Consider the following 57,671-nt stretch of genomic DNA (forward strand, 5'->3'; position numbering starts at 1 on the left):
GCTTCCTTCAGATTCCACCTCACGATGGACACCCTTGCCTTCGGCTAATGGTTGGCACTACAAACCCCCATTCAGGACTTTCACCCTATAGCTATTTACCATGCACGGCACACCAAAAAAAAGGCAGCTTCTACAAGCTGCCTCAAAGCCATGAAAACAATTAAACAATGTTCAGAAAACAGAAAACTAGAAACAATTAAATAGTCATTATATCTTCTTCCTTGGCTTGTACCAAGGCGTCGATCTTCTTACCAAATTCATCAGTCATTTTTTGCACTTCCGCTTCCGCGTCTTTCTCGATATCCTCCGACAATCCGTCTTTTTGAAGTTTCTTAAGGCTATCATTCGAATCTTTTCGTGCACCGCGAACGCTAACTTTTGCGTTTTCGCCTTCCTGATGGGCCTGTTTTACCAAACCTCTTCGTCTTTCTTCAGTCAGTACCGGAATATTAATTCTGATAATCTCGCCGTTGTTATCCGGATTTAATCCCAGATTTGCATTTTGAATTGCCTTTTCAATTTGTGGGATCAAATTCTTTTCCCAGGGCTGAACAGCAATTGTTCGCGCATCAGGTGTACTTACGTTAGCAACCTGATTTAGTGGCGTTTGACTACCATAATACTCAACATGAACTCCATCCAACATGGCTGGATTTGCTTTACCTGCACGGATGTGTACTAATTCCTTCTCAAGGTGTTCAACGGCGGCTGCCATTTTCTCTTTACAATGATCTAAAATAAACTCTACTTCTTCTTGCATTGGTAATAACACTGTCTATCCAACTGTGGACTGTCAGCAAATATAGAAAAAATATAAATTCCCAAAAATTTTTTATCCAATTTATTCCTGTTTCAAATAAACCGGGCTTAGCTATGCACCAAAGTCCCAAGATCCTCGCCACTCATAACTCGCTGTAAACTACCCTTTTTGTCCATATTAAAAACATAAATAGGCAAATTGTTCTCTTTACACAAAGTTGTAGCGGTAAGATCCATTATTCGGAGCTTACGATTATATATTTCGTCGAAGCTGATTTTATCGAATTTGGTGGCTGTTTTGTCCTTTTCCGGATCAGCAGTGTAAATACCGTCAACGCGGGTTCCCTTTAGCATAACGTTGGCTTCAATTTCGATTCCACGCAGGGCACTTGCAGTGTCGGTCGTAAAATACGGATTGCCGGTTCCTCCGGAGATAATTACGACTTCGCCGTTTTCCAAGGCCTCAACCGCTTTGTCTTTCGAGTAATATTCACCAACAGGCTCCATCCTGATTGCGGTTAATACTTTCGATTTAATTCCCTGGGCAAGCAATGCAGAGTTTAAAGCCAGGCTGTTAATTACAGTTGCCAGCATCCCCATTTGGTCGCCTTTTACACGATCGAAACCTTTGGCCGCACCGCTTAATCCACGAAAGATATTACCTCCGCCAATTACAATTCCAACCTGTACACCCGATTTTACAACTGCCGCAATCTCTTCGGCGTAATCACCTAAACGTTGCTGGTCTATTCCGTATTGTTGATCACCCATCAGCGATTCGCCGCTGAGTTTAAGTAGAATGCGTTTGTATTTTGCCATGATTATTTGTGTTTTTTTTTTGATGCACAAATATAGCACAACCTAAATTAAAACAGGAAATGGTTGAAGAGTTAATTGAATCATACATCCCGATACATTTACCAACCCGGATTGGTTCAACTGATATATTTCTATGCGTAACGTTTTTGAAATCAGAGTTTCACAAATAAAAAAGCCACTTGCGTTTTGCAAATGGCTTCAAAAAACTCTGTGCTGTCTAATCAATTACCCTTCGCAGTGGTAATTAAATACTCATAAAAAAACTGCTTTTCTGAACAGTTGCGAAAATTGCGCTTTTTACATGCCAAAAACATGACAAAAATCAATCTCCAGAAACTACTGAATCTGTCCTGTTTACTGCTCTTAAGCGAATAAGGACAAAATAAACGAAACCCTAATTGAATTTGTTTCCAGAATAAAAAATGATAGTGTTTTCTGCTTTTCCCTTGCAGATTGCAACTTCTCAAAAAATCAAAAAACACATTCAATTATATCTATGAATTATCATATGTTTATCAACAAAACCAATAACTCTTGCATTAAATGATTTCTACTCCCTGCTTTTTACAAAGTTCAACCGACATTTCGCTCAGTTTATACTTTTGGATTTTTCCACTGGCGGTCATCGGAAATTCGTCAACAAAAAAGATGTATTTTGGAATTTTAAACCGGGCAATATTTCCACGGCAGAAATCTACAATCTCTTCTTCGCTGAGTGTTTCTCCTTTTTTCAGTTTAATAAAAGCTCCAACCGCTTCGCCATATTTTTGGCTTGGAACACCAGCCACTTCAACGGCTTCGATTTGCGGTAAACGATACAGGTAATTTTCAATTTCGCGCGGGTAGATATTTTCGCCACCACGCACAATCATATCTTTTATGCGTCCGGTAATTTTATAAAATCCCTCTTCGGTTTTTATCGCCAGATCGCCCGAGTGCAACCACCCTTCCTTATCGATAACTTTTGCAGTTTCATCAGGGTTGTTGTAGTAGCCCTTCATTACATTATAACCCCGGCAGCAAATTTCGCCCTGTTCGCCAGGCTTACATTCTTCGCCGGTTTCCGGATCCACAATCTTCACTTCAACATTCGGATATTCGAAACCAACCGTGGTAGCACGAACTTCAACCGAATTATGGGTACGCGTGGCTGTCATTCCCGGCGAACTTTCGGTTAAGCCATATACAATAATAATGTCTTTCATGTTCATTTTATCCATCACCTGGCGCATGGTTTCGATGGGGCAAAGTGCACCCGCCATAATTCCTGTGCGCAACGACGACAGATCGAACATATCGAACATCGGATGATTCAACTCGGCGATAAACATGGTTGGCACACCGTAAAGCGCCGTACATTTTTCCTTTTGAACAGAAGCCAGCACCAGCAAAGGGTCGAAATCCTCGGTAAATACCATTGTGGCTCCGTGGGTAACAATGGCACACACGGCCAACACGCAACCAAAACAATGAAACAGGGGCACACAAATCAACAAACGGTCGTCTTCGGTGTATTTCATACACTCGCCGGTGGCAAATCCGTTGTTCAGAATATTGTGGTGCGAAAGCATTACGCCTTTTGGGAAGCCTGTTGTTCCCGAGGTGTATTGCATATTTACCACATCGTGGCAGTTGAGCCCTAGTTTTACGCTTTCCAGTTCCAGATCGTCAATGTGGCTTCCGAGCAACATCAATTCGTCGGTATTGTACATTCCACGATGTTTCTGCTGGCCTATAAATCCTACGTTTTTTAGTTGCGGGAATTTTTCAGATTTCAGTTTTCCGCGTGGCTGTGATTTTAGTTCGGGCACCAGCTCGAACACCATTTTCACATAGTCGCTGTCGCGGTATCCATCAACGATAAAAAGTGAATTTATATCGGCATTTTTCAGAATGTATTCCAGCTCTGCTAATTTGTAATTGGTATTTACCGTTACCAGAACGGCCCCAATTTTTGCAGTGGCAAACATCAGCGTAGTCCAGTCGGGAACATTTTTTGCCCACACACCTACTTTATCTCCGGGTTTAATACCAATAAAAAGCAGCCCTTTTGCCAGGCGGTCAACCCGTTCGTTAAACTGCTTGTACGAAAACCGCAGGTTACGATCGGGATAAACAATAAAATCTTTGTCTGGTGTTTCGAAGGCCCATTTTTCAAGTATATTTCCTAAGGTATAATCGAGTAGTTGCATGTAAATGGTTTTAAATTATACGGGAGTGTAAACTACCGCAAGAATTTTTGCAGCCTGTTCGCCGGCCGCGTGAATATTGTGGGCAACAACCGAATCGAGATAAATGGTATCGCCTTTATGCAAAAGATACACTTCTTTTCCGTAATTGATTTCGATACTTCCTTCGAGCACATATATAAACTCCTCGCCTTCGTGCGACGACAGTTTATAATCCGACTCTTCAGCAGGTTCAATTTCTACCAAAAACGGCTCCATGTGTCTTCCGGATTTTGCCTGTGCCAGCGAGAAAAAGTTCAGGTGCTCGCGGGTACTTTCGTCTTTGGTAGAAAAGCTCAGCGTTTCTTCGGCTTTGCCTGCATTTACCATAGCCGGACCAATCTTTTCCTGATCGTCGAGGAAGGTTCCGATACGCACACCCATTGCACGCGATATTTTAATTAACACACCTAACGAAGGAACATTTCCCTCGTCTTCAATGAGCTGTAACTGGGCTTCATCCAGGTTAGCCTGTATTGCCAAATCACCGCGCGAGAGTTGCCTGAACTCACGAAACTCTTTAATCTTACTACCTATCTTTTTTCGGTTTTTCATCTGTGTAAAATTTTTTGCTTTCTGAATGTTCATCCATCAGCCGACCGAGAAAACATTCAGGAACTCACATAAATTTTAATCATTCTTATTTATGAGTTTAAAATGAATAAAGTTCATGTTCGTTTCGATCTGTTTATTTTTTACTTTATGGTCTGTAACAAAACTCGCCCCGATTTACCAAGGCTCGTTTCATTATAAATATGATTACGGCATAAAAATAATAGTTTGAATGAAATGTAAACATGACGCTAATTACTATTTTCTTAATCATCCGGTTTTTGAAACTAATGTTGCATAACAGCATTACTCCAAAGGAATAAAAAAAGGTGCCCTAACGAGCACCTTTTTGTTTATTTCAAATTTGCTTTTGCAAATAATACCATTGTTTTACTACAAGATTAGCTAATCCATTTAATAAATCTGAAATCCTGGCGGTGAGGCAATTCCGGATGTTTTGCATACAATCTGAAACTATATGAGAAAGATCCCGGATGATCAGGTAAAATAGTATGTTTATAACAACAAGATGTTCCCTCGCTTTTTTCAGGAAGGAGTTCAACGGTATCTACAATTCTTTCCTGTCCGTCGTCTTTACTTTCTGCAATCAACAATTCCACGCCAACTTCCTCCGGTTTAAGGCCTTTTAAATCAATCGACACTTTTACCGGATATTTATCTCCCATCATCATGGTGTGCGCTATACCATCGATAATCTCAATGTTTTTCACCTCAATTTCATCCCACTTTGCTGCAATTTTTTCTTTCCAGGCAGCAATTTCTTTCGCCAGTTTAAACCCATCAGCATTTACACGTTGCGACCGTTCATACTGCGGGTTGTAGTAACGATCCTGATAATCGCGCATCATTCGCGATGTGGTAAAATTTGGCGATACATTCGCAATGGTATTTTTCACGAAACTGATCCATTTTTCCGGAATATCGTACTGGTTGCGACCATAATAAGCAGGCACAACTTCTTCTTCCAGAATATTGTAAATGGTTTCGGCATCCAGTTCATCCTGGAAATCCTGAACATCATAGGCACGTTCGGCAGGCAATGCCCAACCGGCATCTTTCTGATAACCTTCAACCCACCATCCATCAAGAACAGAGAAGTGAAGCGTACCATTCATCACACCTTTTTCACCGCTGGTACCAGATGCTTCCAACGGACGTGTTGGTGTGTTCATCCAGATATCAACACCTTGTAACAGCATTTTTGCCAGGTTGATGTCGTAATTCTGAACGAAAAGAATTTTACCACGGAATTCAGGACGTTTGGATACTTCTACAATATTTTTTATCAAATCCTGACCTGCTTTATCGGCAGGGTGCGCTTTTCCGGCAAAAATAAACTGTACCGGACGATCCGGGTTATTCACAATTTTGGCCAAACGATCGAGGTCACGGAACAGCAAGTGAGCACGTTTATAGGTAGCAAACCTGCGCGCAAAACCGATTGTTAATGTATTCGGATTCAATTTCCCCAGAATTTCACTGATCAATTTCGGATTTTCCGAACGTTTTATCCAGTTGTCGGAAAAACGATCCTTAATATAGTTAATCAGCTTTTGACGTAGTTTCTTACGAAGCTCCCAAATCTCGTAGTCCGGAACATTATAGATATTCTTCCAAACATCAAAATCCAGTTGGTTGGTTGGAAATTCTTCGCCAAAATATTTTTTATGAATGTCTTTCCATTCCTGTGCTGTCCAGGTTGGGTAGTGAACTCCGTTGGTTACATAGCCAATTTCCAGCTCTTCCTCCAGGTATCCCCGAAACAGATCTTTAAGCACTGCTTTACTTACATCGCCGTGCAACATACTAACCCCGTTAATTCCCTGCGACAGGTTGCTGGCCAGGTAACTCATATTAAAATGGTCTTCTTCAGCCCTGGCTTTACCTAACATCTCGAAATCTTCCCAGGCCAGCCCAATCTTTTCGGGGAAGAAATTCATATAATGACGGAACATATCTTTATGGAACGAATCGTGCCCTGCCGGAACCGGTGTATGTGTTGTAAATAACGTTGAAGCATTTACAACCTCTTTCGCCTCGACATAGGAAAGCTTTTGTTCTGCCATCAGGTTGGCAATACGCTGTATACCAATAAACGCTGCATGTCCTTCGTTACAATGGTAGATATCTGAATCCACTCCCAATTTTTTCAAGGCCTGAATACCTCCCAAACCGAGTAACATTTCCTGTTTCAAGCGGTTTTCGTTGTCGCCACCGTATAAATGGTGAGTTACAAAACGGTCGGCATCGTTGTTTTCGTGATGATCGGCATCAAGCAAATACAGTTTTACAGAACCAATATTGGTTTGCCAAACACGTGCAATCAATGTCCGTCCAGGGTATTGTACTTCAACCCTTACCCATTCGCCATTTTTATCCAAAGCGGGTTGTACCGGAATTTTCGAGAACTGCTGTGCATCATAAACAGCCATTTGCTCACCATGTAAATTCAGGTTTTGTTTAAAATATCCATAACGATACAATAACCCTACAGCAACCAGCTTCACTTTCATATCACTGGCTTCTTTCAGGTAGTCGCCTGCAAGAATACCCAAACCTCCGGAGAATATTTTTAAGCTGTCGTGCAAACCGTACTCCATGCTGAAATAGGAGATTCCCGGGCCTGCAAGTTCCTTGCGTTCATCAAGATATTGATTAAACTTTGTATTTACTTCGTTCATTTTAGCTACAAACATCTCATCTCTTTCCAGCTCTTTGAAACGATTATAGCTCACCTGGTCGAGCAAAACAATTGGGTTATGCGCACATTCTTCCCAAATCTCCGCATCAATTATTTCAAATAATTCACGCGCTTCTGTATTCCAAACCCACCAAAGGTTTTTTGACAGATCGCGCAGTGGTGAAAGACTTTCCGGAACGTTTGAATCAACAATAATTCGTTTCCATACCGGTTCTCCCACAACCGGGTTCTTTATAAATTTTTTCTCTTCCATTTTCTTCTCATTTTATAAATTACAAACTATGCTCAACGAGCAAGTCATTCGCTCTAAGTTTCTTAGTGCGAGCTGCAAAATTAAATTAACATTTCAACAAATTGTTTCTTATACAATTATCAGTAGGTGAATTTAATATTAGCGATAGATTGCCTATTTCTTTTTTCGCGAAGTTGTCTTTTGCCTTTTTGTCTTTTGCAAACGTCGCAAATCGGCTTCCATTTTTTTTATTTTTTCTTCTTTCTCTTCTAACATACGATGAAGTAAAGCAATTTCATTCTCCACTTCACTTTCCGGAACGTGCGTGTTTAAACGTATCTTAAAATCACTCAGTACATTCATATAATTTATAAAAGCCTCGTAGGGCGAATCGAAATGACTGTACGAACGATGTCGATCACCATCGGAAAAATACTTGGTCGACATGTAAAAAAAGTGATCGCTTGCCTGCAGGTAATTCCAATCTTTATGAAGCTCTGCGTTGGTACACCGGGCCATTTGTTCTTTCATGGCGTATAGTTTCTCAAAGGCTTCCTTCTGCATTTCGTTTCCGAGCCAGGCACTAAGATCGCGCTCTTCGTCGGACCAGGAAATTGCATGAGGAACACTAACAACTGAAATCGGCTGAAGTTCATCAACAACCTCTGAAGGAGTTGAGAATCTTAGCGTATCGCTTTTTACTACCTGTTCAGCCAAAGCTTTTAAGAAATCGAAAATACCGGCTTCTTTTGGCTGGCGGGTTCCAAACGAATCGTAGCCCATAAACAAGTTGATTACCTCTTCTTTTTCGCCAACTTTTTCGAGCCAGCTCACATACTTCTCTGCTGTTAAGGGGTACTTGTCCCAGTTTTTGTCGGAGAAACGAAATCCAATGTCGTCGCTCAGTTTATAATTGCGCATTAACACTTTTAGCCGCGGATTAATGGCATTTACATACAGATAATCAGGGCTTTTCCATCCCAGTATGTGTTTGGCTCCTTCGGTTAACATGGCCGAATAACCCAATTTGGCCACTTTTTCGCCAATTTCGTCGGAGTAAATCATTTCGGTATTTCGGAAAACACGCGGTTTCTGACCAAACAGTCTGAAGATCTGATCGTCGTGCTTTTTCACCTGGTCGGTAAATGCATCTATATCTTTTAACGAACTTAATGAATGCGAGTAGGTTTCGGCCAGAAACTCGACACAACCGGTTTTTGTCAACTTCTGAAACGACTCGATAACATCGGGTGCATAAAGCTCAAACTGCTCCAGTGCCACGCCGGTAATCGAAAATGCCACCTTAAACTTATTACCCATTTTTTTAGCCAGATCGAGCAACAATTTATTGGCTGGCAAATAACTTTTGTCGGCTATATTCCGGATTATGCTTTCGTTCGAATAATCGTCGTAATAATAATGATCGTTACCAATGTCGAAAAAACGGTAACGCCGGTGCCTGAACGGTTGATGTATTTGAAAAAACAAACAAATTGACTTCATAGTAACTGGCTTAATTTTCTTTCAATATGCTCTCATAAACTTTTCTCACTTCGCGGGCCGAGTGTGTCCATTTCAACTCTTCCACCTCTGTTTTTCCGGCAGTTTTAAAGTGCTGTGCCAACGAGGTGTAATTCAAAACGCCATAAATAGCATCGGCCATGGCATAGGTATCCCAAAAATCAATTTTAATGGCGTGTTTTAAAATTTCCGACACCCCCGACTGGTTGGAGATTATTACCGGAACATTTAACTGCATGGCTTCAAGTGGCACAATTCCGAAAGGCTCTGATACGGAGGGCATCACAAACACATCGGTCATGCTAAAAAGATCGTTTACATCGTTTCCTTTCAGGAATCCGGTAAAATGAAATTTATCGGCAATGCCCAACGCTGCTGTTCGTGCTATCATTTCGTTCATCATATCGCCACTTCCGGCCATAACAAAACGCGCATTCTGCATTTTTTTAAGCACCAGGTATGCTGCTTCAACAAAATAACCGGGGCCTTTTTGCATGGTTATCCTTCCTAAAAAAGTAACCACTTTATCGTTAACGCCTTTTGGCGGCAATGTTCCTTTTTCATGATTTACCGACTCCACCGCGTTATAAACGGTAACCACTTTTTCGGGCGGAATTCCGTATTTTTCAACGACCATTTTCCGCGTAAGGTTGCTTACCGTAATAATTTTATCGGCAGCCTCCATTCCCTCGCGCTCAATGGCATAAACCCGCGGATTTACATCGCCTCCGCTTCGGTCGAAATCGGTGGCATGCACATGAATAACCAATGGCTTTCCTGTGGCCCGGCTGGCAGCAATTCCTGCCGGATAAGTAAGCCAGTCGTGGGCATGTATAATGTCGCAGGGATTATCTTCGGCGATCAATCGGGCCACCAGTGCGTAATCGCGAATTTCTTTTAACAAACCGGGGCCGTAACCTCCGCTAAATTCAATCTTTGAATTTTCGTCGGTTTCAACAAATTTTGTCTGGCTGCTGTAACGTTTGCTTTTTAAGATCCAGAATTCATCTTCGTTAACATAGGGCAAAATGGGCGAATCTACTTCGAGGTATTCCATTGTATTATCGCCATCATTAAAACTAAAGGTCGTTCGGTTTATGGGAATATTATTTGCTCCAATCAATTTCATTCGCGATGGATCTTCATCGCCAAAAGCCCTGGGAACTACAAAAGTCAGGTCAATATCTTCAATCTCTGCCATACCTTTTGTAAGCCCGTAACAAGCTGTCCCCAATCCACCGGAGATATGGGGAGGAAATTCCCATCCAAACATTAATACCTTCATCTGATCTTCTAATTTTCCGGTTGCATCCAAAAATCAATTGTTTTTGGTTTATTCTGTATAGTTCTGCACCAAATCGAGCGCATACGAAACACCTGCGATATTCCAGGCCTGCGAAATGGCGCCTTTGCCAACATGCGGCGGATCGCCATCGTACATTTCCGGAATATTTCCGATGCAATGTTCGGTCATTTCAGCTTCAAAGCTTTCCATAATCTGTTTCACAAACGGCAATCCTCCCCGCTTATGAATCTTCAAATAGGCTTCAACAAAAAACTGCAGCAACCAGGGCCACACCGCCCCCTGATGCACCGCCAGCTCCCGTTCTTTCGGGCCTCCGTTAATGTTACCAAAGTAGCGCAAATGATCGGGCGACAAGGTTCGCAGCCCCCTGTTTGTTAGCAATTTGCGTTTCACTACACTTAATACCTGTTTTTGCTGTTCTTTTGTAAGCGGTGTGTAATCCATGGCCACGGCAATTACCATATTGGGGCGCACTGCCCAATCAGGCTGCTCATCTTTTACCACATCGGCCAGGTAGCCGTGTCCATCGCTCCAGAAGGTTTTCAGAAACGACTGCGCCACTTTATTAACCATGTGTTTCCATTGCGTAATAAATTCATGGTCGCCGGCCATATCGGCCAAATCGAGGGCAAAACAAATGGCGTTAAACCACAGGGCATTCACTTCAACCGGCATTCCGGCGCGTGGCAAAACGGCCTTTCCGTCAACACTGGAATTCATCCAGGTTAATGCGGTGTTTTTCTTTTCGGCATAAATCAATCCGCTGGGCAGCACCTTTATATCCTCCCGTTTCTGACTGGTATAGGCATTAAGTATCCGCTTGATCACTTCGCCATATGTTTTCCAAAGCAACTTCGGATTGTTCTTTTTCTTTAAATATTGCTGAATAACCCAGATAAACCACAACGATGTGTCGGCAGAATGGTACTGCAGCTCTTTATCCTTGATCTGATCGGGGAAAAAACCATCGTTAAAATATTTCAGGTACGAATCGAGTATTTTCTCACACAGTTTCGGATCGTTAAACGAACGACACAATCCGGGAAGTGAAATAAAAGTTTGGCGCGTAATGCTGTTATACCAGGGGAAACCGGCAATAATATCGGCTGTGTAACCTTCGTACATAATAAACTGCTGAGCGGCCCGCTCCAAAACACTGTTGAAGGTTTCTTTGCCTCCACGTTTATTCTGCTCTTTGGTAAACCGCTGTTTTAACGACACCGGATTAGCCTCGGTTAAGCCCGCGGCAAAAACAACCGATTCGCCTTTTTTCATCGGAAACTCAAAATAACCCGGTACAAAAAGATCTTCAAGATATTCATAGCCCCGATTCAATTCTTTCAGGTACTCAACATCGTAATACCAATCGGGCACTCCCACAAAATCAACCGCTTTGCTGCATTGCATAAACAAATCGGGGTAGCCTTCGTACAAACAGGCTTTTATGCCGTTTTTAGCCTTCCCGAACTTGCGGTTTACAAACATATTTGCCTTGCTCAGCTGATGGATATTCCGGAAAGCCAGAAAAGGTTTTAAGCGCAATGTTGTTGGCGACTTAGCTTCCTCGAGCGTATATTTTATCAGAATTTGTTCCTCTTTTTCAACCAGCAGCCGTTCCTTTGTTAGCACCACTCCTCCAACCCTGTAAGTAATTTTAGGAATGGCATCAAACTCTACATTTTGAATGTATTTATGGCCTTTTGGTTCGTAGGTTCCGCCTTTGTAGCGGTGGATTCCGAGGTTGAATTCGGCCTCGTTTTGTATAACAGTTTCATCAAGCGACGAAAGCAACACATGTTTTTCACCCCCGAAATTTTCGATAGGACATACCAGTAAACCGTGGTATTTCCGGGTATTGCAGCCATTTAACGTGGTACTTAAATAAGAACCGGCTCTGTTTGATCGTAATATTTCTTTGAACAGCGAATATTCAAGATTTACCAGCTGCTCCTTATCAAATTCAAGGTAATGCATATCAGTAACACTTTGGTAAATTGAGTATTGGTTCAGTCGTCACAACGAAGTTGCCTCCACTAAGTTAAGGGATTTAACTCACATTTGCCTGATCGCCACCACCAAATTGCTCAATCTGTACATTAAAATATTCTTTTTCTAACTTTAAATTAAGATACGGGAACCTTTTTTCCAGCAATTCCAATTTATGAAGAAAACTAAGGAGAAATTTGGAATATTCAAGGGATTTTTTGTTGATTGGGCGATGCTTTACAGCATTGCTTATTTTTTGAACTTCACGGGCAATTTCGATACTTTCAGCACTAATAAGTGCCGCTTCAAAACGCGACCAGATGTGCTTTATGGCCACCTCCGAAATATGCAACATATCTTCGGCATAAAACCGATAATCGCGCAGTTCGTCCATCACAATTTCGTACGACGGAAAATACGCACATTTTTCAGCACCAATTTTCTGTATAAGCTGATCGACTGCCAATATCAGCGTTGACTTACTTCGCTGGTTTTCAATGGCGCCGTCTTTCCAGTGCCGGATCGGACTGACCGTAAGCACCACTTTCAGATCAGGATTTACCTGCCAGATTTTTGTAAGCAAACTGCAATAAACATCAACGATTTGTTGCACCGACAAACGTTCGCGCACAAATTCGCGAGCCGGAATTTTATGGCAATTCGAAACCAGTTCGCCACTTTTTTTGTAGCGGTAAATCCAGGCTGTTCCAAAAGTGAGAAACAGAAAACCGGCCTGTTTTAAAAACGTTGCTGAGCTTTTAATACGCGTGTTTATGGCATCCAGGGCCTTATCTTGCACCGTATTCGAAAAACGGCCATGATGACTAAAGCTATGCCAAAGCCCGTTGTGCTCAATAAGGTCACCGGCTGAAAACTGCTTTTCTTCGAGCAACAGCTGCAGCCCGTTGGCCAACGAAAGCGGGTTATACAAAATCCCAAACGGATTAATATCCACCGGGTATTTCAGGGCTTCCATTTTGGCTCCAACATTTTCGGTAAAACACGATCCCATAAACAGGTTTTTCTGCTTATAACCTGTTTGCCACGGAAACTGCGGCACATCTACCAGGGTTTGAAATTTTGTTTCGCTCATTTACTTTACTTTCGGGATATCCACTTTTTTCAACACCAGCGCTGTTCTCGCCGGTAGGTAAAGTCTCAGGTAATGCTGGCTATCCAGTCCTTTGCTTGGCATGGTGTAGTAACTTATCTCCTCATCAATCCGGTCGTGGCCACCAAAACGGCCGGAATCGGAATTCAGCACAATCTGATATTTTCCGGCACCAAGTGGAATTCCGTAATCGGTAAACGACTGCGTTGGATTAAAATTGAAAACAAACAGGAACAGTCCGCGGTGGTAGGCCAGCACTTTATCAGGCTTGTTTTCCAAAACCAAATCAACCGGAGGGATAGAGAGTATCTTGTTCTGATTGATCAGTTGAATCATTTCCTTATCAAAATCATACAGCCAATGAAACTTCAGGTCCTGATCTTCGGCAATGCTCCAAATCCGCCGGGCATGCTGATACGACCAGTTGTTTCCTACGCGCGGAAAATCAATCCATTCGGGATGCCCGAATTCATTCCCCATAAAATTCAGATAAGCGCCACCGGCAGTACTTGCTGTGGCCAGCCGGATCATTTTATGCAGGGCAATTCCACGGTCAACAATCAGGTTGGGCTGATCTTTTCGCATGGAAAAATACATCTCTTTATCGATCAGCCGGAAGATGATGGTTTTATCGCCCACCAAAGCCTGATCGTGCGATTCGGCATAACTTACCACCTGCTCGTCCATTCGTTTCGAAGTTAGTTGATAAAAAATATCGCCAACTTCCCACTCATCGTCCGACTTTTCTTTTATCATTTTTATCCAGAAATCAGGAACGCCCATTGCCATTCGGTAGTCGAATCCCAAACCGCCATCTTCAATCGCGGTGGCCAGTCCGGGCATTCCGCTCATGTCTTCGGCAATCGACAGCGCCTGCGGATTAATTTCTTTTATGAGCTTATTCGCCAGTTTAAAATAAGTGGTTGCTTCATGATCGACATTGGCATTAAAATAGTCGTCGTAATTGGTAAAAGCAATTTCCAGTCCGTGGTTAAAATACAACATGCTGGTAACGCCATCAAAACGAAATCCATCGAATTTATACTCGGTGAGCCAGTAACTGATATTTGACAAAAGGAAATGCAGCACCTCGTTTTTATCGTAGTTAAAACAGTAGCTGTCCCATGCCGGATGCTCACCTTTTCCTCCTTCGTGGAAAAACTGGTAGCGTGTGCCATCGTAATTTCCGAGGCCTTCAACTTCATTCTTCACTGCATGCGAGTGCACCAAATCCATAATTACGGCAATTCCCATTCCGTGCGCCTCATCAATCAGCTGCTTCAGCTCCTCGGGCGTACCGAAACGCGACGACGCCGCAAAAAAGCTGCTAACATGATAGCCAAAGCTCCCGTAATACGGATGCTCCGGAATGGCCATTAACTGAATAACATTGTAGCCGTTGGCTTTTATGCGCGGCAACATTTGCTCACGAAACTCGGAGTAAGTATGAACACGCGCTTCTTCGCCGGCCATCCCCACATGTCCTTCGTAAATCAGCGGTTGCTCGTTGGCACGCCGAAACTCCGGATTCTTCCACTCGTACGGATTTTCAGGTACCCAAACCTGCGCATTAAATATGTGTGTATTCTCGTCCTGCACAACACGTGTAGCCCAGGCAGGAATTCGTTTTCCATGATTTACTGCCCAATGTACATTTAAGGCATACAAATCGCCATGTGCCAGTTGATCGGCTGCAAGATGCAATTCCCAAACACCATGATCGAGGCTTGCAAAAGCGTACTCAACACTTTCCTGCCAATTATTAAAAGTACCTACCAGATAAATATGCGTTGCATTGGGTGCCCACTCGCGAATTACCCAGCCCGATTCGGTTCGGTGCAAACCAAAATACAAATGTCCGGTAGCGAAATCGGCCAGCGACCGTCCGCCGGTAATTTCTCTTTCTTTACGATCAGCAATAATCATCCGGTCGGAAATAACTCCGGCATATGGCTCAAGCCATTTATCGTTCTGAACTAATTTTGGCAGGTATCTTTTCATCTTATTGAAATTTTTCGTTTTTTAAGGTATAAGATGGAACTCGCATGATTTTAATTATTCGCACTTGTGTGATCCGCCATCTGGCGGACTCCTGCTCGTTTCATCAATATGGTTCCTTACTTTTTAGTCGTTCAAAATCCGAATAACTCCTTCGGATTTGTTTTTTAAAGATAGAGAATCAGACGTGAAAATGCAGATTATTAAAAGAAAATGCGCTTCTATACCTCTTCTTTTTCTTTAAAATTCATTAACTGGCTGACAAGCAGACTTCTGTTGCAATGCAGTAAACATTTATGATTATTTAACCGCAAATAATTGCCGGTGGTGCCCGGAACTTGAAATAATGCAGATAAAAATGCAGGAATGGGAAATCCGTTTTTTGATTACTTCAGAAAAAACAAAAAAAACCATGGCGGGGGGCGCCATGGTTAGCAGTTGTAAATTAAATGCTGTTTAATTATAACTTAAAAATGCAAAGTTAACTAACAATTTTTGTACCATAATGCAACCACACCCTAAAAACTTTTATGTTTTACAATTGTTCTGAGGATGTCAAATATCAGGCTTTTTCAACTGGTATTTTGTATTAGCAGGCCGGGAAAGGAACACAAAAGGTTACTTTTAGGCCCTTAAAGAATGACAAATGAAGAAAACCGGATTTACCACTATAGCTCTTAATGTACCCTTCGCCAAACAAGACCCACACAAGGCCCTGCAAATGCCTTTATACGAATCGGTGGCCTACGAATTTGATTCGGCCGAACAGATTGAGGCCAATTTCAGAGGCGAGTATATTGCCCATGTGTACTCACGAACCACCAGTCCAACGGTAGAGTATTTCGAGCTAAAACTAAAAGCACTAACACAAAGCAGTGGAGTACTAGCTGTGAGTTCGGGCATGGCCGCCATTACAAATACAATTCTGGCAATTACCAAAACAGGCGACAATATTATTTCCGGAAATCGTTTGTTTGGCCACAGTTATGCCTTGCTCCAGAATACGCTTTCGGAATTTGGACTGGAAACCCGTTTTAGCGATTTAAACTCGGAAGAAGCAATAGAAAATCGTATCGATGAAAATACCCGCGCCATTTATTTTGAAACGGTAACCAATCCGCAACTGGATATTGCCGACATTGAAATGCTGTCGCGCGTGGCCAAAAAACACGGACTGGTTTTAGTTGCCGACAGCACGATTACTCCGCCCAACGTTTTTAACGGCGGGAAATTTGGTGTGACTATCGAAGTGATGTCGACCACCAAATACATCTCGGGAGGAGCTACTTCGTTTGGTGGAGCCATTGTGGATCATGGTAATTTCGACTGGAACCGGAATCCAAATACCGCCTCATACACCGAAAAATTTAAGGCCAATGCTTTTCTGATGAAAGTAAGAAAGAACGTTTACCGAAATACGGGCGGAAGCATGGCTCCACAAACGGCACGCTATCAAATTCAGGGGCTCGACATCCTTGAGCTTCGGGTAGAGAAATGCTACCAAAACTGCCTGGCTTTGGGCGAATTTATGAAAGCACATCCCCGGATTAAAACAGTAAGGTACCCGGGATTGGAAACAGATGAAAGATACCCGCTGGCGCAAAAATATTTTAACGGAGTTCCCGGCACTATAATGAGTTTCGAGCTGGAATCGAAAGCAGCCTGTTATTCGTTTATGAATAAGCTTCAAATCATTCGCCGGGCAACTAACCTGAATGACAATAAATCGCTGATCATTCACCCACACTCAACAATTTATGCCGAGTTTACCGAAGAAGAGCGCTTAGCAGCAGGTATTAACGACCGCATGATGCGGCTATCGGTGGGCATTGAAAATGTAGGGGATATAATTGCTGATATTGAGGCGGCGTTGCAATGATGCTTAAACACGAAGACGCAAAGACACTATGGATTTGAACTACACTGCGATATACGCGCTAAGCGGCTCGAAACCGCTAAGCGCATTGAATTGGCACTGCTAATTGTAAAACTGTTAACTGCGACTGTAAACCTTAATCGCCAATCAGCATTGAGCCGGGGAACTATTGTCGAGCTACAATCTTCCACCTTTCTTCTTTGTGCAACTTTGTGCATCCTTAGTGAACCTTTGTGGTTTAATTTTTTACCACAAAGAGCCCAAAGTGATCTCCATGTTTCACAAAGTTCTTCTGCAATCTTTAATCGTTAATCAGTATTCGTAATTCTTTAAACACAAAGACGCGAAGACACTAAGTTTTTTTTTGAACCACAATAGACACATAGGACACAGCAGATTTATTGACTACTGTTAAGTTGTTCTATTGTAAAACTGAGAGCTGCGACTGTAAACTTTAATCGCCAATCAGCATTGAGCCGGGGAACTATTGTCGAGCTACAAGTTTCAATCTTTCACCTTTCTTCTTTGTGCAACTTTGTGCTTTCCTTGTGAACCTTTGTGGTTTAATTTTTTACCACAAAGAGCCCAAAGTGATCTTCATGTTTCACAAAGTTCTTCTGCAATCAGAAATCGCCAATCAGCATTCGTAATTCTTTAAACACAAAGACGCGAAGACACTAAGTTTTTTTTTTTGAACCACAATAGACACATAGGACACAGCAGATTTATTGACTACTGTTAAATTGTTCTGTTGTAAAACTGAGAGCTGCGACTGTAAACTGCCAACTTTCTTCCCGGTTCTGCAATCGTTAATCGCCAATCAGCATTCGTAATTCCTTAATCCTTCTTAGTACGCCAACATCACTGTACCATTCTTAACTGTACCTTTTCCATCGTTTAGTAACAGCACATAAATGTAGTTACCGGCGGGTAATCCACCTGAACGGCCAAGGGTAAGCGCGTTTTCAGAAGTTCCCCACCACCAGGCATCGTAGTAAGTTCCCCAAACATCGAGGTTACCGTAGTGTTCTTTCTCCCAAAGTTTAACACCGGCACGGTTAAAGATCATTAGTTTGGCATTCGGATATTTCTGAATACACAGAATCTGGAAGAAGTCGTGAACGTCATCGTCGTTTGGCGAGAATCCTTCAGGAATAAACAGCTCACAATTCAGCTCGGTATCCAGGTATTCCGGATAACCATCCAGGTCGAGGTCGTCGTCGCTGTAATCGCCGTTATCGTTCAGGTCTTCATTTACTGTCAGGTAATCATCATCTTCATCGTTAATATCGCGCCAGTCGCGGGTACGGTCTTCATCAAAGTCTTGCAGCGGTGCATTACTACCGGTCTCGTTGCCGTAATCGGCCCATCCATAATAGGTATCGTAAGCATCGTCCAATCCATCGCGGTCGGCATCGGTGTACCATCTCAATACATCGGCAATACCATTGTGGTCGGCATCATGGCCTTCAATCATATCAAATACACCGTCGTTGTCCGAGTCAATATCCAGGTAATCCGGCATCGAATCGCCATCGGTATCGGTCAACTCTTCGTCGAAAGTAATTACACCACCAATGGTTACGTCGTAAATATCATCCCAGCCATCGCCGTTAGAATCAACTCCTGAAGGCGGAATGTAATTGTGTTCACCCTGTCCTTCAATATTATCCGGTATTCCATCGTTATCCGAATCAATATCCATGTAATCCGGTATTCCGTCATGATCGGAATCGATCAGCCCTACCTGTTCCTCCGGCCAGTAACCACCATTCTCAATATTATCGCGGATTCCGTCGTTATCATCATCAATGTCATTCACATCGGCAACACCATCACAATCGTTATCCGGAACACGGGTGATATAAACCCATGCGGTGTCGCACAAGGATGGAAGTCCGTCGTCGCAGATCGAATACTGGAAACTATCGGTTCCGAAGAATCCATCGAACGGAATGTATTCAAAGTTTCCATCGCCGTCCAGCCAGTTAAATACACCACTATCCGGTTGAGTAATCAGGATCTGGCCTACCGTAATCTTATCTCCGGCATCCGGATCAGAATCTACACCATTTCCAAAATCGTCGCCATACAATACATTACCAAACAACTCGCCACACGGTACTTCAAAGTAATCGTCGACAGCCACAGGAGGCTCGTTGGCCGGGAGTACGGTGATGAATACAATAGCCTCACCACATTCCGGTTTACAAGGAATACCATCGTCACAAATTTCGTAGTAGAATATATCTTCACCCACGAAATCGCGGTTTGGAGTATAGGTAGCAGTACCTGTAGTTTTATCGATTACAACCGAACCATTACGTGGGCCAACCAAAACGCCTAATGATTCCAGATTGATATTCGTTTTCAGGTCGTAATCATTTTGCGTAACCGGAATTTCAACCGGCACATTCACCGCTGTAATTGCCGAGTCGTTTTGTACATTCGGCGGAGTATTACCCAATACAACAAATTCAACGGTACAGCTTCCGACATTTCCGCTCTGATCGGTAGCAAATGCTGTAATTGTTACCGGACTAGCGTCAATATCATCACAATCAAGAATATATCTATCGAGTTCGCGGCTAACAATTTCACAGTTTTCCCACTCCGAAGTGGTCAGCATATCATAAGTTAAGATATAGGTTCCATCTTCTTCGCTAAGTTGTACCGTATCGCGGCCAATACAGGTAATTTGCGGAGCAATGGTATCCAGCACCGTTACAACAGCTTCGCAACTATCTTGTAATCCGTATCCATCGGTAACCGTCAGGGTTACTGTATTGTCTCCCAGGTTCACACAATCAAAATCGGTTTTGTCGATTTCAAGCGTTACATCGGTACAATTATCAAACGACCCGTTATCAACCATTTCTGCTGTTACACCCGCTTGTCCGTTTTCATCGAGGTAAATGGTAACCGGCTGACAAATCGCCTCCGGAGGCAGTGTATCAAGCACTGTAATGGTTGCCATACATTCTGCTGAAAGTCCAACCTGGTCATATACCATTATCCGGGCCTGTGTTCCCGATCCCACATCCTCGCAGGTAATCTCTTCAATTTCAATTACTACCTCCATGTCTTCCGGTGGAGTACAATTGTCGTAAATACTATCAACCATTGCAATGGAGTCCTGAATAGTTAACTGATATTCACCGTTTTCATCGAGATAAACCGTAATGTTGGCACAGAACACCTCAGGTGCCTTGTCGTCGAGAAGCAGGAAGTAAGTGGTATCGCGGCCAATGTTTCCACAGATATCGGCAATGCTGTAATAGTAAATTAACTCGGAACGACCGGGTTCAATGTTAATTAAGGTATCGCGAACGGTAAACGACGATGGATCAATTTCACAATTATCGGAAGGCACTGGTACGCCCGATGCAATAAAATCAGCATAGGTCTGGAAATCAGAAAAAGCAGAAGAGTAACATTCGACGGTATCGCCTTCAGGAGCATTAAGTACCGGAGGAATAGTATCGTGGAAATCGATGGTTTGTGTACACGAATAAACTCTTTCGTAAATATCTTCAATGATGTAGGTACGCTCGATGGTTAAACAGTACTCGCTTGCAACAGTTACATCGGAACTTGTAATGTTATCCACTATGCCAACCGGATTAAAATATCCTCCCATGGCAATAAACTCAGCAATATTGGCTGGTGCAGGGTATTGGGTTACATCCGGGCATTCAAAAATAGTATCGGGCAGACAGCTAAACTCCGGCTCGAATTCCAACAGGGTAACCGACAAGCTATCGTAACAGCCAATCTCATCACTTACTTCCACCCAATAATCACCGGCGTAAAGGTTGGCAATGTTTGCAGTGTTTGTGGTATTACCATCAGGATAGGTCCAGTTAATGGTATACGGTTCGCTTCCGCCAGTGATATCCAGTTCGATACTTCCCACCGGGTTTGGATTATAGCCCTGATCAACGTGATCTGCATACAATTCGATGGCAGGAATAACGGTAACGATCATGGTATATGGCGCTGCATGATAACCCGAATCAGGGTAGAAAACAAACGTAAAATCGCCGGCTTCATCAGTGCGAATAGTATTCGGCAACCAGTAACCCGGAGTTCCGTTTAATGCCGTGTCGGGTAATTCGGATGCAGCAGTGTACTGGCAGAATGGGCCAATAGCCGCAAAAACTAATTCATTGGTTACTTCTATTTCCTGCTCACATTCTCTGGTATTGCCACAGAAATCAGTAACCTCGTAGGTTCGTGTAATAACTTCCGGATTGGGCTTACCATCAGAAACATCGCTTACATGGCGGAAACTTACTATTCCACAGTTATCAGCAAAACTACCTCCTGCGGCTAAAAATCCGGTAGAATCAAGCGGCGGTGGTACAATACCATTGGTTACCGCAAAACCAGGCGGACAACTTATTGTCGGCTCTTCGTCGTCATCAACAATTATCCGATGTGTAGCACTTAAGGTATTTCCACCATTATCCAGTATCGTGTAAGTGCGTACCTCTTCGTAGCAATATTCGCCTCCATTAATAATTTCTGCATCAAGCAGTTTAAAGCTGCTGGTATCCAGCCCCCAGTCTGAGAAGACTTCAACATCAGGCTGTAAGGCCAGGTATTGATCGAGTGAGTACAGGACAGGGAAACTATTCAGGTCTTCGTAACAGATTGTTGTTTCAACCGAAGACATACGCCATTCATTTGGCTCAGGCTCTGTAATTGTTGCTGTAAATATTTCCTCACAACCATTCGTATCGGTTACCGTTAAAGTATAATCACCAGCCGGCTGGTTAATCAAGTCTTCTTCCTCACCAACAATATCACCTGCCTCATTTGTCCAAACGTAGTCATAATCAGGTGTTCCACCACCAACCGAAACTTCTATGCTACCGGTTGATTCACCCATAACACGAACGTCGGTAACTGCAACGAGTGTAATTTGTATCGGATCAGGTTCAGGAATCTGAATACTGAGACTATCGGTACAACCCAATGAATCGCTTACCCATACGGTATATACATCGGCAGTCAAATCACTTATATCCTCGGTAGATGCTCCGTTACTCCATACAAAAGTATAAGGTGCTGTCCCTCCTGAAACCGTTAAATTGATGGCGCCATCAGCATACCCGTAACAGCTTACAGGAATTGAATCTGCCACAAGATCCATTGGCGGACTGATTATCAAATGTAACCTTAAGGTATCGGAGCAGGTTCCTAAATCGGATATATAATCGTAAATGCCAGACGCTGTATAGGTACTGTCGTTTCCGGCAGTCCAGGTGAATGTTTCACAGGCTGATTCATAAATCTCGGTAAGGCCGCCATCAATGATGCGAACCGTTAATGTCAGTGTGGAATCACAACCACCTACTGTTTGATATTCTGAAATATAAATACTGTCAACAAGGCTCGATATTTCCTGGTTTTCCCAGTCGGAAACAGTCTGACCGTAACAAAGAACCGCGGTACTGTCATATGTGAATCCGTCGACAATACTTACCGTCAGGGTCAGTGTTGAATCACAACCTGCTACTGTTTGATGTTCTGAAGTATAAACGCTGTCAACAAGGCTCGATATTACCTGATTTTCCCAGTCGGAAACAGTCTGCCCATAACACAGAACTGCGGTACTGTCATAACTGAAACCATCGACAATACTTACCGTAAGAGTCAGTGTTGAATCACAACCTGCTACTGTTTGATGTTCTGAAATATAAACGCTGTCAACAAGACTCGATATTTCCTGGTTTTCCCAGTCGGAAACGGTCTGACCGTAACAAAGAACCGCGGTACTGTCATAACTGAAACCATCGACAATACTTACCGTCAGGGTCAGTGTTGAGTCACAACCTGCTACTGTTTGATGTTCTGAAGTATAAACGCTGTCAACAAGACTCGATATTTCCTGGTTTTCCCAGTCGGAAACGGTCTGACCGTAACAAAGAACCGCGGTACTGTCATAACTGAAACCATCGACAATACTTACCGTCAGGGTCAGTGTTGAGTCACAACCTGCTACTGTTTGATGTTCTGAAGTATAAACGCTGTCAACAAGGCTCGATATTACCTGGTTTTCCCAGTCGGAAACAGTCTGACCGTAACAAAGAACCGCGGTACTGTCATATGTGAATCCGTCGACAATACTTACCGTCAGGGTCAGTGTTGAATCACAACCTGCTACTGTTTGATGTTCTGAAGTATAAACGCTGTCAACAAGGCTCGATATTACCTGATTTTCCCAGTCGGAAACAGTCTGCCCGTAACACAGAACTGCGGTACTGTCATAACTGAAACCATCGACAATACTTACCGTAAGGGTCAGTGTTGAATCACAACCTGCTACTGTTTGATGTTCTGAAATATAAACGCTGTCAACAAGACTCGATATTTCCTGGTTTTCCCAGTCGGAAACGGTCTGACCGTAACAAAGAACCGCGGTACTGTCATAACTGAAACCATCGACAATACTTACCGTCAGGGTCAGTGTTGAGTCACAACCTGCTACTGTTTGATGTTCTGAAGTATAAACGCTGTCAACAAGGCTCGATATTACCTGGTTTTCCCAGTCGGAAACAGTCTGCCCGTAACACAGAACTGCGGTACTGTCAATGCTTATAGAAGGACTCATTATAATGGTTACCGAATCCACTGCCGGAACACAGGTGCCGTTGTCGGCCAACCCTTCGGCAATAATAAAAAGGGTAACTTCACCATTAAGAATATCATCCGGGCCAAAACTATAGGTTGGATGCAAGTTATATTCATCACTGAATGTCCCGTCGCCGGTACTACCCCAGTAAATTTGGCTATGGTTCCAGGCGGTATCTCCGAACAAGGTATAATCATCAAAGCTACAAAGCGCGACATCGTCTCCAGCACGGGCTTCGGGAAGCGGAAATACCTTCACAGTTCCCTGCTCTATAGTATCGCAGTTGTGTTCAGAAAAAACAGTAACAACAATAGCAAATTCTCCTGGCACCTCCCATCTGTAATCCTGAATCTCATTCCCCCTCGTTGTATCCGTACCATTAATTTCTGTAAAATCAACACCGGAAAGATAAGTGGTATCAGCAAGCTGCCGATCGATAATTTCCCAGTAATACGTGTAACCGGCTTCACCATCGCGGCGATAGGTACGTTCGGCTCCCACACATACCGAATCGATGACATAGCTTTCCTGGGCAGTCACCATCGTGGTCACTACCAGAAGTATCATCATCAGTATGTATTTCTGCCGTTTCATTTTTTTAGTTACTAGTTGTCATTCCGAACGTAGAGAGGAATCTGTTTCATCAGAGCTCTGTTTTTAGTTTCAAGTTCTTTTCTCTCGCAAAGGCGCTAAGTCGCTAAGGTTTTGCCTATCGCTTTTTGCCTGTTCATTCTTTTCACTTTAGTTTTTTCGTTTTATCTACATAAATGCTGTCGTTTAGTTTTTTAATTGCTTTTATAAAGTCCTTTTCATTTAGCACCAGCAGTTGATAACGGGCTATCTCTTTCAACTTATAAAACTGTTCGATCCCGACTCGTTTCTAAACCCATCGAATTCGATGGAATTAAAATCAGGATTATTGAGCACGTCCCACAAACCCAGAAATTCTATGGTATTTCGAGTTCTCATCCAGTTTTGAATGATATAATCACTCCTTTCTGAGTCACTAAATTTGGCCATATCGGTCAGAGAAATATATTCTTTTTCATTTTGTTTGAAAAGCACAATCTCCAACTCGTTTACATTCAGCTTTGTTCTGTCCATCATTCACTTCATTTTACCTTTTGCCTTTCTACTTTTTACTTTTGCCTTTATTAATCCTTAATCCTTTCACTCCCCGGCGCTACCCCTGGCCCCTAAAGGGGAAGGCCGGCGCGTTTTTCCCAATCCTTCTGCAATCTTAAATCGTTAATCATCAATCGTTAATCTCCTCCTTTTCCTTCTGCAATCTTAAATCGTTAATCTTCATTCGTTATTATGATCCTACTCTGTGCTATAATCTTTAAACACAAAGACTCAAAGACACCAAGTTTTTTTTCTCGCAAAGACGCTAAGTCGCAAAGTTGCCTATTGCTATTTGCCTATAATTCTGCAATCTAAAATTGTTAATCATCAATCGTTAATCTCCTCCTTTTCCTTCTGCAATCGTAAATCGTTAATCATCAATCGTTAATCTCCTCCTTTTCCTTCTGCAATCGTAAATCGTTAATCATCAATCGTTAATCTCCTCCTTTTCCTTCTGCAATCATAAATCGTTAATCATCAATCGTTATTATGATCCTACTCTGTGCTATAATCTTTAAACACAAAGACTCAAAGACACCAAGTTTTTTTTCTCGCAAAGACGCTAAGTCGCAAAGTTGCCTATTGCTATTTGCCTATAATTCTGCAATCTTAAATTGTTAATCATCAATCGTTAATCTCCTCCTTTTCCTTCTGCAATCTTAAATCGTTAATCATAAATCGTTAATCTCCTTCCTTTTCTTTCTGCAATCTTAATTCGTTAATCTTCAATCGTTATTATGATCCTACTCTGTGCTATAATCTTTAAACACAAAGACTCAAAGACACCAAGTTTTTTTTCTCGCAAAGACGCTAAGTCGCAAAGTTGCCTATTGCTATTTGCCTATAATTCTGCAATCTAAAATTGTTAATCATCAATCGTTAATCTCCTTCCTTTTCCTTCTGCAATCTTAATTCGTTAATCTTCATTCTGCAATCTATTCTTAAAAATAATCCTTTCTTCACGCATTCGCTAATTCTCCTCTTTTATGTAGATGGGTTGCTGCACCGGTTTCGGGAAAATAACGATTCCCGTACTTGGCTGTTCCGATTCCGGGTACTCATAGGCCTTGCAACCGTCTTCTACACTTATTACCCAGAAAGTGGTTTCACCCACCGGCAATGGTTCGGTAACCGGAATTACCAACTCCGGATCTTCTTCTGCACCATTAAGGTTAACAACACTTGGCGTAACTGCATCGCCAATAGTATAGGTAACGGTGTACGGGCCTCTTCCGGTAAAACGAATGTATACATTTGTTGGCTCGCCAATACAAACCGAATCGGCATAAACCTCCATATCCAGTGACGATTCGGTTACTTCCATTACATACATTTCAATATTATCGGTACACGACACCTCGTCCCAAACATGAATACGAACGTAATATTCGCCCGGAGCCAGACCTGTTACCTCAACCGTACTACCCGCATACTGCCCATCAACAAAATACAGCGCCGGATCGAGCGTAGTAGCCGGATCGAGCACATCGGTTGGGCTGGGCGAGGCGTTATAAATTCCCCATACGAAATGTGTTTCAGGAATATTTGGCCGACTGGTAACACTGAAGGTCATCGTATCGCATTCCTGAATAACAATTTGTGCCGAAGCATGAGCCACAGCCAGCACAACCAGCAGTATTGCCAGGGAAAAATGGATAATATGTTGTTTTAATTGGTACATTCTATTCAGCTACGAGCTTCCAGTCTTTTCTGTCATTCCGAACGCAGAGAGGAATCTGCTGCTTTAGCGTTTTGTTGTTACAGATCTCTCGTCGTTACTCTCCTCGGGATGACAGCTTTTATTTCTTTCGTTTGTCTTTACTTTTTACACCTTCTCTTTTACACTCTTTTCGCTTACCCGAACAGCCGGTTTTTAAGCTGCAAATATTTACCTATTCTTTTGTTTATCCTCTACCGGCACTGGTAAATTGATAAACTTTTAAACTATATTTTTTACACTTTGCCTATTGCTAATTCAATATTCCCGGCGGTAACGCAACGGGCTATAACGTTTCGCCCCTTTGGGGCTATTTTGCCTATTGCCTATTCATTCCAACATCTTCATTCATCATTCCTCTTTCTCGCAAAGGCGCTAAGACGCTAAGGTTTTTTGCCTTTTTACTTTTGCCTTTTGCCTTCAACATTGACCTTTTCCTCCTGCATTCGGACATTTCCCGTGCAGTAGTGGCGGAATGCCTTTGTTGGATTTGGTGCATAAATCGCCCTGTTATGCCTTGTGTGCAGCGCTCTTTCTGTGGTATTTTTATTTTTTACCGCAGAGAGCGCTGAGTACACACAGAGGCTCACAGAGGATTTTTGATTAAGCGTGACAAACCCGTTGGCCGGTGCAAACCGAATTGCCGGTGCACGGCCACGGGGCCCGTCTCGCTGCGCATGCCGGGTAAACCCATCGCGCATATTTAGCAATAGCTGACCTAAAGTCAAGGAAAAAGTAGAAAGGAAAAAGTAAAAAGTATTGGAGCTACAAGCTTCAAGCCACAAGCTGCAAGCTTTTTGCCTTTTGCCTTTTGCTCCCGATGCTTCGATCGGGATTTCGTCCGATTTTATCGGCCTCAACTTTTGCCTTTTGATAGGCGGCGCATTGCCTTTCCAGATGTTGTGTATATTATACTTCACATTTCATCATGTTTTTAAGTTTTTCAATTCTTTGTGGCTTTGCGACTTTGTGTTTTTTCTTTTTCAACACGAAGACACCAAGACACGAAGTTCTTTTCATATACCCTTCCGGGTTTTTCTCTAAAGTGCTCCGTCTACTGACGATTGGATCTTCTTTGAGGCTTTGCGACTTTGTGTTTTTTCTTTTTCAACACGAAGACACCAAGACACGAAGTTCTTTTCATATACCCTTCCGGGTTTTTCTCTAAAGTGCTCCGTCTACTGACGATTGGATCTTCTTTGAGGCTTTGCGACTTTGTGTTTTTTCTTTTTCAACACGAAGACACCAAGACACGAAGTTCTTTTCATATACCCTTTCGGATTTTTCTCTAAAGTGCTCCGTCTACTGACGATTGGATCTTCTTTGTGGCTTTGCGACTTTGTGTTTTTTCTTTTTCAACACGAAGACACCAAGACACGAAGTTCTTTTCATATACCCTTTCGGATTTTTCTCTAAGTGCTCCGTCTACTGACGATTGGATCTTCTTTGTGGCTTTGCGACTTTGTGTTTTTTCTTTTTCAACACGAAGACACCAAGACACGAAGTTCTTTTCGTATACCCTTTCGGGCTTTTCTCTAAAGTGCTCCGTCTACTGACGATTGGATCTTCTTTGTGGCTTTGCGACTTTGTGTTTTTTCTTTTTCAACACGAAGACACCAAGACACGAAGTTCTTTTCGTATACCCTTTCGGGCTTTTCTCTAAAGTGCTCCGTCATTCGACGGTAGTTTAAACTTTGTGTTCCTTTGTGATTTCCTTTGTGCGGCTTTGTGGTACGTTTTTTTTACCACAGAGAACACGGAGTTTTCACAGCGTTTCACAGAGCTTTTTATTCATTCATAGATCTGCAATTGTTTTAAACACTAAGACTCAAAGACACGAAGTTTTTTTGCTTATTGTTATTTGCCAATTGCCTACTTTCTCATTCTAATAATCTAATACTCAAATATTCTAATCTTCTTCATAACCTTTTTAGTCACTGGTCATTTGTCATTTGCCATTGGACATTATTAGAATGTTCTTCCTAATTACTATTGACTAATGACTTCTCCTTCCTGCGCACCCCAAACCCCTAAAGGGGCTATCCTTCACACATACCTGCGCCATTTTGCATTTTTCCTAATGACTAATGACTTCTCCTAACCTGCCAACTGCGACTGATAACTGTTCACTAATTCCTTCAATCCTTCCAACCTCAATCCTTCTTACTTCAGTCCTTCTCCAAATCAGTACTTCAGTCCTTCTTCTCCCGATTGCCCAGGGCGAAGAGCAAAGGGCACGAAACCTTAGCTCCATGCGCTCTGCCCGTTGCGCGCTGCGCTATCTTGTCCCGATTAAATCGGGATTAGGTTATGAAAAAGCAAAGTTCATAACTGTTAGTTTTTAGGTTCAAATGCTTTGTCTCCAGTACCTACTGTAGTATTTGTAGTAATATTCGGTCTTGGAGTCATATCATAAGTTGCTACGTCTGTTGCAGTATTAGTACATGGAGCTGAAGCCACAGGATCTAAATCAGCTAAACCGGGAGTATCGTAACCACCATCAGATGGATCATACATAATACCGTTAACACCAAGAGTAAAGTGTGAAGCAACATCATTTTCAACATTACCATAGTCCAATAACACCCTAACAACAATACATTCTCCTCCAGGACCAACAGCACCAGTTGTAGCTTGTGCATCAACTGCTGTACTAGCAGAATTCCAAGTACCAGTTGCAGCTCCAGATGCACCAAGAATTGCTTGATCTGGATATGCCCATGAAATTTCTGCAGTGGTAACAGTTGCCCCTGTTGTATTATCTTCTACTGAGAAAGTTGGCATCCAAGAATTAACAAAGTTTGCTGCATTTACTGAAAAATAGATATAGTTTTGGCCATAATCCATTGTTAAAACATCACTCGCGTATGAAGCAGACTGAACAGGAGAAACACATTCGTTGGCATTTCCTGATGCTGGTATAGTTCCATCATCAAACATACCCGCTATATCCAAGGTAAATGCAAACGCAGGTTCAATTCGATAAACCTCGATATTATCTGAACATCCATCTTCCCCTTCAACATAGGCAACCAATAGAATAATATTTGATGTGCCATTAAAAGACTGCCACGAAATATCGATTGTAGCCTGATCGTTTCCTGTAGATTGGTTATAAATTCCATCTTCAGCGTCAAGCAAAAATAGGCTTGTACCACCATCAGCCTCTGCTGCAGCTGCTGCAGTGGATATATCATAAGCTGATATAATACCTCCTGTAGTTGTTGCATTATATACAAACCATTGAATATTTCCAGTAGTAACTGTAGGACTTACATTAATACCATATGTGTAAGTTTTCCCCGGAATTGGAGCCAATTCATTATTGTTTGTTACACAAGTTAGAGGCGTTGGAGTCACACAATCTGTTGCGCTTGCATTAACATAGTCAACATCTTGACCATAAGAGCTCGTCCCGGCAAAAATAGCCGCGACAAAAAACGTTAGAATTAAAATTTGCTTTTTCATAATATTAAATTTTTAAAGTTTGCTGTTCTTTGGTTTAAATCAGGCGAAATGCAGTGGAGATATAAACCCTCTCCCGACACGTCGGGATCTCCCTTTTCAAGGGAGAACGGTTCGTGCTCCTGGCAATTCTCCTTTCAATAAACTTCAGAACGTTTTTGTTTTGTTTGTTGATTGACATTTTGGTTTTTAGTTGAGTGTCAATCAGTTTTTTACTTACTAATGACAAGTTGAATTTTTCGCTGTAACCGATACCCCTCTGTCTGTCGACATCTCCCCTTACGAAGGGGAGAAAGCCTAACGGAATGGCCGCTGCATATTCAATGCATTTGCTGTCCTTGTTTAAAACGAAGGGGATGGAACAGTTCCAAATCCACTTATCTGTTTTTCAAAATTTCAATTTTTTCTTCTGCTTTTCAGAAGAAGTTTGGTTTAATTCTCACCCTCTGTCCGTCGAAGCCGGACATCTCCCTCACAGAGGGAGAACTGGCTTTGTTGCTGCTTTTGCAACGATTAGGCCGGCCGTTAGCCAGAGGTATCACCCCCTCCCGATAAATCGGGATCCCCCTGAAGGGGGAACTGGCTTTTATGTAACTTTTGCTTCGAAAAGCAAGGCTACGCGCCAGAGGTTTTGTTCGCTAAATCAAGGGGGCATGCCACTTTTGGCATTTCCCCTGATTTCCTATAATACCGATTAGAAATCAAACTGAGCCTTTGGTTCATTTATTCCCAAAGCCTCTTTTCTTTACTATCGGCATTTACCATTGTAATCTCAGCGTTTCGCTTGTGGCTCAAGCTGAAAAACAATTGGTAGAACAGATGGCCGGGCCGCGGAGAAAGTGGCATTTATTTAAAGTATCGCCTAAATACTTGATGTTGTTGTAGAGAGAATAAACACCACATTTCTCTTTAGCCTCAGGCAACCGGGAAAACCAGTTGCCCTACAGAACCATACTTTCTGCCTACTCTGTTCGGCAGAAAGATTCAATTTTTAGTCATGTTTCATAGGCACATGTTTTATTCGTGTTAGCTACTATATACCCCTCCGTCCGCCAGCTGGCGGACACCTCCCCTTTTAAGGGGAGGACGTTCGCATTCCAATACGAGTCCCGTTGCTGCCGCACGATTGCATCGTGTGGCTTGTCAATCCTGTTACACACGCAATAGTCCGGAAATTTCGGGAGCGCGGTAGCGAGTTGTGAAATCAGGAAGAATGGGAATAATTTATTATCTCCTGTGCCCATGGTTTTCCAAACAGAAAGATGGGCGTTTTTTTCAATTAATTCTGCTCCCGACCCCTTTGGCTGTAGCCATTTCCCCTTTTTAAGGGGAAACAGTTTTGAACCAACAAAACTACATGTCGGATGTGCACCGGTCCGGTTCAAAACCGGCTTCCCTTGCAAGGGAAGCTCCCGACAGGGTGAAGGGTCGGGGATAAAATTACTGTTAACCACGCGATCATCCCAATATTTCGATTGCGGGTTATTATATTTTATTGTTAATAACGTAGCTGTATGCTTCGAGCTGCTAGCTGCGAGCTCCAGTTTCCCCTCCTCAAGGAGGGGGGTACCGCGTTTACAGCGGTGGGGTGGTGCACTAATAGTATTCAAACACCACCTCCCACCCGCCAGTTGGCGGATGTACTCCTCCTGAGAGGAGGAGAAATGTTCGTATTCCATTTCCTTGTTTTGAAATAAGGTAGAAGTTTCGTAGTACGATCGTTTCTTCTCCATAAAATCAGAACTTCCATCGCTGCCGCGCGATTGTATCGCGTGGTTGTTACACATACTCCAAGCTGCCGCAAGCTCCGTTGTACGGAGTGAGGCCGAAACGGGGGGTAAAGCAAATTCTCCAGCATCCGTTAGCTTTTCCAAAACCTCAATATTTACTGCTCCCCGGGTGGTTTGAGCCGACAATTGGCAATCTAAATGCGACAATTGGCAATCTAAATGCAATAATCGGCAGTTTAAGCCGTCAATTGGCAATTTAAATGCGTAAATCGGCAAATTAAGCCGACAATTGGCAAATTCAGTTTTTTCTGATCTTGAAACCTTTAGGGTTTGGGAAACGCCTAAAGATTGGTTGGTGGTTGTCGCTGAAACCTTCAAGTGTTTTTGAAACCTTGAAGTGTTTTCCTCTGCCACGCAATACCATTGGCCCGTAGCCGTGTACACCCACGCGAAAGCCCCGAAATTTCGGGAGCGCGGCAGCAAGGTGCTTGAAACCTTTAGGGTTTGCGAAACGCCTAAAGGTTGGTAAGCAGTTGTCGCTGAAACCTTCAAGTGTTTTTGAAACCTTGAAGTGTTTCCTGATGAATTCACCACGCGATGCAATCGCGCGGTAGCTGTGGCTCGCCAGGATGACAAGTGATCCATGGTTTCTATGTTATTATCGTATCTCATTTTTTAATAGTCCGTTTTAATTACTTGTGGTCGCGGAGTTATGGTAATTTCTTTTCTCAGCTCTTCAGTAACCGGATTACCGTTACAATCTTCAATCCAATAGAGTATGTTGTGGGTAACTGTTTTAAAGGTTACGCCATCGCCCCACAGGTAAATATCTTTTGGTACTCCATCTACAGCATAGTCAGATGGTTGCCCTGTTCCCGAAATATCCGGATGACTTAGGGCAGTTCCGGTAACCGGATCGGGTGTAGCAACAAACTCAATGCGCCACTGCAGCTTACTGATCATCGATAATGAATCGCAGCAATTATCGGTAAGCGATGTTAAATCGAGATCGGTATCGCCCGCAATCAAGGTACGGTAATCGATAGGCGATTTTATCAGGTTCGGATCAACATGACCGAATTGTGGCGTTGGATCGCTTTCATTGTATGTGGCCCAATGCAGTGGATCTACACAGTTTTCGTACGGATCGGCTGTAATTACCGGCGGTTCTTTGTCGGTAACGATCACCAGGTGTTCACATTCATCAAAACCTGAAATATTTTCGGCACGCCAGCTAATGGTAGAAGTACCCACTTTAAACGGGTAATCGCCAATATCGGGTGGACCCGGTGTAGCCTCACTGGCCACAAAAGTACCGGTAGCACCTTCCGTTCCATCCGGGTCGGTAATAGTCCAGGTCCAGGTAATGGGTTGAACACCTTCGTCTAAAACAGGAAGTCCATAATGATCGGTAGAATTTAAAGTGGCCGTACATACGCCCTGATCGGTTGGAGCTTCGTAGGTTGGCGGACAAGTAATATCGGGTGGCCCGGTTACGGTTACAGTGAATGAACAATCGTCAGTCAAACCCGAAGAATCGGTTATTTTATAGCTTATCGTTGTAACACCAACATAATACCTCCTGGGATTCGGCAGAATATTAATTCCTGTAGTTGCACTGGTGTATGTTGTACCATCGGGTTCAACCAATGTCCATTCCAGCACTGGATTCGGACAATTATCGCCATACGTTGGATCAGCAACGGTAATGTTTTCTCTATAGGGCAGATTAAAATCAGCCTGGTATTCATAGTCGCCCGGACAGTTCACAAATGGAGGAAGATCGATTACTTCAACAAGTTGCTCACAGGTATATTCTGTTCCCGAGGCATCAATAATGGTCCAGGTTACGGTAGTGCTGCCAACCGGATAGAATCCACTGGCATCGGCAGTTCCGGTAAAACTATTTACGATGGAATACACCTCGTTACACGGATTAATAATACCCGGAGGCACCGGACTTACATTGGCACCACACTGGCCGGCCTCGGAAGTAACTGAAACATCAATTGCTACATCGCAATCTACCTGAAACTGCGGGGCATCCAGATTTTTTATCCACACCGTATAGCTGCACTCGGCTTTTAACCCGGCGGCATCGGTTACTGTATAATGAATTTGTGTTTTTCCTACCGGGAATGCATAGGTATGTGCCGAACCTGTACCGTTGAATGTACTTCCGTCTTCGAAGGTAAGTACATAGGTAAGCACCGGATTCGGACAGTTATCGCTATAGGTTGGAGGCGTTACCAAACTACTTTCTAAATCGCATCCTCCATCTGTTATTAAATCTTCAACATCGCCCTGGCAAGTAAGTACAGGCAGCTGATTATCGATTACTTCAACAAGTTGTTCACAGGTATATTCTGTTCCCGAAGCATCAATAATGGTCCAGGTTACTGTAGTGCTGCCAACCGGATAGAATCCACTGGCATCGGCAGTTCCGGTAAAACTATTTACGATGGAATACACCTCGTTACACGGATTAATAATACCCGGAGGCACCGGACTTACATTGGCACCACACTGGCCGGCCTCGGAAGTAACTGAAACATCAATTGCTACATCGCAATCTACCTGAAACTGCGGGGCATCCAGATTTTTTATCCACACCGTATACGTACATTCGGCTTTTAACCCGGCGGCATCGGTTACTGTATAATGAATTTGTGTTTTTCCTACCGGGAATGCATAGGTATGTGCCGAGCCTGTACCGCTGAATGTACTTCCGTCTTCGAAGGTAAGTACATAGGTAAGCACCGGATTCGGACAGTTATCGCTATAGGTTGGAGGCGTTACCAAACTACTTTCTAAATCGCACCCTCCATCTGTTATTAAATCTTCCACATCGCCCTGACAAGTGATTGTAGGAGGCTGATTATCGATTACTTCAACAAGTTGAGTACAAGTCGTTTCATTTCCGGAATTATCGGTGATTGTCCAGATTACCGTAGTGATGCCAACCGGATATACATCGTCGGCATTAGTTGTTCCGTTATAATCGTTGCTAATAGTATAGGTAGCAGTAGCACAAGGATCATCAATTGTTGGAGAATCCAAATCCACGGGAGCATCGCAATTCCCTGCTGTGGCATAAACCGCTTCCGGACTATCAGGACAGCTTATTACGGCCGGAGGTATATCGGTGCGCAACATGGTTACAGTGAAGGAACAGCTTGCTGAGTTTCCATCAGGATCGGTTACGGTGTACTCTACCGTTGAAACCCCAACCGGAAACTGTTTTCCGCGAACCGACCCTGTTCCGGCATCATTCAGCGCTCCCGTAATTGTATAGCTTAGCACAAGTGAACTTAGCGGCCAGCAATCGTCGGAATAAACCGGATCGTTGATGGTAGTTGGGATAACATAACATTCATCAGGCCCCATTGTCTCGCTTACATCCTGACAGCCTTCAATTTCGATATTTGGTTGCGTTACATCAACAATTCTTACCGAAAAACTACAGCTGGCAGTTAATCCGGCATCATCAGTAACAGTATAAGTAACAACAGTTACGCCCACCGGAAAAGCGATTCCTGCAACAGTTCCATCTCCTGCACTAACTAATGCTCCTGTTGATGTCCACGTTAGTCGAGGCACAGAACATTCATCGGAATAAACAGGGTCCTGCAGGTTTCCAGGTACTTTTGAGCAATAGTTTTCGGCGGCGGTATCCTGAACATTTGGCGGACATTCAATTACCGGAGGAATGTCATCAACAATAATAAAAGTAGCAGTTGTTGACGCTGAATTATCACAATCGTCGGTAACGGTAAAGGTAACGGTGATACTATCACGGGCACCATTTCCTTCCCAAACTGCAGTAGCCATATTATCCGACCATATCAGTGTTGCCGGATCCTGGCAATTATCACTTGCCGTGGCTCCACCATGATTGGCCAACCACGCCAAATATCCTTCGTGCGTATTATGATCTAAGGTATTACAATCGGCAATACTATTGGAAGCGGGGGTAATTATTGGAGGAGTTGTATCGATAACCACAATTGTAGCAATATCGATACTGTCATTACTACACGGATCAACAGCTTTAAACTCCACATCAAGCACTTCATTACATACCAGGTTAATACCGCCAGAAGTGTTATAATTATCTTCTACATCAATAGTAACGGTATCCCCATATGCATCGACTATAAATGCCCAGGCAGACTCGCGCCAATCGATAATTTTCTGATCTGCATTCGGGTCGTCACAGCTCAAAAAAAGCGTATCCGGTGGAGCACTTAAACCCGGTTTTGAAAGGTCAAGTACCACTTCAAAGTCGGATGTGGACTCATTACAAGGTAATCCCGACTCATATTCGGTTATTTTTACAGAGTACCAGCCCGGTGTTTCAATGGTATGAATATAACCTGTATGTATTGGTGTTCCTATTGCACCAGTTCCCTCAAACCATTCAATAGTATAGTTGCCAGCCGGAGAAATTACAGGTTCAACATCAATAGGAGTGCCTGCACACATAACAACATCGCCAAGATCGATAAGCGTTTCAATAGGGTCGTAAACATTTACAGTAATAGTATCGCAAATTGTACCATCGGCTGCCTGGCCACATATATACCCGTTAACATCAGCACAAACCTGATACTGTATACTCGAAGGGACATCATCCTTGTCTTCAAGAGGCACAAAAAAGATTGGATTATAAGGATCTGATGTATCCAGATACTTATCATACAAAGGATTAAGTGCCGACCAAACCGGAACAGATTCAAAATCTCCGGTAGTGTGTATTTCACGCGAACAATCTACCCGTGTTTCAATATCTCCGGATTCAATTATTCCCCTGACCGAACGAATTTCATAATCAATGGGGTCGGCTCCCTGTTTACAGTGCGTAAACAAATGGTATTCGCCCGAAGGAAGACATATGATATTTCCATCAGGTCCCTCTAAACTTACATTTTCACAATCGATACGCCATTCTTTTGCATCCTGACCTTTGCTGGTTTTAATTTGTACGCCCACCGCATCATTATCAATAATCACGTTAAAGGAAACACATCTATAGGGATCATTTCCTCCTTCTTCCCACCAAACATCATCCAAACAACAGCGTGCATTTTTATCCTTCCGAACCTTATATTCAGCCCAAATACTATCCGGATCAGGCCTTAAATCGACATCATAAACCACTACTTCATCTGTACATTCCGTACAACTGCAATTAAGTAAATCGGTAACAATAATTTTTTGCTCCAGCTCTGTATAATTAAGGCATTCGTCGTAAAAACGATAGACACGGCTAACACTGTCAGGACAATAACCGGCAGACTCTGCTAAAGGATCAAAAAACGAATATTCATCGTACAGCTGCATGGTTACACTACCCGAACATAAATCGTTTACCTGGTTTAACGAATTTGATGCCAAAAATTGATCTAAATTTTCATAATAACCAGGAATGTCATCCGGACAATTAACCTCAATAATTTGATTAGCAAAAACCACCTCTGGCCCGGTGACATCACTTACTTTGATTTCCTGTGTCGCAGAGCTTTGATTTCCATGTATATCTACAGCTAACCACTCTCTGTAGATAGTATAATTATCAACACAATTCACTGCCGGAGGTCCATAACTATCGGTATATGACAGCTCATCAACTGCACAGTTATCGGTAGCTGTAGCCCACCCGGTATTGTCGGGATGCGTGCTTTCATGACATGCGATTATAGCCGTAGCGGGTAATGTCAATACCGGTTTTCTGTTGTCTGTAACGGTTACCGTAAAGCTGCAAGAGTTCGTATTACCGGCAGCATCAGTTACTTCGAATGTGTTAGTGGTTACTCCAACCGGGAAAGTTGAACCGGAAGGAAGCCCGGTCGTTTGAACAGTTGTGGCTCCCGCACAATTGTCTGCTCCTACCGGAGTAGTATATGTTACCACTGCACCGCAAGTTCCTAATGGTGTATTTGCAGTTAGATTACCGGGACAGGTGATGGTTGGAGGTGTGTTATCAACGATGGTAATCACCTGGGTGAACACTGCTGCTGTGCTATTACCACATGCGTCAGCGGCAGTCCAGGTGTTAGTATAGGTTCCCTCTGTCGATCCCGGAGCTACCGGCACAAATACGCCACTGTTTTTGGTATAACTAATCGTTCCTGCACAATTATCAGAAGCTACAGGAGCTAAGGCTTGTGCTGCTGTAAGTCCTGAACCATCGCTACATTCAATTGTACGATCTAAATTATTGGCGGTAGTTGTCCAGGTTGGTAGGATGTTATCATTAATCGTTATCATTTGTGTTACCTGGATTGAGTTATTACAATCGTCGGTTACACTATAAGTTCGGGTGATTATTTCTGGGCAACTATTTCCATCTGAAACATCACTTACAAATGCCACAACCGGATTTGCTGTACAGTTATCGGCTCCATCGGTTACTACTGTAATATCCGGTGCTGGTACATCTGCTGCGCATTGTACGGTTATTGGTAGTGGGTTGAATGCGGTTGGGTCTTCATTATCAGTTTCCGTGAACACGTGGTCGACAGATACTGTGTTTCCGCATTCATCTTCAATGGTATAGGTCCTGGTGATTACGCCGTTGCAGCTACCCGGTGTGGTTACCACATCGTTTGATGATACAGTAAGGTTAGCAGTGGCCGTACAGTTATCAGCGGCAGCGGCTCCCGGTAAAGCAAGGAATCCTGCTATTGTGGTTGCGGCCGCTGGTTTATCATCGGCACATTCCAGATCTACTGTTGCTGGTGCGGTGGCCGTTGGATTGGTGTTGTCAGTTACCGTGAACACGTGGTCGACAGATACTGTGTTTCCGCATTCATCTTCAATGGTATAGGTCCGGGTGATGACTCCGCTACAACTGCCTGCACCTGTTGTATTATCAACTGATGTTACTACAACATCAGATTGTGCGGTACAATTATCTGCTGCATCGGCTCCGGTCAAGGCAAGGAATCCTGCTATTGTGGTTGCGGCCGCTGGTAAATCATCGGCACATTCCAGATCTACTGTGATTGGTCCACTCGCCGTTGGGTTGGTAACATCCTTAATCGTATAGGTAAATACCCAGTCATGCGAACTTCCGTCGCAATCTTCGTAAGTATAGGTATAGGTTACATCGCCTTCACAGCCGTCGTAGCTTGTTACTTGGTAACCAGACGGAACTATAGGAGTAATCTCGTATCCGCAGTTGTCTTGAACTACCGGAGGAGTTGGTTCTGTTGCCTGATCAATACATTCAACTATAGATGCACCATCCACGGGCATATCCAGAAATAATGCACTCCCGGAATAGGTAACGATATTAGGAATTTTAATTTCACTATCAATATGAAAGATGCTGCCATTTGGTGTTAAAGCATTTCCAAACTGAAAAGTCCCTCCAGTTATATTTTTTGTTCCTGTACCATCAATTAACCCAAGGTCGAGCTCAGAGGTTGCAGTACTTGGATTTTGGAATACTATTGTTCCACCAGAGAATTCAAAATTGCCGGCAGATGTTACCTGCAACGATCCGGTACTGCTTGCCTTGTTTCCGAGCGTACACAAAGTAACTGTACCACTCGAAATTGTTATTCCTGAGGTTAAATTTAATCCATCGGGGTCAAGTGTTCCCGATGCTGAATTATATAATCTACCTGCGATATCGACATCTCCACCGGTTACAATAAAAGCTCCGTCAAATTGCGTGTGTACTTCATTCCCTGAATCATCACCTAAGGTTACATTACTTCCTGCAGCTATCCGAATTAATCCTTCATTAGTTATTGTAAAATCTCCTGTGGCTAATGAGCCTCCAGTAACATCGAATCCTGCCTCATATTCGATATCAAGCCCTATTGATGGATTCACTGAAAAACTGGAACCTCCCGGAATTGTTATAAGACCACTAGTCATTGTTAACAAGCCACTACTCAAAACATTAACGCCACCATTAATTGTTAATAAAGAGGAAAGGCCATCATCTTTATTCACAATTAAACCTTCGAATTCGGTTGTTCCACTAATAGTGGCAGAACCTGGCCCCGTAAATTCAACTACTCCGTTTGTTCCTCCATCGTAAGTGCCATTATTTGTCCAGTCTCCATATACCTGCACAGTTGTACTAAGATTGACACCATGATTTAATTCTCCACCTGATTCAATTGTAATATTATTACAGACTGCAGCTACATCAACAGTAACAGTTACTCCATCCGGAATTATTACATTATCTAGTGAAGTTGGTACTTTTCCACAACTCCAAATCGCTGGATTACTCCAATTACCTGAGCTGGCCGTACAATCTGCCATTCCCGATTTCAAAATAACGTCTTCCGCTTCAACAGTAATTAAATGCTCTGCAACTCCGCGGTTTCCGTTTACATCGGTAATTTCATAAACACGGGTGAGGGTATAGGGGCAATCCGGGTTGCTTTTTGCTTCGGAAGCCAAACGGAAGCTTGAATAATAAAGCTGACAGTTGTCGCTAACCGTACCTCCTGCATTGGCAAAGTCCGACCAGGTGGAATAAGCTGACGGGATATATTGCCCGCAATTGCGTTGAATATTCTCAGGGGCATTTAGCACCGGTGCCTGATTATCGACTACCAAAATGCTGAAATCGAAGGCCAGTAAACGAACACCATCCTCGTAAACCATTACGGTATAATCGCCATCGCTTAAGGTGCTTTGGTCTTCTGCTCCCTGCACAATACCACTTCCGTTTTGTGTCGACCAAACAAAGTTCACTATTCCGGATGTACCATTTACGGTCAGGTCAACCACTCCGGTTCTGCTGCCTTTACAACTAACATCGGTTTTTGAGAATAAGATTTCGGCCTGAGTTTCTGCTCCGGGTTCTAAAAGTACTTCCGGTTCGGTCGCTTCAACTGTGGCTTCATAAGCCATTCCTTCCCCTATTACCTCAATTACATGCTTAACTTCAGATACATTGCCATCATTATCCGAAATACTATAAATCCGGGTTACTGTGTAAGGGCAGGTTATACCGCTGCTGGTTTGGCCCACGTACCTAAAACTTCCGTAGTTAACCGAACAGTTGTCGTTGGCACTTCCGCCTGCCTGTTCAAATTGTTCCCAGGTTGTGAAAGCATCAGGTACCGGTTTTCCACATTCGCTTTCCATAGCCAGTGGTGCAATCATTTCCGGGGCTTCTGCATCGATTACCGTTACGGTAAAACTATGGAAGGCCGTATTTACTCCGTCGCTGATTCGGTATTCAACCCGGGTTGAACCCACAGGAAACTGCTGACCCGAACTGTAATTACTGGTATAAATCAGTTGATCCGGAGGCACACAATTATCGACAGCAGAAGGTTCGGTCCAACTTACATTAGCATAACATTCGCCCGGCAGATTTCGAACTGTAATGTGGCCGGGAGAGCTGATCAGGCGGGGAGCCTGGTTGTCGGTAACAGTAACAGTAAAGGTGCAGTTAATTGAGTTGTTGTAAAGAGTTGCACCACGATAAGTAACTACTGTTGTTCCTTCGTTAAATGTATAACTGCCAATTTGGTTGATGCCAAAACCATTCGAAGTGGCTTCGGTTGCACCGGTCATTTCCCAGCTAAGCGAAGAAATAATGCTGTTGGGATCGGTAACATTTAAGCCGGCGTTGATAACTGCAACGCAGGAATTTAAATCGGTATATAATGCAATATCTTCCGGACAAATAATGCCTGTAGTATCATCGTATAAAGTATTGGCAGGAAACAAAGAGTGCGCATCAACTGATTTTGATAAAAACTCAGCTTCCCCTAATTCACTATACAAATCAGGCACGTAACTCTCCCAACTAAGAGATTTTACGTCCATAGTAAATGTTAAAACAGCCATAATTATTAAAGCTATTTTGAAAGTCCGGCTATGTTGGGTTTCTGTCAACTCAAATAAATAAATTTAGTTTCTGAGCTCCATCAACATACCTGTTGTCATTTCATTTTTTACAACAGCTTACCAGATCCTGTTTTCAGAGTCTGCATTAAAAACTCTTCCAATATTTTCTGGTTTAATCATCACCGGATTTTGAACTTTTAAAGCCCTACTTTCCGGTTAATATTTCTGCATTTTTTCTCATCTTCTATTGTTTTTTGGGTAAAAACACTTCACAGTAATTTATTTTTCATACTATTAAAATTGTTTATTTTCAAAGGTATAGCATGGAACTCGCATGCATTTCAATCATACTCTTGGGTGTAATTTCTTTACATGCTCGTTTCATTTTTTAAAAATATCGTGATCTTAAATAGCTCCGTCCAAAAAAGTCCACATCAAAACCAAAAGTAAATTCAAAGGTTCCGTTCTGATATGGGTATATTTCGTTTGTTGTTATGTCCATTGCAAATCCTACTCTAAACTTATTACTAAACATCCAGTTTCCGGTAAAGCATATGGCGCCACCGGTACGGCCCAATACGCCAAGCCACAGTTTTTCGCGAATCATAAAGTTTGCGGCCAAATCAATCTGCAGTGGCGTTCCCCAGGTGGCTTTAACCAGCATGGTGGGTTTAAATACAAAATAATTAAATGGGTCGAGCGGAACTACATAACCACCGTTCAGGTAAATGGTACGCACCTCGGCACTGGTTGAATAGTTATGGAAATTCTCTTTCAGGTCGTTTTCAATGAGTTTTGGAATGGAGAATCCGGCATAAAAATAGTCCTGGTATATAAATACTCCGAAACCGAAATTGGGAAGAAAACTTAAATCTACATCTTCATCAAAAGCCCTGTCGTACTTGCCATCGGGATATAAAATGTATTCGGTAAGCGGATTTTTATAGTTGGTGAAGCCGAATTTTACGCCCATTCGCATACGTGTTCGGCGCGAAAGATATACTTCGTAGGCATAATCGCCAAGAACGGTTAAGCGTTTCTCGCGGCCAAAAGTGTCGTTCATGATGTTAAGTCCAACACCAACAGCTTCGTTTCGTAGAGGTGAGTGAAATGAAATGTATTCAGTCAGAGGCGAACGGTTAATCCCTGCCCACTGTTTTCTTACTAAAGTGGTAAAACCTATCTTCTCCCACATTCCTGCATATGCCGGGTTAATAATCTGGCCATTATACATATATGAGGTAAAAATAGGATCTTGTTGAGCACCACATCTGAGCGATATTAGCAAGACAAATATCCCTAATACAACAATTCTTTTAATGACGATACAAATTTTCTCTTTACAACTAGGGCAAACTACAACATTTTATTAACAAATGCAACTACATATTGCCCAAAAAGATATTCACATAACCCTATTTAAATCAGGAATTTCGGAACCGCCCCTGTTAATAATCCCAATTTGGGAACTGTTGATAACTCCAATCAGCTTAAAAATGTTGTATTCCCGTCATTTGTTTAAAATACTTCACACCAATACTGATCAGGCCTGGGGCTTTCTCTACCTGTTATCATCACCCCTGTCAAAAATAAGGTCCTGATATAATTTACCGAAAAACAGAATAAAGCTACAAGCACCATGCCCCCTCCAACTATTCGCATCAACAAATCAGTAATTCATTTTTATAATTTGTGGGCGTGGCAAAATGGTTATCGTTTTTTCAACTGTTTCCGACTGATTGCCATTACAATCGATTACCCAATAATAAATTCGATGCTCCACGGGCTGAAAGGTAACACCATCGCCCCAGAGGTAAATATCGGTTGGCACATCGGTTGTTGGATGAACATAAGTTGATGGCTGCCCTGTACCGCTTATGGCATCATGACTTATCGACGTTCCATCGTTCGGATCAGGTGTATCACTAAATTCAATTCGCCAATGGATTGTCATTTCTGTCGAATCACAACAATTGTCCTTGAGCGAGGTAAGATCGAGCGACGTATCCTCAGCATAGAGCGTGCGGTAATCGACCGGGAATTTTTCCAGATTTGGATCTGTATGGTTAAATACAGGATTTGGATTCGAGGGATTATAAACAGCCCAGTGCAAGGGGTCGACACAATCTTCGTACGGATCAGCATCGAGTGTTGGCGGTTCTTTGTCGGTCACAATAACCTCGTAAGAACACTCATCGAAACCCGATATATTTTTAACATACCAGTGAATCGTTGAGGTGCCGGTCTCAAAAGGATAATCAGGAATTGCAGGTGGCCCGGGATTAGCAGCGCTCCCCACAAACGGAGTTGCACTGTTTGTTGCCCCAACAGTGCCATCCGGATTATAAATCGTCCAGATCCAGGTTATTGGCTGAACACCTTCGTCTAAAGTTGGTAATCCGTAATCATCTGAACTTCGGGTAGCCGTACAAACTCCCGGATCGGTTGTGGTTTCATAAACTGGCGGACAAGTAATATCTGGTGGCCCGGTTACGGTTACTGTGAATGAACAATCGTCAGTCAAACCTGAAGAATCAGTAATTTTATAGGTAATTGTTGTTACGCCAACATAATATCGCCCCGGATTAGGTATAAAATTAATACCTGTTGAGCCGCTTTGCGTAGTTGTTCCATCCGGTTCTACACGGGTCCACTCAACAATCGGGTCAGGACAGTTATCGGCATAAGTCGGATCGTCCAACGTAACGTTATCTTTGTAATCTACATTTTCATCAGCAAAAAAGGTGTAGTCATCCGGGCAGTCGATGGTTGGCGGAAGATCTTCCACAATCACTTCCTGCACACAGGTATAAGTTTTACCCGAATTATCAGTTATTGTCCAGTTTACAGTTGTTGTTCCTACCGGGTACGAATCCGAAGCATCATCGGTGTGGTTAAAGTCGTTAATAATAGTATAGTTCGTTGTTGCACACGGATCGTTAATAACAGGAGCATCTACAGTTACCGGGGCAAAACAAGTGCCGGCCACAGCCGTTACCGGATCGGGGCTGTCCGGGCATATAATTACCGCCGGAGGGATGGACAAACGCTCGATGGTTACTGTAAATGAACACTCGGCCGTGTTATTATTTACATCGGTTACCGTATAAGTAACAGTGGTAACACCAATATTAAATACCTGATAAGAAGGCACTACTCCCATACCACTGCCCGTTGTTGCCCCGGATAACACATACGACAATTCCGCATTGGGACAATTGTCACGGTATTCAGGCGGATCAATTGTTACCCCGGTTTTCGAACACTCATTTGCTGCTATCTCTTCACTAACATCGGCAGGACAAGTAATTTGCGGACCTAAATCATCCACAATTACTGTTACATCGCAGGTTTTAATATTGCCCGAAACATCGCGAATATACCAAGAGAAATTTGTTGTTCCCACCGGATAATCGCCGCTGGCATCGGAAGGGTCGCTGCTATAGGGCGAATCGTGCCAAATGCTTTCAATTTCATTACATTGATCATCTAATTCAACTTTATCTAAAGCAACCGTTTTATAGCATACGTAGGTATCCGGAGCCCCGGCATTTACAGTAGCAGGCGGACAACTGTAAACTGTTGGATCAAGCTCCAGGTGCTTAGCCAATACGGTGAAAGTACACGAATCTTTATTGCCTGCCGTGTCTTCAATTTTATATTTTACGGTGGTTAATCCAACATTAAAGTCAACCTGACCATTAACCGAACCCGTTCCGCTACCGGTAGTTGCTCCACTTAGTTCGTAGGTCAGTGTTGTGGTACAAAAACCATCCATCAGCGGCTCTTCAATGTTGCTAAATGTAATGGCACAGGAAGCCGGATCTACAAAATCCTCCACATCATCAGGACAATTCAGCGTTGGAGGAGGAGGATTAGGTATGGTTGCGGTAAAAGTAGCTGCCGAGCAGCCATTGGCATCGGTTACCAAAACGGTATAGGTTCCGGCTGCCAGGTTCGAAGCGGTGGCCGTTCGTTGATCTCCTGTTGCTGCATCCCAGATAAAGGTATAAGGCGGTGTTCCTCCTGTTACTTCCATGGTTGCCGATCCATCGTTTGCACCGTAGCACGATGGGGCTGCAATTATTGGAGAAATTTTTGAAATCACAAAAAGATCGGGCTCGTCAACAATAACCTCTTCACTCGCCGTACAGCCATTGGCATCGGTTACCGTAACCGTATAAGTACCTGCTGATAAATTGTTGGCAATTGGGGTCGTTTGTCCATCGCTCCATAAATAGGTGTATGGTTCAACAGTAGTTACCGAAACCGTTGCTGTTGCCGTACCGGTTGCCCATCCATGGCAGTCTGGTATTGTTGACGATGTGGTAATTTCAAGCGAATTATGAATGGTAATATAAAGTGTATCTTTGTGGGCTTCGCAAACCCCGGTTGGATCGTCTGTACTCAAAATCAGTTCGGCAATACCGGCGTCAATTTCGGCCTGACTTAAAGTATAAGTAGCATTTAGGGTATTGGCATCGGGATTAAACGTTCCTCCACTGCCTGTCCAATAACCCGATGTAGCCGAACCTCCAATTGTACCATTTAAATTTACTACCGGATTGGCGGTACATACAAAATCGTCGGGTCCGGCGTTGGCAATTGGCGCCTCATTGAAAGGTACAGTAGTAGAATCAGGCAGGATTTCGCAACCATAACCATCCAGTGCTTCTAATTTATATTTTCCGGCATTTGCTGAACTAAAATTCGGAATAAAAGGATTTGGCTCGTTTGAAGTCCAGCCATTGGGGCCGGTCCACGAATAAGTAATGGGTTCTTTGCCATATTGCGAATTGGAATACAAAAAGAGTGTATCTCCTTCACAAACATCATCAAAAGCCACATCAATTTCCAGTGGGAACGGATCGAAGGTACCAAAGGAGATATCATCCAAAGCAAAATCATTACCCCCTGCTGCCGGCTCTACGTTTCTGATGCGCACTGTTATTGGTCCGCTTACATTCCCTGAATTCCAGTTGGGCTCGCTGTAAAACCGAACCCATCCATTATTACTGTTGTCTCCTACACCTCGATTTAAACGGGCCAAAGAACCCACCAAAACCCCATTTACTTCAAATTGCAATACCGCATCATTTCCCGCGCTATTTAAACTCATGGCCCAGGCCGAGAAATAATAATTGGTATTGGGCTGAACATTAACCGTTTGCTCCCAAATTGGAGTACCGGCATTAACGTTACCGTTCACAATCATAAAATATCCACTTCCCGAAGTGTGGTCTTGTCTTCCCCAGAAATTCGTGTGGTAATGACGCGCATTTGTTCCTACCCCATATAAACCTTCAGGCCATAAAGAACTCCAGGGAGTTCCGTCTCTTGGAGCATCGCTTGGAGGGTTATTTAAGTAGGGTTCTACAAATCCATAATCGGAGCTAAAACCGGTATTGCCTGCTTCAAAATCGCCATTAATTATAAGTTCATTCGAAACGGTTAATTGTGTTGTCGCCGAACAGCCATTGGGATTGGTTATTGTAAGGGTATATACATCTACAATATCAACAATTAACTCCTTATCGGTGCCGACCACATCGCCGTTCGAATCTACCCATGAGTAACTGGCCCCGTCGGCACCTCCATAGGCCGTCAAGAGCACCCTGCCCTCGTAAGCACAATAATCAGGCGCAATTACCGGATCGGGTGTTTCGCAAATATCAACAAATACGGTATCGCGCCCCGGGCAATTGGTATCCGGATCAACATAAGTAACCACAAATTGAGTGGTATCAGTTATGGTAACATTTGTTGGATTAGCTACATTTGAAGTAAAACCTGCCGGTATCGATTCCCAACTTACATCAACCGCTGTGCCGGTGCTGGTTCCGGTTACAGTTACGTTATCGATGGCCCAAAAATAATCATAAGTAGCATAATACCTGAAACGAATATATAAAGTCGGTTGTCCAATGTAGGCAGTTAAATCAATTGTTTCATGTCTGAAATTTGTTGAACTTCCCCTATCCGAATTAAATTGCTGAACTTGTGTCCAGTTTGCCCCATCGGTAGAAACCTCAATGTTTGCATAATCTCCTCCGTTATCTTCATAATAATGATAAAAATCCAACTCCAAGGAATTATATCCAACGGTACTAAATGCCGGGCTTTCAAGTGTTGTTCTAGTATAATCACTCCACCATTCCTGATCATCACTATTAGATAAATAAAACTGTGAATCATCATTCGAACTAAACCTTACTTCCCCCCAATATGCAGAATACCTATAACCCTCCGGCCTTAATGTCCATGCGGCCGCGGCTGGATCTCCCCCTGATGAGTTATTGGTTGTTCTCCAGCCACTGGCACTGCCGTTAAAATCTTCAGACAGGAGCGTTCCCGGCAATGGAGTACCACCAGAAATATCAGAAGATGAATACAGGTTAAACGTTCCACCCGGACAAACACAATTCACATCGACACTTGCTGTAACCTCAGGTGCAGGAGTTACCACTACAACTACCGGATAGGTAGCCGGGTTTACACAATCATTGGAAGTTAAGGTATATTCGTAAGTAACCGCAACAGGATTATCGGTAGTATTAACAAGTACTTCGTTAATATCGCCGGTTCCCGAAGCTGCCGGATTACTTATTCCTGCCACCGCAGCCCGGGTCCATGGGAAAGTGGTTTCCGAAACATCGCTGGTTGGAGTATAAGAAAACAGGCTTTCACTACAAACACCATCAGGATTTAAGGTACTGGTTAATGATGGTGCTGGGGTTACCATTACCACCACATCTTGTGTGTTGGTGCAACCATCAGCTTCCAATGTATAGGTATATACAACCGGAATTGGGGCCTTTGTGGTGTTTATCAGATACTCGTCTATTGCATCCGTTCCTGTTTCTGCAGGATTATCAATACCGGCAATGGCTGCTCTGCTCCAGCTAAATGTTGTTCCCGTAGTTGCACTTGCGGGGGTATATGCAAATGCATTGTTACTACAAACACCCGTAGGTGTTAAGGTGCTGCTTAAATATGGTTTAGGACTTACAGTAACCGTTGCGGTTTCGTTAAACAGATGGGTACATCCACCCGCTTCGTAAACACTTACAAGCTTGTAGGTAAAATCGCCATCGGTATCGGTGGGCACGGGCACATCAATTGTATTTCCCGCATTGAGTTCCACATCCTGATTGGCCCCGTCGTTAATGGTGTAGGTAAAAATATATGGTGCAGTTCCGCCATTAACGGTAAAAGTAATATTTGGTTCCTGGTCTTCCTGGCAAACGATTGTATCTTTTTCAATGCCTGCAGTAAGGCCCGGTTTAACTTTCACTACAATATCCATGGCAGCACCAGGGCAGTCGCCATTTTCAGCATAAATTCGGTAGGTAACTGTTGCCTCACTGAAAGTATTATTTACCAATGTTTGTGTAATGGTATTTGTGCTTTCATTCACTCCGTCGGCCACTCCACTCACACTTCCGGCAGGATCTACTGTTGCAGTCCAGTTAAAGGTAGAGCCTGCCAAATTACTTCCCAAAAGAATGGCTGTTTCTTCACCCGAACAAATGGTTTGGAAAAGCGGAGAAGCCGAAACACTGGGTGTAGGATTTACGGTTATCTCAACATTTAAAGGCTCGCCCGGGCAGCCATTATAAACCGGGGTTATGGTAACAATTCTGGTACCTGCATTTGCTGTAAACGATGGAATTTCAGTAACATTATTTTTATTAAACAGCCCGATATCCTGCCCCCCTGTTATATTGAAGGTAACCGCCGCTCCCAGGTTACTGCTTAGCGCAACAGCCGGAGTGGTTTCGCCCTCACAGTATTCCATTGCCGCTATGGGATTAACTGTTGCAACCGGGTTTACATCTACTAAATAGCTGGCCGTTGCCGTATTATTTCCACATGCGTTGTTTCCGGTAACTGTTAAGGTTAAAGTAACCGTATTTCCGGCATCGGCAAGCACCGAAGTATAGCTGGGACTTAATGAATTACTATTGGTTAAGGTACCATTTCCATCGTGTGTCCATTCAATTGTTCCGTTATTGGCATTTGCTCCGCTAACGGTATGCGTTTCGTCGATACAAATTGTTGCACTTCCACCGGCCGATGCTGTAGGTGGCAGATTATCGGTTACGGTTACAACAGCAGGACAACTTGACGGATTTCCATTATTATCGGTTACGGTAAGCGTTACGGCATTTGTACCCAAATCGGCACAGGTAAAATCATAGCGATCTAAATCACGGCTTGCAATACCACAGGCATCATACGAACCGTTATCAATATCAGCAGCAGTAATACTTGCATTTCCGGTTTCATCTAATTGAACCGTAAAATTTTTACAAATTGCTATGGGCTTAGTTTTATCTTCAACGGTAACAGTTCCCTCGCAGGTCGAGGAATTTCCGGAAGCATCGGTAACGGTTAAGGTAACGGTATTCGTCCCTACATCTTCACAGCTGAAAATAGTTTTATCAATAGTAACACTTTTAATAGAACAGTTATCCGAACTTCCGTAGTCAATGTCAGAAGCAGCGATAACCGCTGTTCCACTTGAGTTAAGCTGTATGGTAATTTCGCGGCAACTGGCTGTTGGGTTGATGTCATCAACGATTTCAACAGTTGCAAAACAAGTATTTGAGTTGCCATGCTCATCAGTAACCGTTAATGTTACGGTATTGGATCCCACATCGTCACAGGTAAAATCAGTTTTATCCAGAGCGAATACCAGGTTGGCTTCCTCAGTACAATTATCGGTACTCCCGTTATCGATATCGGATGTTGTAATTGAAGCGTTGCCTGTAGCATCTAATTGGATCGTTAGGGGTTTACAGATGGGGGTTGGATCCTGATCATCGATGACTGTTACATCAAACGTACAATCAATGGTACGCGAGTTAGTATCGGTTGCCTCGGCCCGAACCGTAGTCGTTCCTACTGGAAACTGGTAAGGGAATGTGATTTCTGTGGCGCCTATATAATATTTGATATCGCTTACTGAACAGTTGTCGGTCGCTGTTGCTACAAAACTCTGCGTTGAGTAACATTCTCCCGCGTCTGTATCGTAAGAGGCAAGTACCGTTGGACAAGTAATTACTGGATCCTGATCATCGACGACTGCTACATCAAACGTACAATCAATGGTACGCGAGTTAGTATCGGTTGCCTCGGCCCGAACCGTAGTCGTTCCTACTGGAAACTGGTAAGGGAATGTGATTTCTGTGGCGCCTATATAATATTTGATATCGCTTACTGAACAGTTGTCGGTCGCTGTAGCTACAAAACTCTGCGTTGAGTAACATTCTCCCGCGTCTGTATCGTAAGAGGCAAGTACCGTTGGACAAGTAATTACTGGATCCTGATCATCGACGACTGTTACATCAAACGTACAAGTGGCAGTGTTTGATGCGTTATCTGTAATTGTCCAAACTACCGTGGTTGTTCCCAGCGGGAAAACTGCGCCGGCCAATGTCGAGCCTGAGTTAAAGTCGTTCAACACACTCGCGATGCCGCAGTTATCGCCTGTCGCAGTTGGATCAAACTCTGTGCCTACAACTGTATAGTTACATGTTCCGGCATCTGAATCTTTTGACCGGTTGGCCACGCAGCTAATCGTTGGATTTTCATTATCAGTTACGGTTATATCAAAACTACAATCCACACTACCACAAACATTAATAGCAGTAACCGTAACCGTAGTAGTACCCAAATTAAACGAAGATCCGGAGCCGGTACCATTACCACTTCCTATAGTTTCTCCTGAGAAAGAATAAGTTAAATCAGGTGCTGGAGTACCAGTCGCTGCAACGGTATAATTTACATTTGCTGCACAGGTTCCTACTATTGTGTTGGCCAATATATCTGTTGTCTGACAAGTAGTAAATGTAGGAGGTGTATTTACGGTAATAGTAACAGTAGCATTTGCAATAAACCCATTACCATCAGTAGCTATAACCTTATAATCTCCGGCATCGGCTGTTGTTGCGTTTGAACGTGTTGGGTTTTGATCTGTGGATGAAAAACTATTAGGCCCAGTCCAAGCATAAGTAAATGGTGCATCGCCGGTTGGGTTAGAAGTTAAATTTATTGCATCACCTGTGCAAACTGTATTTTGAACAGCTCCTGCAATTACCGTTGGATCATCAGCCGTAATTCCCGAAATATTAAGATCCCCGGTTAAGCCATTAAATGTAACTGTATTTCCTTCGGCTACATCTCCTTTTATCCAGCCCGTTTCGTTCCATGCTCCAGCCTTGATTTCAGACTCTGTTCCTACAATATCGGCCGGACGATAGTCTGCACTAATGTTATAAACAGGATATGTAATTCCTGTTAGTTCCACGGTCCAGTAGCGTGAAAGGTAATTTGAGCTACTAAGGTTGTCTGCAAACTTGCCATCGGTAGTGGTAACTTTAATGGAAGCATTTGAAGAGTATGAAGTAGCAGAAATTGTAATCTCAACAGGGATTTCATTCCCGGCACCGTCAGCCAGAATAAAAGAGTAAGTACCGTTAGTACTAATTGTTCGGGTAATTTCGAGTTCAGCGTTGTTGGCGGTTGTGATATTTGGAAGATCAATAGCACTAATAATTTGGTAGGTATTAGCTGTTCCATCTCCAAAATGAAATACTCCGTTGGTAATTGCTTTTGTTCCATCACCGGAGACTTCAGCAATACCTAAATCTATGGCTGTACCACTTGTACTATTGGCATGAATTATATTTATCGTGCCTGCTGCAAAATCAAACGCACCCTGTTGGGTAACGTTTAAAGCTCCTGTACTCGAAAGTCCATTGCCAACAGTGGCCAGGTTGATTGTACCTCCTGAAATATTGATCCCTGAAGGGATGCCAGTGGCCAGCGTTCCTCCTGCCGAATTATGCAAACGCCCAGCTATATTCACAGTTCCACCCGACACTATAAATGCTCCATCGGTTGACGTTTCGATTGAATTTCCAGCACTATTTCCGAAATTAGCAGTTCCGGAAGATACCTGAATTAATCCCTGATTACCGATTGTAAAGTCTCCGGTATTTAGCGTAGCACCATTCACATGTATTCCCCCTTTCTGGGGAAGATCAAACGCATCACTTAGAGTGTAACTACCAGTTGATAACACCAAAAGCCCACTACTAAATGTATAGCTACCCAGTGAAACTGCTCCTACTGAATTTATTTCAAGTGAGCTGGAAACATCTGAACCTTTATTCAAGATAAAATTATTGAAGCTAGTAGTTGAACTTCCACCGATAACTGCATCTGCAGAACCTGTAAATTCAATCGTTCCGCTTCCGGATGAATAGATACCGTTATTGGTCCAGTTGCCATATACCTGCAGTGTAGTTGCGCCACTGTGATCTAAAGTTCCACCAGTCTCGATTGTAATATTATTACATTCTGCAGCTGCATCAACTGTTACTGTAAAACCTGAAGGAATTATAACATCATCCTCAAAATCAGGTACACAGTTGCAGTCCCAGGTAGAGGCAAGGTTCCAATCACCTGTTGCTCGTGCAGTAATCGTTCCAGCTGTTCCGGCTCCCGATTTCAAAACAACCTCTCCCGCTTCAACAGTAATTAAATGTTCGGCATATCCTCTGTTCCCATTTATATCCGTAATCTCATAGGTTCGGGTAAGGGTGTAGGGGCAATCCGGATTGCTTTTCGATTCGGAAGCCAAACGGAAACTTGAATAATAAATTCGACAGTTATCCCATACAGCGCCTCCTGCATTTGCAAATTCCGACCAAATGGAATAAGCAGCCGGTATGGTTTGCCCACAATCCAGCGTAATATTTTCGGGTGCGGTAATATGAGGTGCTTCATTATCAGAAACTAAAATACTAAAATCGAATTCCAACAAAAGATCTCCATCCTCAAAAATCCTTACAGTATATTCTCCATCACTCAAAGTTGTTTGATCTTTACGGCCCTGAACAATTCCGTTTCCATTACTCGTTAACCAAACGTAACTTAGTGCACCACTTGTACCACTAACTATTAACTTAACAGTTCCATCATTTCCGCCTTTACATGTAACATCGGTTTTTAAAAAGGCAATTTCTGCTTGATTAACCGCTCCTGCCTTTAAAAGTAATTGCGATTCTTCGGCCTTTTCTTTGGTTTCAGAAACCATACTTTCACCTAGTACTTTAATTACGTGTTTTACTTCGGTAACATTTCCACTAACATCGGCAATGCTGTAGGTACGGGTAATGGTATAGGGGCACCGGATAGCACTGGCTATTTGCCTGACATAACGGAAGCTTTCGAAATCGACAGCACAGTTATCACTTACTTTTCCACCGGCTTGCTCAAACTGTTTCCAGGAAGTAAAGGCATCTTCAACTTCTTCGCCACACACAACAACAATGGTTTCAGGTGCGGTTAATTCCGGGGCTTCGCGGTCAACCACCGTTACTAAAAAGCTATGGATTGTTTCATTTAAACCATCACTAATGCGGTATTCCACATTGGTTTCTCCAACCGGGAATTCATCACCCGGTTTGTAATTCGACTTACTAATTAAATTTTCTGTAGCTACGCAATTGTCGGTCACGATGGGTTCGGTCCAGTTTACGCGGGCGTAGCATTTTCCGGTGCTATTGGAAACCGTAATATTTCCCGGAGAAAAAACCAGCCGGGGTGCCTGGTTATCGCGAACAGTAAGCGTAAATGTACAGTAGATAGGGTTGTTGTTTCGGGTTGTGCCCTGGTAGGTAATCCGGGTTGTTCCTTTGTTAAAAACATAAGAACTAAGCTGATTAACTCCGCTGCCGGGCGACTGCGCATTGGTAGCGCCCTCCATTTGCCAACGTAAGGTAGATATAATATTTTCAGGATCGGGTAGACTTAATCCGGATGTTACGAGCGCATCGCAAGAGTTGAGATCGGTGGTTACAAAAGTATTTTTGGGATAAACAAATGCTGCGGTATCCTGATCGGGCATAGCCAGTGGCACAGCACTATTCCTTTGACTGGTATTGGCGTCAACAGCATTATTATTGGCTGTTTCCAACATTTCAGGCAAAGTATTACACAAAGATGCAAGTACAAAATTGTTTGATTGTTTGTAAGGAAAATGCGCAGAAGAAAGAGCCTCAGAAGCCAATAAATTGCTGGTGACAGGCTTGGACACGACAATAGCATTGACACATTCTGCCGAATCTATCTCCATATTGTGTAGGAAGATTGTTGAAGCAAATAACAACAATATCTTCCTTATTGAGTTATAGTAACATTTCGTCACCAACGCTTCCCCCGGGTTAATCTTATTTCCTGTGTTTTCTGCTGAAAAAGATCAATCTAAAACACAACCTCTTTCACTAACAAAATACACTATCCTTATAAAAGCTCTAAATGTAACTAAAATTGTATTCTTAACAACAACATATATTCTGTAATTAACTTTTCTGAAGCAGGATCAATAATTTAAAATGCCGTTTGTATTTATTTATGCCTCATTAATTTTCACCTCTGTTTTCGGTTAACCAAACCTGTATAATAAGCTTAAGATTGAATGAAATTCAAAAAAAATAAAGAACTAAGGAGTTATGAATAATGAGTAGAGAAAAAAAGCAAAATCAGTCTCAATACTCAAATCTCTGTACTCAAATCTACTTCCTTTTATAATGGAAATTTATAGAAACTAAAGTAGCTGCAATGAATTGAAAATCGCTGAAAGCAAATTTCAGGAGGCTTATCACTAACCAGAAAATAAAATGGGTTACCAGGTAGCTATCTGGCTGTATTCTACAACACTCAGCTAATGCAAAACCGGTAACCTGTTATTGTCTATTCTTAACCACTTCGGCAAATACACGCAAAAAATTACCGCCCCAAACTTTAGCAATTTCCTCCTCGGTGTAACCACGTTTCAGCATTTCGGCGGTAATGTTAGGCATCTGGCTCACATCGGCACAATCGGCCAGTCCGCCACCGCCATCAAAATCCGATCCAATACCCACGTAATCAACTCCTACCAGATTTTTTACATAGTCGATATGATCTACACAATCGGCAACCGTTGGCAATTGCTTGGGGTATTTCTCATCCAGTTCGCGCCAGTGTTTCCGAACTTCTGCCTGCTCCTCTTCGCTCATTTTTGCAAAGCGGGTATTGAAAATATTCCTTATTTCCTGTTCTTTCTGGTAACGAACAGTGGTAGTATCGGGATCTTTAATATAGTCGTCGAGTAAACAAATTTGAATTACACCGCCATTTTTGGCCAGTGCTTTTATCATATCATCCGTCATGTTTCGCTTATGATGTGCAATAGCACGCACGCTGGAGTGCGAAGCAAAAACCGGCACCTTGCTCATTTCCACCACATCGTAAAACGATTTGTCTGAAATATGCGAAACATCGATTAACATTCCAAGGCGGTTCATTTCTTGCACTACTTCTTTTCCAAAAGTACTCAATCCATCATGTTCGGGGCCTTTTCTATCGGTTGAAGAATCGCATACATCGTTATTCGACGAGTGACAAAGCGTGATGTAACGAACACCTTTATTGTAAAACTCCTCTACCCTGTCGAGCTTCTGCCCCAACGGAAAACCATTTTCCATTCCGATGTAGATAGCGCGTTTTCCTTGTTTTTTAAGACGAGCAACATCTTCCGGAGCAGTGGCCACCTCGGCCATATTATTATATTTTTGACATACCTCCTTGGTTTTCTCAATCATCTTATTCGCCATTTCATAAGCATTCTGCGTATTCTCTTCGGTGCGAGGGCGCTGGCTGGTAAATGCTGCAAAAAAAATGGCATCCAAGCCACCTTCTTCCATTCGCGGAAAATCAACGCGGCTACCCGGTGCTTCGTTTTTTTCACCTACATCCAGTCCTCTGTCTAACAGCGCCATTGGTGTATCACAATGTGTATCAATTGTTATTATACGTTTATGAACTTCCATTGCTTTTCCATCTTTACCTTCACAAAATCCATTTAATCCGGCTAACAGTCCCCCAACCATCAGCAAAAAAGAACAAGCCTTACCCATTATGAAATGTTTTTGATTTTAAACTGAAAACAATATTAACAAATGTATTTTAAAACAGGCCCTACTCTATCAAAAAGAACCTCTCTTAGCATTAAAATACAAACTTTGTTAATACCACTCCTCATCACAACTGCAACAGACAAACACCAGTTTTGATCGTCAGCCCTTAAAATCTTTAAATTTTGTCTTGTATATTTACCCGAAAAAATTGCGAATAAACAGAAAATATAAATGGCTCCTTCTTCCGTGTTTAGCGGGAATTATTTTTGCCCTTACCCTTCTTCTTCGCCAGTTTCCCAACCTTGTTGAAACCTGGTATGCACAGCGACTCTATCCATTTATAGCTTCGTTACTTTCAACCCTTTCTTTTATTTTTCCCTTTTCGCTTGCTGATATTTTTTATGCGGCATTGTTTTTACTCCCTTTAATCCTGCTTGTTCTGGTTTTCACCAAACGGATAAAATGGAAAGCTGCCGGAAAATTTTTGCTGAATGTTCTGGCCACAGTATATATCCTGTTTTATGTGCTTTGGGGTTTCAATTATTTCCGTTTGCCCTTACCCGACCGGCTTGGAATAAACGACCGCGAACCCGATACCGAAGAATTTGTGCAATTTATTCACCGGTACACCTCCGAATTAAACCGGCTACATTGCGATTTTGACAGCATTGACAAGACTGAAACCGACCGCTTAATTGAAGAATCGTACCAACAACTGGCACCGGTTTTACAGTTTGAGTACCCCATGGGCAAGCGCCCCGACAAAAAAATTACTTTCAGCAGCTTTTATGCAAAATCAGGAATCACCGGTTACTTCGGGCCATTTTTTAACGAAGTGCATGTGAACAAAATGATTTTGCCCATTGAATACCCTTTTGTTCTGGCGCACGAAAAAGCACATCAGCTGGGTGTTACAAGCGAGGCCGAAGCCAACTTTTACGCGTGGCTGGTTTGCACACACAGTTCGTCGCAACAAATCAGGTATTCGGCGAAACTGTTTATTTCATTTCATTTTTTCAGACAGGCTAGAGGTTTGGAAGAGTATAAACAGCTTGTTGCTGAAATCTCGCCCGAAGTGCAG

The 57,671-nt window shown here is 42.9% G+C and carries 22 protein-coding genes (1 of these 22 running past the window's edge); 2 read left to right on the plus strand and 20 right to left on the minus strand.

The features are described from left to right. Positions 1-196 precede the first annotated feature (196 nt). From frr to BMW53_RS06820, 10 genes are all read right to left on the minus strand, one after another. Positions 197-760, minus strand: coding sequence for a ribosome recycling factor (gene frr, locus BMW53_RS06775; RefSeq protein ID WP_038564145.1), 564 nt, complete (start codon positions 758-760; stop codon positions 197-199). A 107-nt stretch (positions 761-867) separates the two neighbouring features. Then, positions 868-1,578: a UMP kinase gene (pyrH, locus tag BMW53_RS06780; RefSeq protein ID WP_038556925.1), complete on the minus strand. Its 711-nt coding sequence runs from the start codon at positions 1,576-1,578 to the stop codon at positions 868-870. A gap of 539 nt (positions 1,579-2,117) precedes the next feature. Further along, positions 2,118-3,770: an AMP-binding protein gene (locus BMW53_RS06785; RefSeq protein ID WP_038556927.1), complete on the minus strand. Its 1,653-nt coding sequence runs from the start codon at positions 3,768-3,770 to the stop codon at positions 2,118-2,120. A 15-nt stretch (positions 3,771-3,785) separates the two neighbouring features. After that, positions 3,786-4,361 (minus strand): helix-turn-helix domain-containing protein, encoded by a 576-nt coding sequence (locus BMW53_RS06790; RefSeq protein WP_038564148.1) that lies wholly within the window; start codon positions 4,359-4,361, stop codon positions 3,786-3,788. A gap of 398 nt (positions 4,362-4,759) precedes the next feature. Then, a complete protein-coding gene (gene glgP, locus BMW53_RS06795) occupies positions 4,760-7,333 on the minus strand; it encodes an alpha-glucan family phosphorylase (protein WP_051567676.1) in 2,574 nt (857 codons plus the stop codon). A gap of 153 nt (positions 7,334-7,486) precedes the next feature. Further along, positions 7,487-8,815, minus strand: coding sequence for a glycoside hydrolase family 57 protein (locus tag BMW53_RS06800; RefSeq protein WP_038556929.1), 1,329 nt, complete (start codon positions 8,813-8,815; stop codon positions 7,487-7,489). A 10-nt stretch (positions 8,816-8,825) separates the two neighbouring features. Beyond that, complete coding sequence (locus tag BMW53_RS06805) at positions 8,826-10,118, minus strand: glycosyltransferase family 4 protein (RefSeq protein ID WP_038564153.1); 1,293 nt, start codon at positions 10,116-10,118, stop codon at positions 8,826-8,828. Between the two features lie 48 nt (positions 10,119-10,166). After that, complete coding sequence (locus BMW53_RS06810) at positions 10,167-12,113, minus strand: amylo-alpha-1,6-glucosidase (protein WP_074780381.1); 1,947 nt, start codon at positions 12,111-12,113, stop codon at positions 10,167-10,169. Positions 12,114-12,186: 73 nt separating this feature from the next. Next, positions 12,187-13,218 carry a GSCFA domain-containing protein gene (locus BMW53_RS06815; RefSeq protein WP_051567679.1) on the minus strand — a complete coding sequence of 344 codons (1,032 nt, stop codon included), beginning with the start codon at positions 13,216-13,218 and terminating at the stop codon, positions 12,187-12,189. Further along, on the minus strand, positions 13,219-15,237 hold the full coding sequence (locus tag BMW53_RS06820) for an alpha amylase C-terminal domain-containing protein (RefSeq protein WP_038556931.1): 2,019 nt from the start codon (positions 15,235-15,237) through the stop codon (positions 13,219-13,221). Positions 15,238-15,880: 643 nt separating this feature from the next. On the opposite strand from BMW53_RS06820, the gene BMW53_RS06825 reads away from it, so the two are divergent. After that, entirely contained in the window at positions 15,881-17,113 is a 1,233-nt protein-coding gene (locus tag BMW53_RS06825) for a PLP-dependent transferase (protein WP_038556933.1), read from the plus strand. Positions 17,114-17,957: 844 nt separating this feature from the next. On the opposite strand, the gene BMW53_RS06830 is transcribed toward BMW53_RS06825, so the two are convergent. The 10 genes from BMW53_RS06830 to BMW53_RS06880 form a co-directional block, all read right to left on the minus strand. Further along, a complete protein-coding gene (locus BMW53_RS06830; protein ID WP_074780384.1) occupies positions 17,958-24,344 on the minus strand; it encodes an Ig-like domain-containing protein in 6,387 nt (2,128 codons plus the stop codon). Positions 24,345-24,596: 252 nt separating this feature from the next. Beyond that, entirely contained in the window at positions 24,597-24,857 is a 261-nt protein-coding gene (locus tag BMW53_RS06835; RefSeq protein ID WP_038556937.1) for a KilA-N domain-containing protein, read from the minus strand. 988 nt (positions 24,858-25,845) lie between these two features. After that, entirely contained in the window at positions 25,846-26,556 is a 711-nt protein-coding gene (locus BMW53_RS06840) for a hypothetical protein (protein ID WP_038556939.1), read from the minus strand. Positions 26,557-26,993: 437 nt separating this feature from the next. Then, the gene (locus BMW53_RS06845) at positions 26,994-27,512 is read right to left on the minus strand and encodes a hypothetical protein (RefSeq protein WP_038556941.1); all 519 of its coding nucleotides are present in this window, start codon (positions 27,510-27,512) and stop codon (positions 26,994-26,996) included. A 1,414-nt stretch (positions 27,513-28,926) separates the two neighbouring features. Continuing rightward, the gene (locus BMW53_RS06850; RefSeq protein WP_038556943.1) at positions 28,927-30,060 is read right to left on the minus strand and encodes a hypothetical protein; all 1,134 of its coding nucleotides are present in this window, start codon (positions 30,058-30,060) and stop codon (positions 28,927-28,929) included. A 992-nt stretch (positions 30,061-31,052) separates the two neighbouring features. Continuing rightward, entirely contained in the window at positions 31,053-32,459 is a 1,407-nt protein-coding gene (locus BMW53_RS06860; protein ID WP_139178049.1) for a hypothetical protein, read from the minus strand. Between the two features lie 3 nt (positions 32,460-32,462). After that, positions 32,463-41,618, minus strand: a complete 9,156-nt coding sequence (locus BMW53_RS06865) for an HYR domain-containing protein (RefSeq protein WP_074780390.1) — start codon at positions 41,616-41,618, stop codon at positions 32,463-32,465. A gap of 388 nt (positions 41,619-42,006) precedes the next feature. Beyond that, positions 42,007-42,951, minus strand: coding sequence for a PorP/SprF family type IX secretion system membrane protein (locus BMW53_RS06870; RefSeq protein WP_081804783.1), 945 nt, complete (start codon positions 42,949-42,951; stop codon positions 42,007-42,009). A gap of 336 nt (positions 42,952-43,287) precedes the next feature. Then, positions 43,288-54,609, minus strand: a complete 11,322-nt coding sequence (locus tag BMW53_RS06875; RefSeq protein WP_074780397.1) for an HYR domain-containing protein — start codon at positions 54,607-54,609, stop codon at positions 43,288-43,290. 766 nt (positions 54,610-55,375) lie between these two features. Then, complete coding sequence (locus BMW53_RS06880; protein WP_038556953.1) at positions 55,376-56,590, minus strand: dipeptidase; 1,215 nt, start codon at positions 56,588-56,590, stop codon at positions 55,376-55,378. A 208-nt stretch (positions 56,591-56,798) separates the two neighbouring features. Here BMW53_RS06880 and BMW53_RS06885 point away from each other — a divergent pair, with 208 nt between their 5' ends. Beyond that, on the plus strand, positions 56,799-57,671 hold the 5' portion of the coding sequence (locus BMW53_RS06885) for a DUF3810 domain-containing protein (RefSeq protein ID WP_168136397.1). It continues 204 nt past the right edge of the window; 873 of the gene's 1,077 nt are visible here — the first part of the coding sequence; it begins with the start codon at positions 56,799-56,801; its stop codon lies beyond the right edge, outside the window.

The organism is Draconibacterium orientale (assembly GCF_900111425.1).
In the GTDB taxonomy this organism is placed as follows: Bacteria; Bacteroidota; Bacteroidia; order Bacteroidales; family Prolixibacteraceae; genus Draconibacterium; species Draconibacterium orientale.

Coding starts and splice junctions, on each gene's coding strand:
- frr (WP_038564145.1), bottom strand. CDS start 760: ATGCAAGAAGAAGTAGAGTTTATTTTAGATCATTGTAAAGAGAAAATG.
- pyrH (WP_038556925.1), bottom strand. CDS start 1,578: ATGGCAAAATACAAACGCATTCTACTTAAACTCAGCGGCGAATCGCTG.
- BMW53_RS06785 (WP_038556927.1), bottom strand. CDS start 3,770: ATGCAACTACTCGATTATACCTTAGGAAATATACTTGAAAAATGGGCC.
- BMW53_RS06790 (WP_038564148.1), bottom strand. CDS start 4,361: ATGAAAAACCGAAAAAAGATAGGTAGTAAGATTAAAGAGTTTCGTGAG.
- glgP (WP_051567676.1), bottom strand. CDS start 7,333: ATGGAAGAGAAAAAATTTATAAAGAACCCGGTTGTGGGAGAACCGGTA.
- BMW53_RS06800 (WP_038556929.1), bottom strand. CDS start 8,815: ATGAAGTCAATTTGTTTGTTTTTTCAAATACATCAACCGTTCAGGCAC.
- BMW53_RS06805 (WP_038564153.1), bottom strand. CDS start 10,118: ATGAAGGTATTAATGTTTGGATGGGAATTTCCTCCCCATATCTCCGGT.
- BMW53_RS06810 (WP_074780381.1), bottom strand. CDS start 12,113: ATGCATTACCTTGAATTTGATAAGGAGCAGCTGGTAAATCTTGAATAT.
- BMW53_RS06815 (WP_051567679.1), bottom strand. CDS start 13,218: ATGAGCGAAACAAAATTTCAAACCCTGGTAGATGTGCCGCAGTTTCCG.
- BMW53_RS06820 (WP_038556931.1), bottom strand. CDS start 15,237: ATGAAAAGATACCTGCCAAAATTAGTTCAGAACGATAAATGGCTTGAG.
- BMW53_RS06825 (WP_038556933.1), top strand. CDS start 15,881: ATGAAGAAAACCGGATTTACCACTATAGCTCTTAATGTACCCTTCGCC.
- BMW53_RS06830 (WP_074780384.1), bottom strand. CDS start 24,344: ATGAAACGGCAGAAATACATACTGATGATGATACTTCTGGTAGTGACC.
- BMW53_RS06835 (WP_038556937.1), bottom strand. CDS start 24,857: ATGATGGACAGAACAAAGCTGAATGTAAACGAGTTGGAGATTGTGCTT.
- BMW53_RS06840 (WP_038556939.1), bottom strand. CDS start 26,556: ATGTACCAATTAAAACAACATATTATCCATTTTTCCCTGGCAATACTG.
- BMW53_RS06850 (WP_038556943.1), bottom strand. CDS start 30,060: ATGAAAAAGCAAATTTTAATTCTAACGTTTTTTGTCGCGGCTATTTTT.
- BMW53_RS06860 (WP_139178049.1), bottom strand. CDS start 32,459: ATGAGATACGATAATAACATAGAAACCATGGATCACTTGTCATCCTGG.
- BMW53_RS06865 (WP_074780390.1), bottom strand. CDS start 41,618: ATGGCTGTTTTAACATTTACTATGGACGTAAAATCTCTTAGTTGGGAG.
- BMW53_RS06875 (WP_074780397.1), bottom strand. CDS start 54,609: ATGTTGGAAACAGCCAATAATAATGCTGTTGACGCCAATACCAGTCAA.
- BMW53_RS06880 (WP_038556953.1), bottom strand. CDS start 56,590: ATGGGTAAGGCTTGTTCTTTTTTGCTGATGGTTGGGGGACTGTTAGCC.